Here is a 57,671-nt window from a genome sequence, read left to right as displayed (position 1 = left end):
GGCACATCCCGAGAGAACTTAACCCTCGTGACTCTCTATACGATAGTTAATATTAAAGGTACGTGGCTTGAGTTATACGATTTTAAGATGACTACCTCAGGTTACGTTAATACGACTGACTTCAAAAAGTTACAAGTAGGAAGATTCCAAAATAGAGGAGACTATTACTATTATGGATAGGATAACCCAGATGAATAAAGAAATATTCCAAGAGAATCTATTAAGTACTATTATAGAAATTAAAGATAATGAAAAGCTATGTTTTAATAATTATAAATTCATTATTGAGCCGATTGATGAACCCAACAAACCACTCAATGGAACTGATGATATGATGCGACTTATTTTATTTAGTGAAGAAAATATTGGAGGGAAAAAGCTTCCTTTAGAAAACACTATAAATTTGTACTGCGGGCTAGTACCTTTAGTTCCAATATGGATAAATATATCATATGTGAAGATGAATCAAGATACAGCTATTTTCAAGTTGCAAAACAGCTTAAGATTTAGAAAGCCTACGTTATTAAGAAATGTAGAAACTGGCCATCCTCCTTTTAGGGCATTATTTAACCATCAAAACTGATTACGAGAAAATTGTGTGTTTACTGTTTCTGCTAAAGCATAACGCCGCGAAGCTGGCGGGATTGCCTGTCCGGAAGTTGCCAGATATAATGACCGTATTCTAGCAAAGGAAAAAGGATACTTCCATCGCGTGTATGCCTGCTAGCACAGGCCGCACCGGAAATATCCTTCATCATTAGACATGGTCATTGTAACAGAGTATGCGCTGGTTGAAAAGATCCCTGGTGTTTTTCGTCAGGGGTGCGGAGGAGGTGCCCTGCCCGTGCTGCACAGAGAACCTGGAGATTATCGGTAGCCGGGAGCGGAAGGTCCGGGGTGGGGGTGGTGAGCTGCGCCAACTGGTGATTCGCAGACTCCGGTGTGTGGGATGCCGCAGGATTCACCATGAGCTCCCGGATCTACTCATTCCCTATAAACGGTACGATTCCCGTTGTATCGAACAGGCGGTCACGGAGCCGGAGGCGTCCGTGACCGCCTGCGCGGAAACCTCTACGTTACGGCGTTGGAAGGTCTGGTTTCGCGTGCTCTCTATCTACTTCATCCTCGTTCTGCAGGCGCTGGAGGCTCGGATGTCCGGCCTCGCTCCCGGGTCCCCCGAAGCTTCGGATCACCTGCGTATGACCTCCGCCCCCGCCTTTCGTCAGCAAGGACCCGGCTGGCTGGCCAGACTTGTCCGCCCCGTCGCAAACGCTCATTTGTGGGTACATACCCGTTTTGCCTATCTGTCCGCCCCGGCTCTACGGTAGACTCTCCTTGAGTTCATTTCAGGAAGGAGTTTACCGACCCATGAAAGACCAAAAGAAAGCCGAAGCCCTCGCCGCAGAGCGGATGCAGCTTCTCGCTCCCCTGCTTGCCGAAGGGCTGGACCCGGCCAAAGCCCGGGAGATGAAAGCGCAGATTTGTAAGCAAACCGGACTCTCCGAACGTACCTTGCGCCGGTATTTGGCGAGTTACCGGAGCGAAGGATTTACCGGCCTGAAGCCCAAAGGCAAAGGGCGGCAGCCCTCCGAAGAGATTCTTCCTACCGCCGTGCTCGAGCAAGCGATTCTCTTGCGCCGGGAGGTCCCCGGCCGCAGCGTCGCACAGCTCATTCAGATTTTAGAATGGGAAGGGCGGATTTCGCCGGGCCAAATTAAGCGTAGTACCCTGCAGGAGAGACTGACTGCCTGTGGCTACAGCTCGCGCCATCTGCGGATGTACGCCGAATCCGGGGTTGCCGCCAGACGCTTCCAGCAGCGCCACCGGAACCAGCTGTGGCAGTCAGACCTCAAATACGGACCGTATTTGCCCCTTGGCGAAAGCGGGACGATGAAACAGGTGTATCTGGTCGTGTTCATTGACGACGCTACAAGGTTTATTCTGCATGGGGAGTTTGTGCCGGTCATGGACCAGCGGCTGGTCGAATCGGCGTTTCGCCAAGCGATCCAGAAGTATGGGGTACCAGAAGCGGTCTATTTTGACAACGGCAAGCAGTACCGTACCCAAGCCATGACCCGGATATGTTCCAAGCTCGGAACCCGGCTGCTCTATGCGAAGCCCTACTCGCCTGAATCCAAAGGCAAGGTCGAACGGTTTAACCAAATCGTCGATTCGTTTCTGAGCGAAGTCGCCTTGGAGAAGCCGAAGACACTCGAGCAGTTGAATGAGCGCTTCGAGGTATGGCTCTCGGAGTGCTACCAGCACAAGCCCCACTCCGCCCTGCCGGACAAGCAAAGCCCGGAAACGGCGTTTCGGAGTGACAAGAAAGCGCTGCGGTTCATGGACCCGGATACCTTGGCGGACGCGTTCTTGCATAGTGAAAAGCGGAAGGTCGACAAGTCGGGCTGCATTAGCTTCATGAACCGAAAGTACGAAGTGGGCCTGACGGTCATTGGCTGTACGGTCGAGGTGGTTTATGACCCGGCAGACCCCACGGAACTGACGATTGAGTATGAGGGACGAGCGCCGTGGCGGGTGCGCGAGATGGAAATCGGTCAGCGGGCGGGAACCCGTCCGGCGTTGCCGGAGCACCTGGGCGCATCTATGACCGACACGTCGAGACTGCTGGAGGCGGCAGAGCAGCGACACCAGCAGCGCAAACAGCGGGAAGCACCTGCGGTGACGTACCGCAGAGTGCAGGCGGAGGATGGCCATGTTTGAGTCCTTCTACGAGTTGCACCGTGCTCCGTTCTCCAGAGATCTTGCGGTAGACGAGTTATATGCGTCTGCGTCGCAGGAAGAAATGCTCGGGCGTCTGGCCTATGTCGCGGAACGCCAGTGGTTTGCCGTGCTCACAGGGGACTGCGGGACCGGGAAAACGACTACGATCCGGCGGTTAGCCAAGGAACTGGACGAGGCGCGCTTTAAGCTACTCTACCTGTCCGATTCGAAACTGACCCCGCGCCACTTCTACAAAGGGCTGCTGGAGCAGCTCGGCTGTGAGTCGAAATTTTACCGGGGGGATGCAAAACGGCAGTTACACCGGGAGATTGAACTCATGCGTGGGATTCACCGGCTACAGCCCGTGGTCGTGGTCGATGAAGCCCATCTGCTGGACCGGGAGATGCTGGAGGAACTGCGATTTCTACTAAATCTGAAAATGGATTCACAGAGTCCGATGGCCCTGATTCTGGTGGGGCAAAGCGAACTGTGGGACCGGCTGGGGCTGCAAGCCTATGCGGCGATCCGCCAGCGAATTGATATGCAGTGTTATCTTCCGCATATGGACCGGGCGGAAGTGGGGGCCTATATGAAGAGGCATCTGAGTGCAGCAGGTGCCGAGCATGAACTGTTTACGGAGGCGGCGATGGATGAAATCTACCGTTTTTCCAGCGGAGCCGCCCGGCTGGTGAACAAGCTCTGTACCCACGCGTTGATCTACGGCGCACAGAACAAGCACCGGATTGTGGACGACCATATGGTAAAGCGCGTGATCCAGGGAGAATTGTCATGATTCTCCCTGCTTTTCTATCCTACTGCGGACAGCATGGCCGTCAATAGCAGGACAGCTTACACCGTCAACCTCCGGTCATTATGGGTTAGCAGTAACAGTTTACAATCCCAGTAATAGGATCGTACAATACAACCACTAAAAAACTTGATACTTGATAAACTCTTAAAGGCTTATTCTAACTTGAACGATGAGGAGGAATGAGCTTTTTTACATGCGAAAAAACAAAGAAAGAAAAGTTAGGCTCGATTGCACAGGCGAAAGTAAAGTATGAGGCGGTTGTGGTTATGTTAACGGAAATGGCAAGGATAAGGGCTCTGACGCGGCGGTGCTGGGTGCGGCAAAGGCTGGATAAAAGCGCTCGAGAAAGGGAACGGCAAGAAGCTCGGCCTATATAAGAAACTAGGCAGGCAGTTTGGTTCAGGCGTGGGATCAGGAGAAGGATCGGTCGAGGGAATAGACAGCTTGTTCGAAACCGGCCAAATCGAACACATCCTGGCCGCGATCGACAACATCGTCAATGGCGAAGTCAACCTGCCGCCGGGCGGTCATGATAAGCTGTTCGAACGCATTCGCGAAGTCGGAAAAGGATATACGGTCATCGGAACGAAATATACGTACAATACCCGCAATCAGCTGGTTCACCGGGAAGACCTGATCCGGTACGAGGAATACGATTACTCATATGACGATGCCGGAAATCTGCTGACTGACGCCCGCAGCAAATATGAGTGGAATGCGCGCGGGCAGCTGACCAAAGTCACCTTCCCGGACGGGTTCGGTGAGAAGTATGCCTATGATATGCTGGGGCGTAGGATCAGCAAGACCCGGTTCAATCATACGGGCGAAACGCAAGAAGTAACGAACTATGTCTATAAAGGCGATACTTGGGTCATCACCGAGGAACGGGATGGAGCCGGCGGGGTCACGAAGTCGTATTCATACGATACGAACGAGCGGCCGCTGACGATTACGTACAAGGGACAGACCTATTGGTATGTATACAACGGCTACGGGGATGTCGTCGCGCTGACGGATGCCGAGGGCAAAATAGCGGCCCGGTACGAATACGATGCCTGGGGTCTGGTAACCGGCATGTACAACCGGTATGGCGAGCGTGTGCGTGAAGGTATTGGCTGGATGGGGGATCTCGGAAGCGGCAACGGCAGCCCGGGCTCCTTGCAGGGACCGGAAGACGAGAGCGGCAACACCGAACCGGACTACCATCCCGGCAACGGCAATGGCAAGGCTAATGGTAAGGCTAATGGAAAGGCTAATGGCAAGGCCAATGGCGAGCCAAGCCAGGAACAGACCGTAACCGACGATTCGGCAGCGGTGGAACAAACAGTCACGGACACCTCTGCAGGAATCACCGACCTTGTAACGGAGGAAGCGGAGCCGACCGAGGATATCACAACAGAGCTGGTGAAGGAAAACCCATACCGCTATGCCGCCTATTACTGGGATCGGAAGACGCAGTACTACTACCTGCAAGCCCGTTACTACGACCCGCGCCCGGCCCGGTTTATATCGGAGGATACGTATGAAGGGGAGATTAATAATCCGCTGACGTTGAATTTGTATACGTATGTGGAGAATAATCCATTGAATTATACAGATCCGAGTGGACATAGATCAGGAGCAGATGATGACACAGGAAGATTCGTCAAACCAACCTATGAAGCTTACGAAGAGGCTAAATTGCTAATCTATCAAACGGAAATAAGAAAGAACCCTGAGGACATGCAATACAATGATAAGTCTAAAAAACAACTAGAGGATATATTAAGTGCTTGGTATTATCAAGATGAATTCAAGAATAAGGATGAAGATGATTGGCGAAGAGATTTTGAATTTTTAGTTAGACTCACTTCTATAGGGGATATGGAAGATATCGCATTGGATATGGTTGACCATTTCATGTCTGGAACAGGCACTCCATATAGAAACAACACGCTAACAAATAAAGTCCGAAATAAAGGGGTTGTTAAGGAGTATGTTAGCGATATCAAGAAAACGGTCAAGAAGTTGTTGAAGAAGTATAATGGTGATACATCCAAATTAAAATATAATGCAGCAGATAGAGATAATAGTTTAATGGTAGAAGCAATGAGTCATAAAATTAATCAACCTTCTTTTAATGGATTCTTAGATAGTAAAGTTAAAGGTTATGGAATTACAATTCATGGTTTTGAGGGGAATAGTATTAAATTATCATCAGTTAAAAAAAATGGATCTACTTACAGTGGGACATTACATTTTATGCTTTGGGATAATTTCGGTTTGGATGAAGAGGACGTAACTCAACAAAGACAATGGGGAGGTTTAAGGTCATGGTATATTTTACAACATTATACAGAATTAAAAGGAAGACATAAACCTTTTCTAACCATTATTGAGTTTGATGAAAAGCTGTAACAGTAATATTCCCAGAAACTATTAAGAAAGGATTGATTGAATGAATGAATGAAATTAACAAAAACAAAAAAATTAAATCGTTAATTAAATCGGTATTGATAGCCATCATTTCATTTAGTGTATTATTAGGGGGTTGTAATTTTTTACTAGGGACTCTCCTGTGGTCAACTTGGGAGTACAAAGTAAGAGATTTTGATACCTATAAAAGCGATTTCCAGACTATAGCGGACTTGGCTTATCGTGAGTTTAGCAAAGGACAAATGAAGGACGATTATATAAATGTACATGAGAATCCTGATGGAACAGTCAATTTAAAATATGAAAATGTCAACACTGAAGATTTCGTTGAAGTAACGATGAGCCCAAAAGAGAAAAAATCTCTGGAGAAAATTGAGGCAAAAGCTTTTCATCATGGCGATATGGAATATTTATATTTAATTAGAGTTTATGAAAACCAGGTAGAATTTGAAATCGCAAATGGTCGATATTCATTGGTACACAGAAGAGACGGACATAAACCTAAATATGTAAATACCCCAGATACAAAAAGGCACTTTAAGTTAAAGAAGATATCAGCTCACTGGTATCATGCATGGCCCGTAGAAGATTAAAGAAGAGTTTGGACAACGTCGACTTTTGTTAAGTGTGCAAAATAAAGTTGTAGAGAGTATGTATTAGTCCAGTTATCAAAACATAGTATACTGTTTGATTTAAAAATAATAACGAATAGAAGTTATTCTAAGTCAGTTCTAAGCCACATGCGAGTGTAACAACTCCATGTGGTTTTTCTTTTTGCATTTTTGAAATGCCCCACCCAGTGCCGAATGAATCGGGCGACTGAATTCAATTAAGTATAACCCTCACAAGACCAGTACAATACCCGGAATCAGCTGGTTCACCGGGAAGACCTGATCCGGTATGAGGAATACGATTACTCGTACGACGATGCCGGAAATCTGCTCAACGACGCCCGCAGCAAATATGAGTGGAATGCGCGCGGACAGCTGACCAGGGTCACCTTCCCGGACGGGTTCGGCGAGAAGTATGCCTATGATATGCTGGGACGGAGAGTCAGCAAGACCCGATTTAATCATACGGGCGAAACGCAGGAAGTAACGAACTACGTCTATAAAGGCGATACTTGGGTCATCACCGAGGAACGGGATGGAGCCGGCGGGGTCACGAAGTCGTATTCATACGATACGAACGAGCGGCCGCTGACGATTACGTACAAGGGACAGACCTATTGGTACGTATACAACGGCCACGGGGATGTCGTCGCGCTGACGGATGCCGAGGGCAAAGTAGCGGCCCGCTACGAATATGATGCCTGGGGTCTGGTGACCGGCATGTACAATCGGTATGGCGAGCGTGTGCGTGAAGGTATTGGCTGGATGGGGGATCTCGGAAGCGGCAACGGCAGCCCGGGCTCCTTGCAGGGACCGGAAGACGAGAGCGGCAACACCGAGCCGGACTACCATCCCGGCAACGGCAACGCCAATGGAAAGGCTAATGGCAAGGCCAATAGCGAGCCAAGCGAGGAACAGACCGTAACCGGCGATTCGGCAGCGGCGGAAGAAACGGTTACCGCCACCTCTGCAGGAATCACCGACCTCGTAACGGAGGAAGCGGAGCCAACTGAGGATATCACAACGGAGCTGGTGAAGGAAAACCCATACCGCTATGCCGCCTATTACTGGGATCGGAAGACGCAGTACTACTACCTGCAAGCCCGCTACTACGACCCGCGCCAGGCCCGGTTTATATCTGAGGATACGGTAGAAGGGGAGATCGAGGCTCCGCCTACGCTGAACTTGTATACGTACGTCATGAACAATCCGCTGATGTACACGGACCCGACGGGACATATTGCCTGGTATCAATACGACGACTTGGGTCGCGGGGTGTATGATTCTATGAAGGGAATGGTCACCGGACTGCTGTCCCCAAGTACGTACAAAGGATTATATCAGCTGGGCAAAGCCATTTATAAAAAGGAAATCTCTTTTACAGAGCTGGGCAAATCCGTCGTCGATTCGGCAGTTGGACCGTATAGATACCTGGCGTTAAACACGGGTAAAGTATTCGGTGGAAAACCAAGCAACAGGCAGGTCCGAACCTATGGAGAAAACCTGGGAGAGGTGCTAATCTCCTTTGCCGGAAGCGCCAAAGCGATGGGCCTGATTGGAAAAGTCGCTCCTGCATTAGCAAAAAAGCTGAAGCATATTAAGATCAAACGGCCTTCTGCGGGAGAAAAAATTGGCTCTAAGGGTACGGGTAAAGCCTTAAAATCATGTAACTGTTTTGTTGGCGGGACAAAGGTTCAAACAGACGAAGGGGAGAAACCTATCGAGAAAATCGAGGTAGGGGATAAGGTTCTCTCTAAGGATGAAGTAACAGGCGAGGTAGCGTATAAAGAAGTAACGGCAACGTTCAATCATGAGTCGGATGAGATTTATAAAATCCATGTGGGCGACCAAGTTATAGAATCGACCTATAATCATCCGTTTTGGGTGGAGGGCAAGGGATGGACCTTCGTCAAAGACCTCAAACCTAGAGACTTGCTTGTTCAGAGCGATGGGCATACACTCAAGATAGACAGCATTGAGGTAGAGCGCAAGCACGTCACGGTCTACAACATGACAGTGGATGAGTTCCATACCTATTTTGTCAGTGACCTTGGGATTTGGGTGCATAATACTGGAGGAAAGTGCCCTACAGATATATTAAAAACCCAAAAAGAACGTGGCCCTACTCAAAAGTTAACCAATTCAGAAGTAAAGGATTTAGCAAAATATTTAGGGTTCAAAGAAGTTAAAGGTGGAAAAAAGGGATTAGTATTTACAGATGGGAAGGTATTTATTACCCAAGACCTTGATTCTCATATTGGAGGAATTTGGAAAATGTCTAAGACAATAGAGAAGTTGAATAAGAAAGAAACAAGAATGGGTACTTATGATGCACATCTCAAACGGATAGGGGATTGATGAATATAAAATACAGCTATCGAATCTCAAAATATAATCCGTTAAATCGGAATGATAATGGAACTTATGCTGTGAATGAATGGACATCGTTATCTGATGTGGGAAGAACTTATAGTGGAAGGAAGTTTACAATTGAGGAGTATTTGTGTGTTGAAGACAAATACGTCAAGGCCATTAAGATCTTTATGTATCACCTAAATATTACTGAATTACAAGTCGAAACTTTAGACAAATGGAATGCAGAATTAAAAAGTACTCGATTCCATCAGCACTACAATTCTACTATGAAGTCAGTATATTCCAAAATCCAAGAAAGTGACATTATTCAATCACCTGAAATCGAACAAATTACTAGATTAATATTAAGAGAGGATATATGGTGTAAATTCAAATACTCTTCTGATTTTTATGTGCACTTTGGATATGATTATTACATGTACTTAGGAGGTACTAAAGATTGTTCTAAAGCTATTGAAGAAATAACTCATTCCGGTCTGTTTGTTGAACCGTATGAATCTCCGTATTGGGATGAGGAATAATTATTTCACCTTGAGGGTAAATCCTCAAGGTCTTTTTTTACCCTAACTAGTACCTTGACCAGATCAAATTTCAGGATACAAATGCTTTAACTTGCCTCGTGCCTGCTCGGTGGTAAATTGCCAATCGACGGATTTCTGGATTTGGTTGCGTTCGGTTTCCCAAGCCGACACCTCGGCTTGTAATTCTTCAATGGAGGCGATTCGGCGGTTCAGGCATTGAATCGTCAGTGCACTGAGTTCAATTTCAGCGATGTTCAGCCAGCTGCCATGTTTGGGGGTGTAATGGATTTCCAATCGTTTCGCCAAGGCCAATGCCTGTTCAGGTGTAAAGGTTTCATACAAGGATGAGATCGTATGGGTATTCAAGTTGCCCATCACCAGCCGAACCCGTTTCGCCCCTGGATAGTGAACTTCCAGCAGCTCATGGATCTGCAGAGCCCAATCGGACTTCGTACGCCTTTCCGAAGCCTGCACGTGACGCCACCCGGCGAGCGGCTCCGTGAACAGAAACAGACTGCAGCTTCCTTTACGAACATATTCGTAATCTTCTCGCAGAACCTGTCCAGGCTTCATGGTTTGTGGAGGCCGCGAATGATCCAACAGTTGGATCGGCTGTTCATCCATACAAATGAGCGGGATTTCAGGGTCATAAGGAAGGGCGTAGGTCTCTAAGACGTCTTCCATCCGAGCGACAAACTCACTGTTGGATTTGGCGGGAATGCACCATTGTTTTTTCAAGTGAGGCTTAAGTTTTGTTTTTTTAAAGTCGTCCGAATGGTTTCTCGTCCAACGGATTCCAAAATATTCAGTTCGATGACTCGACGGGTCAACAAACGAATCGTCCAGCGAGCATACCCCTTTGGGGGTTCGGAACAGGCTAGCGCGATGATTCGGGCTTCCACCTCACCGGTGATCGGCGAAGGACGTGCCGGTTCGGCGCGTCGACGGTAACAGAGCGTCTCCTCCAGTCCGCGGGTGGAATAGTCTTTTACCGTGTAATAGACCGTCACATCACTGACCCCTGAGCGCTGGGCAATTTCAGCCTGCTTGGGGATGGCACCTTGATTTTCGTCCGAAAGCAGCAGCACGAGACAGCGGCGGCGAATGCCGGGGGACGTAGAATCGGCATGGAGAAGCTGTTCAATCCTTTCGCGTTCTTTCGGTTCGAGCCGAACCTCGTATTTTTTATTCATCTGCAAGCCCTCCCATATTCTTCTTATAGGGAGAGAATAAAACTAGAATCAAAGTTGGTCAAGGTACTAGGTACAAATGGTGTTCTATATAACAAGGACGGTAGTGTAGCATGGGATTATTATCTTGCGTGGCGGAAACGTGATCCACTAGCGTTTGACAAGCTTGCAAACTATGGAAAAGGACTCACTGAAGACCAAAAGATGGTCTTGCGGCTTACCGTTGGAATCATGAGACACGTGGATGATGGTACTCTTCTTTTAGCGCTTGGAAGTAACGAACAACAAGTTTTGGCTAAAGGAATAATGAAGAAGTATGGAATTAAAGAAGGTAGTAAAAACATTATTAAGGGGACGGGTATTGCAAAGATTGGCGATAGTTTTGGAAAAGCTGGAACACTCGTAAAGAATCCCGGTACTAAAATTGATTGGTCTAAAGTCTCTTCTCACGCTTTAGAAAGAATGAAAGAACGTGGCGTGACGAAAAAAATGGCTAAATCATGGTTAAAAATGGTAAGTCTCTTTCTCAGAACAATGGAAGTAAGCACTTATTTTTCTCAAAGGAAGGCGCAGCAGTTGTTGCCAACGATGGAACACTTGTAACCGTAATTCCAAAAAGTAAATATGACGATGCTTACAAGACACTGTCAAAATCCTTATTTGGAAAATAAGGGAGGTACAAATGCAAAATAAGATTAATGAAATAATCAATAAATGGAATCCTGTAGAAATATATCCATTATTAGAAGATGAGTACTCTTCTGAATCAAAAAAAATAGTCGAAGCATTAGGGAAAATTAAGTCAATTGATGATTTAGCAGTTGGAATCTTTAGTATTTTTAAGCAGTCCTTTGGAAAGGAATTTACAAAGTCCATCGAGGAATGTAAGGTGATTGCAGAAGAAATAATGAAGTATCAACAGTGGATGCTAGACTTTCGACCTTGAAGGTATATTTTCTTCAAGGTTTTCTCTTTGGTAGGGATACCCAGTATCGAATGAACACATCATTCAACCAATAACACATATAACCCATATAATACCCGTCTAAAGATTTCTTCATTCCATTTGTACGCAGGCCAATGGATCTCTGCCAAGATAGTAGACACAGATTTTTTACGCTCTTACTCCAATAAAGCTGCTCATACTCCGTGGGGGTATGGTACGGTCATCGGAACGAAATATACGTACAATACCCGCAATCAGCTGGTTCACCGGGAAGACCTGATCCGGTAGGAGGAATACGATTATTCGTACGACAATGCCGGAAATCTGCTGACCGACGGACGCAGCAAATATGAGTGGAATACGCGCGGGCAGCTGACCAAGGTCACCTTCCCGCATACATTAGATGATTGGCATAAAATTTTCATGTCTTTTTAAGGACGGTGAGTATGAAATGAAGGCTGTGAAATTACTGATTTTTTTAATGGTGATTATTTTGCAAAGTTCTTGCGTAAATAAGAATGGTAATTATATTACAAAACAAACATATCAAACAAGTGAGCATCTCCAAAGTAAAGAATCAACAATCAATATAGCTACTTCAAGTAATTACTCCAAGTCCAAAGATAGTATTAATAAAACTACCTTTGAAGTAATCCATCATTTTTTTAACATCAAAAGAGGAGATGCTCTAAAATTATCAAAAACTGATAGTAGTGAAGATACGATCGCAATTATGGAGTCACATATGAACTTTCCATGTGTATTTGTTGAAGATTTAGGGGTTACCTTTATTTACCAGGATTTTTCTGAAGATTCATTGCCTGCATACATTTCGGTAAATTCAGATACGAATAGCAGTAGTATAAGTGTAGGCGATGTAAAGCCAGGTATGAGCTTTGTGGAAATAAAGAGGATAATGGGAGAAAAAAAAGTGAAAAAAACTTGGATAGCTTCAGAAGATATTACGGCCTACGTATTAGAGTACATTATTAATGGATACAAGTTCAGTTTTCAATCCTATCAGGAAGATGGTGAAGCATCAGAACTATATATTTCTGAGGTGTAATTTCTATTGACCTTGATTGGCATCATGCCTTTCAAGGTTTCTTTTTTGATGGTGGGGAAATGAACCCATCATTCAACTAATAACACATATAACCGATGTAATACTCGTATAAGGATTTTTTTATTTATAAGTAACCTAGACTCAATTCCAATTTCGGACTTAACAGAGACGGTACGTACAAAGCTATAAAAAGTATACCAGACCGTAACCGGCGATACGGCAGCGGCGGAAGAAACGGTCATCGACACCTCTGCAGGAATCACCGGCCTTGTAACGGAGGAAGCGGAGCTAACCGAGGATATCACAACGGAGCTGGTGAAGGAAAACCCATACCGCTATGCCGCCTATTACTGGGATCGGAAGACACAGTACTATTACCTGCAAGCCCGCTACTACGACCCACGCCCGGCCCGATTTATATCGGAGGATACGTATGAGGGTGGGATTAATGATCCGCTGACGTTGAATTTGTATACGTATGTTAGTATAAATAAGGGGGGATTAGAATGGAGAAAACTTTTGTTGTTGTAATAGTAATAATTTCTATAGTTATATTAAATGGATGTGGTAACCAACCTAAATACAAAAATAGTGGAAATATAGTTGAGGATAATATTACAAATGCTCATCAGGGTATTGAAAACTTCGGGGAAGCATCTATAAAACACAACCTTGAAAATTTAGAAGATTTAAAGAAAGAGGGTCTTGAAGTTTTGGAGGATCAATCTTTCTGGATTGAATTAGAAAATTGGGGTAAGGTTAAGTTCCTTTCAGTAGAATCTGCTATGGGTAGTTTATACAAACTTAAATTTTTTTTAGTAGACGCTTCAGGGAAAATATTATATGAATTCCCGGATTTTTATGGAAATCAGTGGAATACACTGTTTGAAATGAAAGCTGTTTCATTCAAAGATGTTAACAAAGATGGATTAAAGGACATCATAATTATTGCTGAATTTATGACAGGGGTTGGTCCAGATGGAGCGGAACCATTCAATGTTGGAGATGTATATTTCCAAACAAAGACTGGATTTGTTAATAACCCGGAACTGGACGAAGCAATACATGATTTAAAAAAGAACAAAACTATTGAAATGATTATTGAATTTGCAAGTAAAAAAAATATTGAACTTGTAGGGCAATAATGGATTGATTTAAATGCCTTGATAGAGTAGGAATGAACTCCTTCAGGGCATTTTTTCGTATTATTAGGTCAGCCAGAAACTTCTGGTTGGCCTAATTTTTTAGGTGCATTAAGATGGCGGTAGCCGGGAGAACAAGGGGATTTTAGGGGACATACCCCGAAAATAAAACTGTTCTTTCACTGCTTCCAATGACCATGATTGAGCTGGTAGGGGCAACAACCCCGTATCACAGGGGAAGCTATGGGTTTGGAACCATCGTGGGAGTGCCGGCGAATACACCAAAGAGCGGAGGAAGCTATGGAACCAGTGACAATGTGTTTAGGCTGGAATAACCTGGTAGAGGGAGAGTAATAAAATGAGAGAAAAAGTGAAGGTACTAATTACAATGTTTTTAATTGTTCTACTGATCACATCGTGTAGTAAAAATAATTTAGATGTTAATGCAAGCGCAACTCCAGAATCAGAGCAAGTTCAAGTTGCTAATGAAACGACTATAGCAAATAGCGGGAATAATAATTCGAACAAGCAAGGAGAGTCTCAAACTACTAAAACTATACCTTATTCAATAGTCAATGAAAGCTACACTGATAAAGATATAACTATAAGGTACCCACAAGTCATTGGAATAGATGATAGTAAAAGACAAGAAAAAATTAATGAGTTGTTAAAATTCGAAGCACTTGTCCCCTTAGATGGTTATCTTAGCAGTACTGCTGATTACGATCTCTCTATGGATATTGATTATGAAATTACATGGAAGAGTCAAAACTTACTGAGTGTTCAATATAAAGGGTCTAGTTATTCAGACGAGGCTGCTTACCCACTGGATTTGTTTTATACGATAAATATAGATATTAATCATGGTAAGAAGATAAGGCTAAAGGATGCAATTAAACTCGATACAAGATCTATAATGCTACATAGAATCTAGACAGCAAAAAAGGAGATTCTTAGTTGTGCCAACATCAAGACGAACATTCACGCCGGAAGAAAAAGCACGAATTGTACTGGAGATTCTAAGAGAAGAAAAGTCCATTTCGCAGCTGGCTTCGGAAGAAGGAATCCATCCCAATGTGTTAAATCGCTGGAAGAATGAAGCGACTCAAAATCTGGCTCAGCTCTTTGTAGACGACCGGAAAGGGATCACGAAGATGAAAAAAGAATACGAGCAGCAGATCGAAGACCTCTACGCCGAAGTGGGTAAACTGACCACCCAATTGTCGTGGCTCAAAAAAAAATCTGGCCGATAATCTCAGCCGTGCCGAACGGTTGCTCCTCGTCGAGTATGGGAACGCTGAACTTTCCATTCAAACGCAGGCGGACTTGCTCAGCCTGAATCGTTCCAGCCTGTATTACAAGCCGGTCCCTCCCTCCCCGGAGGAAATTCGCCTCAAGCACCGGATTGACGAGCTTTACACCCGCCATTCGTTTATGGGTTACCGGACGATTGCGGCCATCATGAACCGGGAAGGGGATGCTATTCATCCCAACACCGTACGGCGGTATATGCGGGAAATGGGGATCATGGCGATCTTCCCCGGTCCTAACCTGAGTAAGCGAGACCTACAGCACCGGATCTACCCGTACCTGCTGCGTAAGCTGCCGATTACAGCGCCGGATCAGGTCTGGAGTGTCGATATTACCTATAGTAACAGGGCTGGATGTATCTGTATGCCGTCATGGACTGGTATTCGCGCTTCATTGTGGACTGGCAACTGGATCAAAGTCTGGAAATTGACTTTGTCCTGGAAACCATGAAACGCGCCTTGGCCCGTCGTGTTCCGTCCATCGTGAACAGCGACCAGGGCAGCCACTTCACCAGTCCCAAGTACATTGATCTGCTCAAGGAAAAGGAGATTCGGATCAGCATGGACGGGAAGGGCCGAGCGACAGACAATATTGTCATTGAGCGCTTTTGGCGCAGCCTAAAGTACAACGAAATTTACATCAACGAGTATGGCAGTCCAAGAGAGACCCGGCAGGGTGTAGGAGGATATATCCATTTGCATAATCACTACCTGCCTCATCAGTCCCTGCAAAACCATACGCCGGCTGCTGTGTATAACCAGGAGGTCATGCTTTCATCCACATAGGAATAAGGTGAAGGGAACTTTGTTCCCCTCCCGCGCCTTCGCTTGGGCCTTGTCCTCCACCTACAACAGCTCTACTTTTCACTTTGCACTTTTTTTCACACCTTAAATATATTCAAATCTCTGTCTTGACATCTTGTAGCACCATAATTTGTCAGTAAATTTAGGGGATATATAGCAAAAAACATCCAAGACGATGTAGTGAAAAGTTATCTTCTAGAAAGGACTACTTCGGATGAAATACTCAAATATCTTGACGGTGCTGATTCCTCATCTGAGATTAGTAATTTTACATTCAGTTATTTTACAAAGGATTCTCTTGGTATTAGTTTAACCACTCTTCATGGTGCAGGTGATCATACAGAATTTGAATTGAAGTATCAGGATATAAAAGAATTCTTAAATACTGAAAATGGGGTTTGGAAGGAATTTTCGAAAATATTGGAGGAAAGCGGGAACTAATTACTTTTACCCTTACCTTTCTAATGCTGACCACATGCGTATGTAACAACTCCATGTGGTTTTCTTTTTTGCATATAAAAAAATGATCGGTCTTGAATACACCGTTAAACTGTACAACGGCCACGGGGATGTCGTCGCGCTGACGGATGCCGAGGGCAAAGTAGCGGCCCGACGATGCCTGGGGTCTGGTGACCGGCATGTACAATCGGTATGGCGAGCGTGTGCGTGAAGGGATTGGCTGGATGGGGGATCTCGGAAGCGGCAACGGCAGCCCGGGCTCCTTGCAGGGACCGGAAGACGAGAGCGGCAACACCGAGCCGGACTACCATCCCGGCAACGGCAACGCTAATGGCAAAGGTAATGGCAAGAGCAAGCCAAGCGAGGAACAGACCGCAACCGGCGATTCGGTAGCGGCGGAAGAAACGGTCACCGACACCTCTGCAGGAGTCACCGACCTCGTAACGGAGGAAGCGGAGCCAACCGAGGATATCACAACGGAGCTGGTGAAGGAAAACCCATACCGCTATGCCGCCTATTACTGGGATCGGAAGACACAGTACTACTACCTGCAAGCGCGCTACTACGACCCGCGTCCGGCCCGGTTTATATCGGAGGATACGGTAGAAGGGGAGATCGAGGCCCCGCCTACGCTGAATTTGTATGCGTACGTGATGAATAATCCGCTGATGTACACGGACCCGACGGGACATATTGCCTGGTATCAATACGACGACTTGGGTCGCGGGGTGTATGATTCTATGAAGGGAATGGTCACCGGACTGCTGTCCCCAAGTACGTACAAAGGATTATATCAGCTGGGCAAAGCCATTTATAAAAAGGAAATCTCTTTTACAGAGCTGGGCAAATCCGTCGTCGATTCGGCAGTTGGACCGTATAGATACCTGGCGTTAAACACGGGTAAAGTATTCGGTGGAAAACCAAGCAACAGGCAGGTCCGAACCTATGGAGAAAACCTGGGAGAGGTGCTAATCTCCTTTGCCGGAAGCGCCAAAGCGATGGGCCTGATTGGAAAAGTCGCTCCTGCATTAGCAAAAAAGCTGAAGCATATTAAGATCAAACGGCCTTCTGCGGGAGAAAAAATTGGCTCTAAGAAGACAGGTAAAGCCTTAAAATCATGTAACTGTTTTGTAGGCGGAACGAAGGTTCAAACAGACGAAGGGGAGAAACCTATCGAGAAAATCGAGGTAGGGGATAAGGTTCTCTCTAAGGATGAAGTAACAGGCGAGGTAGCGTATAAAGTAGTAACGGCAACGTTCAATCATGAGTCGGATGAGATTTATAAAATCCATGTGGGCGACCAAGTTATAGAATCGACTTATAACCATCCGTTCTATGTAGAAGGTAAGGGATGGACGTTCGTCAAAGACCTCAAGCCCGGTGACTTGCTAGTTCAAAGTGATGGGAATACACTCAAGATAGACAGCATTGAGGTGGAGCGCAAGCACGTCACGGTCTACAATATGACGGTTGATGAGTTCCATACGTACTTCGTTAGTGGCCTTGGGATATGGGTTCATAATACTCAGTTTTGTTATAAAACAGGAGACAAGACTCCGGGAGGCCATTCATTTAGTGAGCATGGGGCTGAACGGGCAAATGAAAGAGGGTTTTCTGCAGAAACGATTGATAATATCATTAACAACAACAAAAAGAATAGAAAAAGTAAAGTTGACGACCAGGGGAGGAAGACCTGGGAATATACAGATGCTCGTGGAAATAAGGTTGTAACCAATGAAAGTGGTGGAATTGTATCAGTCCATTCTCCTGCTGAGGGTGGTACGTATATTCCAAAACCCAAAAAATGATTGTAAAGGAGTTGATAACAAGGAATGGATAAGGATACTTTATTGGAGTTATCAAAAAAGCTAAATACAGAATATGAAATAGGTATTTGGTCAGAGACAACTGATTTCTTCGAAAGGCAAGATATTGTTAATTCTTCTGTAAAATATAGTGAAGGCCAGTATAACATTGTCATTAAGCTAAAAGAGTTTAACTTAAGTGCGGCAAAGACCATATTTGCCTCCCTAGTAAGATTTATCGAATATAAATCAACGTTTTATGTGAGGGAAGATACAGAGTCTTCATTTGAATACTATCTACTTTCTTCAACTGATAACAAAAAAGCGTTCTTATTCCATGTAGTATTTCAATAAATCCAAGACCTTGGGGGCGATAATCCTCAAGGTCTTTTTTACCCCCACCCAGTGCCGAATGAATCGGGCGGCTATGTCCAAACGAACTTTACCCTCATCACCCCCGTATGAAAATTCTGTGCATGGTAGTGTACGCACAGCATTATGCTTGAATGTATACCCTATTTGCATTGCCGCCCTCCTATTCAACGTAAGCGGCAAATACTTCCCACCTTTAAATAACCCGATGCCTCTGTCAAAATAAAGCTATCGAAAAGACGGAGGCGAAGACGAATGGATCGAGAAGAACGGCGAGAGCTCTGGCAAGCCCGCATGTCGGATTACCGGCAAAGCGGTCTGAGCTTGAAGGCATGGTGCGCCTTGCAAGAGTATACGCCCGATCAACTGAAATATTGGCTGTATAAAAGAACCCCGAAGACCCCCAGCACGACTTCTATTTTACCATCTCCGCAATTTGTTTCCCTGGCTACGCTTCCGGCGTCCCCGTCAGGCACCTCCCTGCACGTACACGTCGGCTCCGCCCGAATCGAAATCACCCCCGGCTTCGACCCCGTGCTGCTGCGCGATCTGGTTCGCGCCCTGGAATCCCCATGCTAAACCTCCGTCCTGCCCCTCAGGTCTATCTGGCCTGCGGGGCCACCGATTTGCGTAAATCCATCGATGGCCTGGCTGCTATCCTGCATTCCCGCGAAATTATAACGAGGAATCTGTGAAAACCTTGTAGCCTCGGGCTTTTTTATCGAAAAACCTTGGCAAATCTCCCCATTCCACGTTATAATTATAACGTGGAATGGGGAGATTACACATGGCATTGGTCTATCTGAAGAATAAAAAGAACGGCATTACATACGTCTACGAGTCCGAGAACTACTGGGATAAAGCCAAACAACAATCCCGCAGTCGCCGCGTTTGCATTGGCAAACTGGACCCGCATACCGGTGAACTGCTTCCATCCAAAAGACTTGCGGAGCCAGAACCCGCACGCAAGCCCGGCCCTGTTCCTGCAACCGAGACGAAACGTCTCTACGCTGGGGCTACCTATTTGCTCGACGCCATCGGGGATAAGCTCGGCATTACGGCAGACTTGAAACAATGTTTTCCTGAATGCGATAAACAGCTTCTATCCATTGCCTTCTACTTGATTTTGGAAGATCATAACCCGCTGATGCGATTTTCCAAATGGGCATTGACCCATTGTCATCCGTATGGGAAAGAGATTCCGTCCCAGCGCAGCAGCGATTTCTTTGCCTCGATTACCGAAGAAGCCCGTGAACGCTTCTTTCGTTTACAGAGCCGCCGCCGAGCCGAGCAGGAATATTGGGCATACGATACCACGACGTTATCCAGCTACTCCGAAAGCTTGAAGCAAGTCAAATATGGGAAGAACAAGGAACACGATCTTTTGCCTCAATTGAATTTGGCTTTGTTATTCGGGGAACAGTCTAATTTGCCTTTCTATTACCGCAAGCTCCCGGGCAACATTACGGATGTCCAGACGATGAAAAAGCTGCTGGCAGACTTGGATTTCTTTACGTACAAGAAGATCAAGCTGGTCATGGATCGCGGATTTTACAGTGAGGCGAACGTCAACGCGATGTACCAGCATCATCTTAAATTCCTCATTGGGGTACGTGTCACACTGAAATACGTGCAGCAGGAACTGGAAGCCGCGAAGCCGCAGTTGCACAAATGGGAAACCTTCCATCCCGATCATAATTTGCATGCCTACTCGACTACGATCACCTGGCAGTATGAGCAGAGTCGGCCTTACAAAAAGGATGTGGTGAAAGAAGAGCGCAGGGCGTATCTGCACCTGTACTTCAACAAAGAAAAAGAAGCGGATGAGGCAAACAAGCTCAATCGGTTGCTGACCAAGTTGAAGCAAGAATTGGAGAGTGGAAAACGCGATCCTGCCCATGAAAAGATGTATGCCAAATACTTTGAAGTGAAGGCCACGCCCAAACGTGGAGTGAGCATCAAGCCCAAACAGGAAGCGATCGATGCAGCGGCGAGCAACAATGGGTATTTCGCGCTTCTCAGCAATGAGATCAAAGATCCGATCCAAGCGTTGTCTACCTACCGTAATAAAGATGTGATTGAGAAAGCATTTGGAAATTTGAAAGATCGCCTCAACTTTCGCCGGATGGAGGTTTCTTCCGAGCGGAGCTTGGACGGAAAACTGTTTGTCGAGTTTGTGGCCCTGATTTATTTGTCTTACATCAAGAAAGTCATGCAAGAGAAGCAATTGTTCCAGCGATATACCCTGCAGGGACTGCTGGATGAACTCGATGTCATTGAATGTTATGAACGGCCGGGATGTGAGGTGCAATTTGGCGAGATCACCAAACGGCAAATGGAACTTTATGAAGCCTTAGAAGTGCCGCCCCCAACCTCGTTATAATTTTGGCGGGAATCCAGGTGCTATTGTGCAGGAGCAATTTCAACTAAACCCGTTCTCCACGGCGCAGTTTGTCTTCTGCAACCGGCAGCGGAATAAGCTCAAAATCCTGCAGTGGGATCACGCCGGTTTTTGGCTGTACTACCGCCGATTGGAACAAGGTACCTTCGCTTGGCCGAAAGCTGAGAGTGTTTCGCCGCAGGTGATTTCCGAGCGGGAGCTGCGCTGGCTGCTGGACGGTCTTTCTCTGCAACAAAGACACGCTCACCCCCAAGTGGATGTCGAGCAGGTGATGTGACGCGAGACCAGAAGTCGAGCAGGAGTTCAGGCGGGACAGAGAGAATCTATGAGGTATGACGACACCCGCGAACGACCCTACCCTGGAGAATCTCCAGCAACAAAATCAATCGAAAGATCAACACATTCGCAAGCTAGAGCAGCAGAATGCTGAGCTTTCCGCCAAACTGGAGTGGTATGAAGAACAATTCCGCCTGGCCCAGCACCGGCGCTTTGGCGCTTCCAGCGAGAAGACGTCCCCGGAGCAGCTGGAGTTGAATCTATTCAATGAAGCCGAAGTGCTGGCCAGGGCGGAACCGGAGGTGGAAACCGAGCAGATTACCTATGAACGGCGCAAGCAGGTCGGTAAGCGCGAAGCAGATTTGTCCAAGCTGCCGGTCGAGACCGTTGTCTACGAATTGCCCGAGGGCGAGCAAATCTGCGCCTGCTGCGGGGGAGTACTGCATGACATGAGCACGGAAACCCGGCAGGAAGTTGCTGTGGTTCCGGCGCAGGTCAAGGTGATTCGCCATGTGCGGCACATCTATGCCTGCCGCACATGCGAGCGCGAAGGGGAGCGCTCGCCGATTGTGACCGCACCGATGCCCCGGCCGGTCTATCCCGGCAGTCTGGCCTCCCCTTCGCTGCTCGCCCACGTCCTGTACCAAAAGTACGTAAATGGGCTACCGCTTTACCGGCAGGAGCAGGATTTCACACGAATGGGGTTCCCCTTGTCGCGCCAAACGATGGCGAACTGGATGATCTACACCTCCGAGCAGTGGCTTTCACCTATGTTTCGTGTGATGAAGCTGCACTTGCTGCAGCAGGAGATCCTGCAGGCGGACGAAACGACGCTGCAGGTGCTGCGCGAACCCGGCAAGTCGGCGGAGTCGAAATCCTACGTCTGGCTGTACCGCACCGGAAGCAGTGGACCTTCGGTTGTGCTGTATGAGTACCAACCTTCCCGGGGTGGAGAACATCCGCGGAATTTCCTGGCCGGATTTGGCGGGATTCTACAGGTTGACGGGTATGCGGGCTACCATAAAGTGAAAGGCGTGAAGCTGGCCGGGTGCTGGGCGCATGCACGGCGGGGATTTGACGAAGCGCTAAAGGCGCTTCCGCCGTCGCAGCCGAAGGTGGGAACCGCCGCGCAGGAAGGCCTGACATTCTGCAACCGGCTATATGCGATTGAACGGGAAACGAATGAGCTTTCTCCAGACGAACGGCGAGACGTCCGCAGGGAGCGGAGCCTCCCGATTCTGGAAGCTTTTAGGGAGTGGCTCCGTCAACAGAAAAGCAAAACCTTACCCAAAAGCAAACTGGGCGAAGCGTTAGGGTACTGCCTGAATCAATGGGACAAGCTGACGCTGTTTCTGGAGGATGGCCGGATTGAGTTAGACAACAACCGGGCGGAACGCTCCATTAAACCGTTTGTAATCGGTCGAAAAAATTGGCTGTTTGCGAATACACCGCGCGGTGCGCAGGCCAGCAGCGTCATTTATAGTGTGATGGAAACGGCCAAAGAGAATGGACTGCATCCCTTCCGTTACCTGGCGTTTCTATTCGAGCAGCTTCCACAACTGGAGAATCTGAACGATCCGCAGGTGCTGGAACCGTTCCTTCCCTGGTCGCCCAATCTTCCTCCGCACTGCCACGTCCTGACTTCTTAATTTCATTCGGGTTTCAGCCCACACCTTGTTTCATGGTGTGGGCTATTTGACGCTTACCCCGCTACGAATACGATGCCTGGGGTCTGGTAACCGGCATGTACAACCGGTATGGCGAGCGTGTGCGTGAAGGGATTGGCTGGATGGGGGATCTCGGAAGCGGCAACGGCAGCCCGGGCTCCTTGCAGGGACCGGAAGACGAGAGCGGCAACACCGAACCGGACTACCATCCCGGCAACGGCAACGCCAATGGTAAGGCTAATGGAAAGGCTAATGGCAAGGCCAATAGCGAGCCAAGCCAGGAACAGACCGTAACCGGCGATTCGGCAGCGGCGGAACAAACGGTTACCGAAACCTCTGCAGGAATCACCGACCTCGTAACGGAGGAAGCGGAGCCAACCGAGGATATCACAACGGATCTGGTGAAGGAAAACCCATACCGCTATGCCGCCTATTACTGGGATCGGAAGACGCAGTACTACTACCTGCAAGCGCGCTACTACGACCCGCGTCCGGCCCGGTTTATATCGGAGGATACGGTAGAAGGGGAGATCGAGGCCCCGCCTACGCTGAATTTGTATGCGTACGTGATGAATAATCCGCTGATGTACACGGACCCAAGTGGAAATAGATTTTGTGAAGAAGGGGATGAGGGACAGTGCACCAAACCAACCAACAATACAAATATTAATGAAAAATATGTTGCTAAGAAACAACTTATTAAACTGAAGTTTATAAACGTTACCGATAGTATGGCGAGTAGTTTGAATTATACATTGGAAAAATATCATATAAATTCAAAAGAGAGGATTAGGCATTTCCTTGCACAGGTTATGCACGAATCTGACTATGGTCGGTCTATTAGAGAAAAGCATAATGGGGACCCAGAGGAGTACTTTAAAAATAAATATGATCACCGAACAGATATTGGAAATAAACCCGGGGATGGCCCGAAATTTAGAGGTGCAGGGTATATGCAAATAACAGGTAGAGATGTATACCAGAGATTTGCTGATTATGTAGGAGATCAGACTATTGTAGAAAAGGGCTACAGCTTTGTGATAGATAATTATGCATGGGAATCAGCAGGGTATTTTTGGGCTTTGTACAAAAATTTAAACCCACTTGCTGATAAAGGAGACTCTGCTCTTCTAGCAATTTCAAAAAAGGTTAACGGATTCAATAAACGTACAGGATTGCCCAATGGATGGCCAGAAAGACAGAAGGCCTATAAATTAACGAAACAAGTGATAAAATAATACAATGCACTTTTAATCGTATTTCAAAAAAAGGTAGTGAGGAATCTTAAATGAGGAAAAGTGTTTTAGTACTATTATTCACTCTTTTAGCGATTGTGGTTACAGCGTGTAGAATTAGCAGTGGGTCGATTCATGAAAGTGATGTTAATAACGATCAGCCTGAATCAACACAGGATAAAATTTCTTATGATTTTAAATCTGAAGCTTATACCTATAAGGATTCGATTACAGTTCGTTATCCGCAAATCATAAATTTAAATGATCAGGATAAGCAAATGAAATTGAATGAAATGATAAAGAAACGGGCTTATGGTTATTTGGATAACTACTCGACAGAGGATATGGATACCTTTAGTTTAGATCTTAACTATAAGGTGAAATTTAAAAGTGAACATTTTCTCAGTATTCAGTTTTCGGGCTATACTTATGATGAAGGTGCTGCACATCCTAATGATATATTCTATTCTATTAACATTGATATGGATAAGTCTGTAGCGCTGAAATTAAAAGATATGGTGGATATTGATGAAGAATTTGTAACTGAATTTAGAGAAGGAGAGTTACAGTCTACAATAAATGAGCAAAGGTCTACTCTTAATGAATGGACTGATCAGGAGTGGATTAGTATGTTAAAAGATGCAGACTCCAGAGAGTCCGGAATAAGTAGCTACTTAACTAATGATTCTTTGGGAATTAGTGTGGAGGTTCCACATGCAGTTGGAGATCATGCCGAATTGGAGATTAGTTATGATGAAATAAAACAAAAAATGAATTCAGACATACAATCTAAGCTCAGGGGAGATATTACACCGTAACATTCACAAAAGCTTGGCTTTCCGTAATCTCGATTGTTTGTAACCCTAAAATCCACACTAAGAAAGAAATAAATCAAATGGCTTGTAAGTAAGGATGCCACATGCGAGTTGATCTCAAGTACCCCAGAATTTCATCAGAATGATCATGGCCTTTTCCATTGTCCATTCTAAAGGGTGCACTTCAAACAACTCCATGTGGTTTTTTACACGGAACTTATGATGTGATTTTTAATGTGATGTGATTATTTTCGGTGAGTAAGTTGTAGATCGCGCAGGACTTATGGAAATGAAAGGTTAATCGGGATTACTCACTGTAACACCCTGTGAATATAAAACTTCTATTCGATCCAGGTAAAAGGAAAGATATGGGCTACTCCTGAACACTTTTTTCAAGCAATGAAATTTAAAGATACAGCTTATGAGGATGAATTTACGACTATTACATTACCAACTCCGATGGCGGCAGCGTTAGCAGGAAGATATCGTAATAAAAAGGAGCTAAGAGAGGAAGTGGATATATGGCAAAAAAGGTTGTTATTGCAATTTTTCTATTAGTGCTTACTTTGAGTTTGGGTGCTTGCAACGAAAGTGATAATAGAGTGCAAACAAATGATAATAAAGAAACTAATATGGTGCTACAAGATGTCAAGACAGAGATTTGAATATATTTAAGGTGTGAAAAAAAGTGCAAAGTGAAAAGTAGAGCTGTTGTAGGTGGAGGACAAGGCCCAAGCGAAGGCGCGGGAGGGGAACAAAGTTCCCTTCACCTTATTCCTATGTGGATGAAAGCATGACCTCCTGGTTATACACAGCAGCCGGCGTATGGTTTTGCAGGGACTGATGAGGCAGGTAGTGATTATGCAAATGGATATATCCTCCTACACCCTGCCGGGTCTCTCTTGGACTGCCATACTCGTTGATGTAAATTTCGTTGTACTTTAGGCTGCGCCAAAAGCGCTCAATGACAATATTGTCTGTCGCTCGGCCCTTCCCGTCCATGCTGATCCGAATCTCCTTTTCCTTGAGCAGATCAATGTACTTGGGACTGGTGAAGTGGCTGCCCTGGTCGCTGTTCACGATGGACGGAACACGACGGGCCAAGGCGCGTTTCATGGTTTCCAGGACAAAGTCAATTTCCAGACTTTGATCCAGTTGCCAGTCCACAATGAAGCGCGAATACCAGTCCATGACGGCATACAGATACATCCAGCCCTGTTTCATGCGGATATAGGTAATATCGACACTCCAGACCTGATCCGGCGCTGTAATCGGCAGCTTACGCAGCAGGTACGGGTAGATCCGGTGCTGTAGGTCTCGCTTACTCAGGTTAGGACCGGGGAAGATCGCCATGATCCCCATTTCCCGCATATACCGCCGTACGGTGTTGGGATGAATAGCATCCCCTTCCCGGTTCATGATGGCCGCAATCGTCCGGTAACCCATAAACGAATGGCGGGTGTAAAGCTCGTCAATCCGGTGCTTGAGGCGAATTTCCTCCGGGGAGGGAGGGACCGGCTTGTAATACAGGCTGGAACGATTCAGGCTGAGCAAGTCCGCCTGCGTTTGAATGGAAAGTTCAGCGTTCCCATACTCGACGAGGAGCAACCGTTCGGCACGGCTGAGATTATCGGCCAGATTTTTTTTTGAGCCACGACAATTGGGTGGTCAGTTTACCCACTTCGGCGTAGAGGTCTTCGATCTGCTGCTCGTATTCTTTTTTCATCTTCGTGATCCCTTTCCGGTCGTCTACAAAGAGCTGAGCCAGATTTTGAGTCGCTTCATTCTTCCAGCGATTTAACACATTGGGATGGATTCCTTCTTCCGAAGCCAGCTGCGAAATGGACTTTTCTTCTCTTAGAATCTCCAGTACAATTCGTGCTTTTTCTTCCGGCGTGAATGTTCGTCTTGATGTTGGCACAACTAAGAATCTCCTTTTTTGCTGTCTAGATTCTATGTAGCATTATATAAAGCACCTACAATGGCATCTAAAGTGGAAAATACCAACGATCCTAATAATCAACAAAAACTGAGTATTTCAAATGATATTAATTATAAAATAACTGAGTTTACTGACTCGAAAAGTACCGATAAATTAAACTACAATATAAAATATCCACAGTTATCAGGATTGATTGATGTTGATAAGCAGAAAAAGATTAATAATACTTTGAAGGATGAAGCTTTAAAAGTACTGAAGTATTACGAAGAACCATACGGCTCCGTGGATGTTAATATTGATTACAAAATTGTCTTAAAGACTACAAATATTTTAAGCATTCAATATTCGGGAGTTGGTTATGTTAGTAATGCAGCACATCCAAACAACTTGTTTTACACTACAAATATTAACATCAAGGCAGGAAAGAGATTGAGATTAAAAGACATCGTGAATATTGATGAAGATTTAGCCAGCAAATTTTTAAACGATGGATTTAAGGCATTGTGGCCAGAACAGGGAGAGGCACTCAAACATATCACTAACGAAGAAGTTCAGCAGAATTTTAAAGATGCAGATTCTTTAGACAATATTGGTACAGAGAAGCAATCTGATGTGTTCAGTTACTTCACAAATGACTCCCTGGGAATCTCAATAAGTGTTAGTCATGCTATTGGGGACCATGCAGAATTTGAAATTAAGTATCAAGATATTAAAGATAATACAAAAACAGAAAACGAAATATGGAACGACTTGTTAAACCCTACCTTTGAAAGCAACAATAAAAAATAGCACAGATTCATCTTTAGAATTACTTGAATATTCCATGAATTATTCACCTGAAGATGCTAGCTCGAGCAAAGTTACGATCCATTTTTCAGCCCGTATATGGTGAACAGAACAATAATAATACCTTTAGATATTTATTCAGGCTCTTAACTTAGAGTAGCCCCTATAGCAATAGTGTTGGAAAATCGTATTGGGTTAAAAACAAGTTACTTGACTATGCTAATTGGCGAAGAAATGAAGCTAAACAAAACGGTATATGCAATAGTCACGCGTTAATACGCTGGTGGTGTTGGTAAATTTTCAACTAAAGACGCCGCTTCATCCGCTGCTAAAGCCGCCGCTAAAACCGTCACTCAGCGGATGGGTAATTCTCAAAAGACACATTGTTCACCCATACGAATTACAAATACGAGAAGTTCTTGATAAAGTACTACCTGATGCTTATGACAGTATTGAAAATTTCGAAAAATCCCCACTTGAAATTGGTATGAGTTTACTGAAAATTCTTATAGAATATGCTTGCAAGGGGCAGAACATAGCTGTAATCACGTTAGCGAGAGATAGAATAAAGAAAATACCTTTGAAATGGTTAACACAATTAAAAGGAAGACATAAACCTTTTCTAACCATTATTGAGTTTGATGAAAAGCTGTAACAGTAATATTCCCAGAAACTATTAAGAAAGGATTGATTGAATGAATGAAATTAACAAAAACAAAAAAATTAAATCGTTAATTAAATCGGTATTGATAGCCATCATTTCATTTAGTGTGTTATTAGGGATTTATAATTTTTTACCAGCGACTATTATGTGGTACGAATCTATTTGGGAGTACAAAGTAAGAGATTTTGATACCTATAAAAGCGATTTCCAGACTATAGCGGACTTGGCTTATCGTGAGTTTAGCAAAGGACAAATGAAGGACTCTTATATACTTGTAAGTGAGAATTCTGATGGAACAGTTCATTTAAGTTATGAAAAATTCAAGACTGAAGATTTCGTTGAAGTAACGATGAGCCAAAGAGAGAAAAAATCTCTGGAGAAAATAAATGCAAATGCTTTTCATCAGGGCGATATGGCATATTTATCCGTAATTAGAGTTTATAAGGACCAAGTAGAATTTGAAATCGAAAATGGTCTATATTCATTGGTAAACAGAAGAGACGGTCATAAACCTAAATATGTAAATAAGCCGGATACAAAAAGGCACTTTAAGTTAAAGAAGATATCAGCTCACTGGTACCATGCAAGGATAGTAGAAGATTAAAGAGGAGTTTGGACAACGTCGACGTTTGTTAAGTGTGCAAAATAAAGTTGTAAAGATATGTATTTGTCCAGTTATCAAAACATAGTATACTGTTTGATTTAAAAATAATAACGAATAGAAGTTATTCTAAGTCAGTTCTAAGCCACATGCGAGTGTAACAACTCCATGTGGTTTTTCTTTTTGCGCGTGCCCAGATAAGCACGCATCTTCTAGCCGGTGCAAGTCCGGTCACGGGAGGGGCCAAGTCCCCGTGTAGCTAGGATACCTACGTGCGGCGAAATCTGTGCGTAGAAGCGTATCGATGAAAGTACCGGTCAGAGACAGGGCGAGCGACATGCCAGGCCGTAACATGAAGTGAATCCTGCCGCGTCGTCAAAAAGGCCTCGCAAGAGGGAAGAGAGGGAGCCGAATCAGCAAGACCCGGTTCAATCATACGGGCGAAACGCAAGAAGTAACGAACTATGTCTATAAAGGCGATACTTGGGTCATCACCGAGGAACGGGATGGAGCCGGCGGGGTCACGAAGTCGTATTCATACGATACGAACGAGCGGCCGCTGACGATTACGTACAAGGGACAGACCTATTGGTATGTGTATAACGGCCATGGGGATGTCGTCGCGCTGACGGATGCCGAGGGCAAAGTAGCGGCCCGCTACGAATACGATGTCTGGCGCCTGGTGACCGGCATGTACAACCGGTATGGCGAGCGTGTGCGTGAAGGGATTGGCTGGATGGGGGATCTCGGAAGCGGCAACGGCAGCCCGGGCTCCCTGCAGGGACCGGAAGACGAGAGCGGCAATATCGATCCGGACTACCATCCCGGCAATGGCAACGCCAATGGCAAAGGTAATAGCAAGGCTAAGAGCAAGCCAAGCGAGGAGCAGACCGTAACTTTGGCAGCGGCGGAAGAAACGGTTACCGACACCTCTGCAGGAATCACCGACCTCGTAACGGAGGAAGTGGAGCCAACCGAGGATATCACAACGGAACTGGTGAAGGAAAACCCAGTGGGTCTGTCAAGATTTTTGTATAAACTCATTTAAAGCAATCCCCCCGAGGGGAGGCATGCGTTTCTAAAGTATTCGCGCGTTAATAAGTGGAATTAATAAGATGGAATCTTGTATGGGAAGCGGGCAAAATGATACGCTGGAACTATAACAATGAACGGGAGGTGAAATGCAAATGTCGCGACAGATTGATCCGCTTGTAGAACAAATCGGATTATCCATGTGGAGGGTGCAGCGAAAAATAATATCGGGGATCGGCCTGCAAGCGGAGCTTGGACTGACGTTTCCCCAGTTCATTTTGCTGAATATGATAGCCAACGAGGGAAGGGCAAGGGTGGTACGGCTTGCCGAACGGATGGAGGTCAAATCCAGTGCGGTTACGGTCATGCTTGACCGTATGGAAGGAGTAGGTCTGATCCGCCGGGAGCCGGACGAGCACGACCGTAGAGCCGTAGTGGTGACGCTCACTGAAAAGGGAGAGGAGATCCGGGCTGAAGGACAGCGCCGCTCCCTGATCTCGCTGGATGAGTATCTGTCGATTCTGACGCCTGAGGAGCTTACGCGTTTCGCCGAATATTACGATATGCTGGAAAGGCAGGAGCGTTAAGCGCTTCTGCCGAGCCGCCGGGAACGTACGGCGGGCTCCGTAGACGAACAAAAACCATGCTCAGTAATGGAGCATGGTTTTTGGCGTTGATGCGGGACTAACGCTTATCTCTGAACGGAGGCTTCTTACATCAGCACGGCTGCGCAAAAAGCGCAGCCGTGATTTAAGGAGCGCAGCCTATTCGGCTTTCTTCTCGGGAAGCTGCGAGACGTAGCTGTCGGAGAGCTGCAGCAGCCGGAGCGCACGGTTATATTCATCCTCTGTGGCGGCGGGCGGCTTGCTGCTGAGCGCGATCGGATACTGGGTGTTGTCCTCGAAGCTGTTGCCGGGAATAAGCAGTCCGGAGCTTGAGATAAACGAGCCGGTAGGCAAATAATAACGCTCGGGCAGAAGGTTATAGTTCTGATTAATGATATCCTGGCCAAAATGCAGATGATCCTTCAGAGATATGCCAAGCAGATTGGCGGCGGTCGGCAAAATATCAATCTCTCCTCCGACCTGCTCCAGAGTCTGCGGCTGCGCGCTGCCCGCGCCGTGAATCATCAGCGCAATATTGGTCATATTGCCATACCCGTATTCATGGCCGTAAATCTCGGTCATCAGCTCTTTGTCGTCATGATCGAGCGAGTAAATCGGCAGGCCCATATGATCGCCATAGATCATAATCAAGCTGTTGTCCCAAAGGCCGGTCTCTTTAAGCTCCTGAACCAGTTGGCCAAAAGCGTAATCGGCGTAGTTCTGCGCCCGGATGTAGTCACCGACAAAAGTGCCTTCATAACGCTCCGGCAGCTTCATCTTGTATTTTTCAGAAGGAATCGTAAACGGATGATGGGACGACATGGAAATGATCTGGGCGTAGAACGGCTGGCTGCTTGCGCTCATTTCCTTCAGCTTGGCGGTTGTCTTGCGGTACAGCACCTCATCGGAAGGCCCGAAGAAGAAGGTGTCCTCGTCCCCAAAGAACTTATGGTCGTAATATTTGCCCCATCCAAGTGAGCTGTACAGCTCCCCGCGGTTCCAGAACTCTACATCATTCGTGTGGAAGGTGGCCGTCTGGTAGCCGTTCTTCTCCATCAGACGCGGCAGGCTCGGCAGCACCTTGTCGACGTACATTTGGGTGGCCGCGCCCCGGGGAGGGATGTAAAAGGACGTATTGACGACAAACTCCGCATCCGAGGTGTTGCCCTGGCCGACCATTTGATAGAAATTCGGGAAATACAGGCTTTCTTTCATTACGGCATTTAGGTTCGGAGTGATCTCTTTGCCGTCGATCTTAAGTCCGATCAGAAAGTTCTGCAGCGATTCCATCTGGACGATAATCAGGTTCTTGCCCTTGGCCGCCCCCTGCAGCTTCGGATTTGCGGGAGCGCTGATTCCCTTGGCCTTATCAATGGATTCCTGTGTAATATCGCTAGCCTTCACCAGGTCGATTTTTTCTTGAGCGAAGATGGTATAGGCCTCATAATTGAGGATGCCCATCTCTTGCGCTTTCTTGATTTCATTCATGCTGGCTTTGTTCGGCAGCACATTGAACAGACACAGCGCCAGCGACGCAGCGAACAGAGCCGAGAATTTCCGGCTGCCGCGTCCCCGGTTAATTTGCTCTTTTTTGTAATTCCGGCCATTCCGATTAAAAAGAAAATAATATCCCAGCACGATGACATCGGCGAAAATAAGCAGATAATAAGGGTCCATCAGTGAAAATACGCTGTTGCGGACGGCGGTCACCTGATTGACCTGCTCAGCCGCATGATAGGTTACGATAACTCCGTAATATTTGAAATACATGATAGCCGCGAAAAAAATCGCCGTTACCAGCAGGTTAACCGTCATATAATAGCCAAGCTTGCGCTTAGACGCGAAACGCTCGATAATGCAGAATAACGCCCAGGCAAAGGGAATCTCGGTCAGCAGCGACTTCCACGGCAGCAGATTATCGAAGATCACCGCCCAGGCCAAATAGCTCTTAAGAATAAGCATGATGGTGAAAAAAATAAAAGGTTTAGTCAACCACCGTCTAACGTTAATAAATGACACGGCATCGCCTTCTTTCTGGATGCTAACCATCGTAACAAAATCCATTATGCCGTTATGTAAACGGAATGTCAAAACTAGAAATAATGCGATAAAAGGTAAAAAGCGGCATTTTTTGGTGACGCCAGCAAGAACAGCCGGAAAGTTGTGGAAAGGAGGGACTCGCCTTGTCTGCCGTCATAACCATTTCAGTAAGGACGCTTGTGGAGTATGTGTACCGCAGCGGCAGCCTTGAATCGGGCTTCCGCAGCGCCTCTTCCTTGGCAGAGGGAACGCGCATACACCAGCAGATTCAACAGCAGTATAAAGAAGACGACCGCAAGGAAGTGTACCTCAGCGCGGAAATTCCCTGCGATGGCCTGATTATCGCCGTCTTCGGGCGCTGCGACGGACTGCTGCTGTCTGCGGACGGGCGCCTTACCGTCGAGGAGATCAAGTCGACCGGAGCGCCGGAGCTGCCGGAGGAGGGCCGTGAGGTGCACTGGGCTCAGACTTTAATGTATGCGCATATGATTATTTTGGAACAGGATCTTCCAGATATCACGGTTAGGCTTACATATGTTCACAGCAGGACGGGGGAGCAGCGGAGCCTCGAGCGGCTCGTGTCCGCCGCAGAGGCGGCGGCTTTTGCGGGCGCTACGGCGGCGGCGTACGCCCCATATGCGGCCCTGCTGCTTCAGCATGGGGAGCGCAGGACCGAAAGCATCCGCAGGCTGGAGTTTCCGTTCCCGGCCTACAGGGAAGGGCAGCGGCGTTTGGCCGGCGCTGTCTATAAGTCCATCGCGGACGGTGTGAACCTGTTCGCTCAGGCTCCGACGGGTATCGGAAAGACGATGTCCGCCCTGTTTCCAGCGGTCAAGGCGATGGGAGAGGGCCTGCAGCGCGGGCTGTTCTACTTGACGGCCAAGACCGTCACGCGGCTGGCCGCGCAGGATGCCTTTGCCTTGATGTCCTCCGGGGGCCTCCATCTGCATGTGGTCACGATCACGGCTAAAGAAAAGGCCTGTTTCCGGGAGGAGGGGCTCTGCGGGCCGGACTATTGCCCGTTTGCCGACGGGTATTATGACCGGATCAACGGCGCGCTGATGGATATGCTGCGGAGCGAGACGCTGATGGACCGTAATGTTCTGGAACAATACGCCCGCAAGCATACGGTATGCCCGTTCGAGCTGTCGCTGGACGCGGCGTATGCAAGCGACGCTGTGATCTGCGATTACAATTATATTTTCGATCCCCGCATCAGTCTAAAGCGGCTCCCGGAGGAGCGGAAGAAGGATACGGCGCTGCTTGTCGACGAAGCGCATAATCTGGTCGACCGCGGCCGGGAGATGTTCTCGGCGGGTCTGCGCAAAGCGCCGTTCCTCGCGCTGAAGCGCCGTTATAAGGGACAGAACCGCGCGCTCAGCGCCGCAGCGGGGGGCCTGAATGCCTTGTTCATCGCTCTGCGCAAAGAGTGCGAACCGGCTGGCTCGGGCAAATGGAGCGCATATCCCGGGGAACTGCCGGGCCTGCTGGAGGCGTTCGTGCAGGAGGCGGAGCGTGAACTGCTCGGCTCTGCTCCGGCGCTGCTTCTGGAAGGGGAACAGGAAGACGGGCTGCTTGACGCCTACTATGAGGCGCAGGCAATGCTGCGCGCCTGCAAGATGTATGACGAGCGCTATATCACTTATGCGGAAACGGAAAAAGGAGACGTCTTCCTGAAGCTGTTCAATCTGGACCCGTCGCATTTGCTGACGCAGTCCTCCAAGGGCTTCCGCAGCCGGATTTTCTTCTCAGCGACGCTGTCGCCTCTCCACTATTACCGGGAAATGTTAGGCGCGGGCGAGGACGACTACAGCCTCACGATTCCTTCTCCCTTCCGTAAAGAGCAGTGGCAAATCAGCATATTGCCGGTGTCGACGCGGTTTCGCGACCGGGATGATTCGCTTAAGCCGCTTACGGCGGCGCTGTCGGCGATGGTTGCCCGCAAAGGGAACTATCTGGTCTTTTTTCCATCCTACCAGTATTTGCAGAAAGTTTATGATGCTTTTTCCACCGCACTGCCCGGGGTTAGGACGCTGGTGCAGGGAAGCGGAATGAGTGAAGAGGAACGGGAGAGGTTTCTAGGAGCTTTTCGCCTTGGCAACGAGGAGACGCTGCTCGGATTTGCCGTGCTGGGCGGAATTTTCTCGGAAGGGGTTGATTTGCCCGGAGACCGGCTCGGCGGTGTGATGGTAGTCGGCGTCGGCCTGCCCCAGCTTGGACTGGAGCGCAACCTGCTAAGGGAATATTTCGGCGCTCAGGGCAAGAACGGATTTGATTACGCCTACGTGTATCCGGGTATGTGTAAGGTGCTGCAGGCGGGAGGGCGCCTCATTCGGAGTGAAAGCGATACCGGCGTGATCCTGCTGGCCGACGACCGCTTTTTGCAGCCCCCGTATTTATGGCTGCTGCCGGAGGAATGGAGAGACTACCGGATACTTGGATAAAGCAGTATAATTTCTTATATTTTGAAAAAGGATGACTGAGGAAACGGAGGGATCTAGAAATGACGCTTAACATCGCTATGGTGGGGACGGGGTGGTTCGCCAAGGTGCATGCCGACTTGCTGGCCGGTATGAAGGAAGTCAAGCTTCTGGCGGTCTGCGGTACCGGCAAAGACAAGGCTGAGGAAATGGCGCGGCACTATGCCGCTAAGGGATACGGGGATTTTGCGGAAATGCTGGACGCCCATAAGCTGGACGCCGTCTACATCTGCGTGCCGCCCGGGGCGCACGGCGCGATTGAGCGGACGCTGATTCGAAGAGGCATTCCTTTTTTCGTCGAGAAGCCCCTAGGGGTCAGCACGGAAATTCCGGCCAGTCTTCTGCAGGATATCGAGGAGAGCGGGCTTCTGACCTCCGTTGGCTATCATTTTCGTTATCAGGAGAACGTCAAGCGGCTACAAGGACTGCTAAAGGGCGATACAATCGGGATGGTTGTCGGCCAGTGGATGGGCAGCATGCCGGAAGCGGCATGGTGGCGCGATCAGGAGCGGTCCGGCGGACAATTCATCGAGCAGACGACACATATTGTGGATCTGCTGCGCTACCTGGCGGGTGATGTAACCGAGGTGTATGCGATGTTTGGCAGCCGGGTTATGCACGAGTAGCGGAGCGGCGTCAGCGTCGCAGATGTGGGAACGGTATCGCTGAAGCTCGCGAGCGGCATCGTGGCGAATATCTCCAATACCTGCGTCCTTCCTGGAGAGGTTGGCAAGGTCGGCCTCAGCTTCTACAATGACCGCGGGCTGCTTGACTGGAATCCGCAGCGTCTGCTGGAGGTGCGGGATGGGAACAGCACCGAATACCCCAGCAGCGGCAATCCCTACGTGTCGGAGAGCGAGGCGTTCCTCCATGCCGTCCGTACCGGCGACCGCAGCGGGATACTCAGCGACTACGCGGACGCCTACAAGACGCTGAAGGTCACCTGCGCGGCTTTGGAGTCGGCCCGCAAGGAAGTGCCGGTGAAACTGTAAGTTCGCAAAAAAAGACACTCCGCTTCAAGCATACTGCTTGAAACGGGTGTCTGCGGCCCAAGCCGGGGCGGCCTAGCGGAGGAAGACCGCGAGTAGAGCCGGCGTTACGCTAAGCGTAAACAGCGCAGTCAGGATCATCGCGATACTGGAAATGGTTCCGGTCAGCGAACTCAGCTCAAAGGCTTTGGAAGTGCCCATACCGTGCGCAGCGGTTCCCAGCGATACTCCGCGCGCAACTTCATTGTCAATGCGGAAGAGGCGAAGGACCGTCGGTCCCATCAGCGTGCCAAGTACGCCGGTCATAATGACGAATACGGCCGTAATGCTTGGTATGCCCCCAATGCTCTGCGAGATATTCATGGCGATCGGCGTAGTTACCGACCGGGGCACCAGGCTTGTTGCCAGATTGCTGCTGAGGTGCAGCCAATTGGCCAGAAGAACGGAGGATATAACCGCCATTACCGTACCTGACAGAACGCCTGCCGCAATCTCGGCGGCGTGCTTTTTGAGCACCTTGAAGTTCTTATGCAAAGGGATGGCAAAGGCAACAGTTGCCGGCTGAAGCAGGTCGGTGAGCCATTTGCCTCCCGCATTGTAGGAATCAAAGGATACGCCCGTCATCAGCAGGAAGCTGATAATTAGAAGCGGCGTAATGATCAGCGGTGACAAGTACATTTTCGTCTTGGCCGCGTAAATCCGTTTAGAGATCAGATAAACTCCGAGAGTCAGAACCAGAAACAGAAGTCCGGTCAGCATGATGTCTTCCCTCCTTGACTTTGAAGATAAGGACTGTCAGCAGTCCCGAACTGGTCATAACGATAAAAGTTCCAGCTAGTATGATCGCCAGTAAGCTGAGACCGTCCGTCTCAAGCAATGATGTGTATTTTATAACACCAATAGCGGAGGGAACAAAGAACAGCAGCAGCTCGGCCAGCAGCCAGGATGCCCCGGCTTCCACCCAGCCTAGCCGGATGACGCCGGTTTCCAGCAGGATGAATAACAGCACCATGCCGATAATGCTACCGGGAATCGGAAGATGTAACCAAGAGCTAAGTTTCCCCATTAATAGGGAGAATACGGTCAGCGCACCTACTTGCAGCATTCCAATCAATAGTTTTCTCATAAGGCCCGCCCCTTTCAAGCTATATTGAAATTTTACAACAATTATTTACATAGGTAAAATGAATATATCGAATGGATGATATTCATTTTATCTATATAGGAGGATTGACGCTTTGGATATCAGGCAGTTGCAGTATTTTGTGGAGGCGGCGCGGCTCAACAGCTTCTCCAAGGCGGCCAAGTCATTATATATAACCCAGCCCACTGTCAGCAAGATGATCCGGCAGATTGAGGAGGAACTCGGGGCGGATTTGTTCTACCGGGAGGGCAAGAGCATTAAGCTGACCGACGCGGGCGAGATTCTGCTCGCCAAAGCACAGAATATCGTTGAATCCTTCCATAGTCTTTCCTCCGAGCTGGACAGCCTGCGCAGCCTGAAGCAGGGCCATATCCGCATCGGCCTGCCGCCCATGGTGGGGGCCAACTTCTTTCCGGCGGTGATCGGCCGATTCCACCATAAATATCCGGACGTCACGATCCGGCTGTACGAGGACGGGGCGAAGAAAGTTGAAAATGATGTGGAGACCGGCGTGCTCGATATCGGCGTCGTTGTTCTTCCTGTCAGCGAAGACAAATTTCATATTTTCTCCTTTGCCGAAGAAAGATTGGAGCTGCTGGTCCCTTTCGGGCACCGGCTGGCAGGTCGAAGCTCGGTTCCTCTGGTAGAGCTGAAGGATGAAGAGTTTGTGCTGTTCCGCGAGGACTTCGCCCTGCATGACCGCGTGATCGCCGAATGCGTCAAATCGGGGTTCCAGCCCACGGTTGTATACGAGAGTGCCCAGTGGGATCTGATCGCCCAGATGGTGGCCGCCGGGCTGGGCATCGCGCTGCTGCCGCAGACGATCTGCCGCGACATGGACCGTTCACGCATCTCCATAATCACAATGACCGAGCCGGCCATCCCGTGGCAGCTTGGCATGATCTGGCGCAGAGACCGTTACCTGTCCTTTGCAGCCCGCGAGTGGATCGCTTTTGCCCAGGGCCTGCTAAAGGAGAGGTAACGGGCAGTCGGACGGTTAAGCGGTTATCATGAAAAAGTTGGATCATCGACATATTTTTCTTTTTCTGCAAAATATGTTTTTTTGGTATCATGAATTATAATAGAGTTTAAAGGTAATAGAGAGAAGGTGACGCAGTGCTGAGAGAATTCAGGGAAGAAGAATTGTCTATAACTATAGAAAGTCTCAGATGCGAACTGCTGGAGGTTGCCCAGGAGCGGAGTCTCAGCGACCGTACGGTTGTTGAGCTAAGCGAACGCCTCGACAGTTATATCTTGCTTGCGCAGAACAAAATGATGGAGAATCTTCGCACCCGCAAGAGCAGCAGCCGCCATAGGAGTGACGGCTCCAATTCGAGGAGAACGATGAATTAGCTTCGTTAATACCAATAATTCCAAGACCTTTTCGCCAGAACGGTGGAGGGTCTTTTTTAGTGTGTACCTCCCAATAACCGCTTAGCTATTTATGTGCCAAGTTTTAATAATGATAGCGATTACAAAGTTTGACAATGGACATGGGCGAAAATATAATTAGTATGCCTAAATAATAAACCATCTAATAATTAGCTGTGCTAATTAAATTAAACGGAAGACACCAAACATAGGAGGGACAACAATTGGGATAGAAGACGATAACAACAAAGTGCCTCACAAGCTGTTGTTCGCTTTACAGCAGTTGCATAAGGCGCATTGGACGCATTCAGCGGAAGGCAATAAACCCAGTGAGACTACATTAATGATATGCATCGCGCGAAATACCCATTTTGGAAAGCAGGGGCTCAAGGTGTCGGAAATTAGCCGCTTGCTGGGGCTGACGCCGCCGACAGTTACCCAGCTCCTCAACAGCCTCGAAGCCAAGGAGTTGGTATTCAGGCAGGCCGATCCGGAGGACCGGAGAGTGGTGCGCGTCAATTTGACCGAACGCGGCTGCGAGGTTGCGAAAAAGGCGAAAAAGCATAGGGACGAGATCTTAAGCAAGCTCGTGGATTATCTGGGCGAAGAAGACAGCGACCGGCTCGCGGACCTTCTTATTAAAGTTCACACCTTCGCCCAGGAGCATAGATGTGGTCTTGAACAGTTACCAACGAACGGAGATGAAAGCAATGATTAAGCTATTCAAACAATTAAAGCCTTTTTCGCTGCCGATTGCCGTAATTCTTCTGCTTGTATTTTTGCAGTCGATGGGCGATCTGTACCTCCCTACCTTGATGTCCGACATCGTAGACAGGGGGATTGTGCGGCAGGAGCAGGCTTATATCTGGAGAATCGGCGGATTCATGCTGCTGGTAGCTGGCGGCGGAGCGATCTGTTCCATTATTTCCAGCTTTTTGTCGGCTAAAGTAGCCATGGGCTTTGGGCGCAACACGCGTTCACGGGTATTCAGTCATGTGGAGAACTTTACGCTGACCGAATTTGACAAGCTGGGCACAGCCTCCCTTATTACGCGGACGACGAACGACATTACCCAGGTGCAGACAGTGCTGATGATGCTGCTACGGATGATGGTCGGAGCTCCAATGATGATGATTGGCGGCATTATTATGGCGGTGTCTGAAAATGCCAAGCTTTCGCTCGTTTTTGTCGTCGTCATACCGGTGCTCGCGCTGGCGATCGCTTACGTAGGGATTAAGGGGCTCCCGCTGTTCAAGGCGAACCAGCTCAAGCTGGATAATCTGAATCTGGTGCTGCGCGAGCATCTGATCGGCATTCGCGTCATCCGCTCCTTCAACCGGATTCAGCATGAGCAGAAGCGCTTCAGTGCGGCCAATAAAGACTTAACGGATACCGCTATCAAGGTCAACAAGATTATGGCTCTGCTAATGCCGATGATGATGTTCGTCATGAACTTTTCCATGATCGGCATTCTGTACTTCGGCGGCATGCGGATTGATAGCGGTGAACTTCAGGTCGGCTCGCTTATGGCGTTCATTCAATATGCCATGCAGATCATGTTCTCGCTTATTATGGTTTCCATGATGTTCGTGCTCATTCCGCGCGCTTCGGCTTCCGCCATTCGCATCAATGAAGTGCTTGATATGGTGCCGGAAATCACCGATCCCAAGGTCAACACCTCTCTGGCGAATCAGCCGCCCCAACCGGACCTTCACGGCTGTGTGGACTTCAAGAACGTTTCGTTCTCCTATCCGGGAGCGGAACAGCCGGCCTTGTCGGATATCAGCTTCAGCGCCCGTCCGGGAGAAGTGACGGCGATTATCGGCGGGACGGGCTCCGGCAAATCGACCTTGCTTAGCCTTATTCCCCGCTTCTACGATGTGGTTGAAGGCGAGGTGCTGGTCGACGGGGTTGATGTACGGAACCTGACCCAGGAAGAGCTCCGTGACAAGATCGGCTATGTGCCGCAGAAGGCAGTACTGTTCACCGGCACCGTGACAGAGAATATCAGGTACGGTATGAAAGAGGCTACAGATGAAGAGGTCCAGCATGCGGCCGAGGTCGCTCAGGCGCTGGATTTTGTATCCGAGATGAAAGACGGCTTTGATTCGGAAATCGCTCAAGGGGGCGGCAACATCTCCGGCGGACAGAAGCAGCGCCTTTCCATCGCGCGGGCGCTTGTGCGGAAGCCGGAAATCTATTTGTTCGACGACAGCTTCTCCGCGCTCGACTTTAAGACCGACGCCAAGCTTCGCGCCGCTCTCCGAGGGGAGACGCTTGAATCGACCGTGCTGATCGTCGCCCAGCGGGTCAGCACCGTTATGGATGCGGACCGGATTATCGTGCTGGAAGAAGGCCGGATTGCCGGTATCGGCAGCCACAGCGAACTGCTTGCAAGCAGCGATGTCTATCGTGAAATCGTAGCTTCGCAGCTGTCAGAGGAGGAAATCGCATGAGTGACAACCAACAGGAATACAAGCGTCCCGCCCAGCCGCCGGCACGGAGAGGAGGACCTGGAGGGTTCGGAGGGGGCGGCATGATGCTGCCCCCGGAAAAAGCCAGGGATTTCAAAAAAACGCTTCGGCGGCTGATCGGGTATTTACGCCCGAAGCAGATCCAATTGCTGGTCGTACTGATTACGGCCATCCTGAGTACGGTATTCAGCATTTATAGTCCTAAGGTTATGGGTTGGGTGACAACGGAGCTGTTCAAAGGTGCCATTGCCATGATGAAGGGCGTACCGGGAGCGGCGATCGATTTTGGCTATATTAATGAAATGTTGCTTCTTCTGGCCGGTTTGTATCTGCTGAGCGCCGTATTCGGCTACGTGCAGCAGTATGTTATGGCCGGTGTGGCGCAGAGCATCGTATTCAACATGCGTGAAGAGATCAACAGCAAGCTGGAGAGGCTGCCGCTGAAATATTTCGATTCCCGTACGCATGGGGAAATCTTAAGCCGCGCAACCAACGATGTCGACAATATCAGCACGACACTGCAGCAGAGCTTGACCCAGCTTATAACATCAGTCATTACGATTATCGGAATCATTGTCATGATGCTGACCATCAGCCCGTGGCTGACGCTCATTACGATCATTACGCTGCCGCTCAGCTTTGTGGCGATTATGGGCATCACCAAGCGTTCCCAATCGTATTTCGTCAGCCAGCAGAAATCGCTCGGCCAGCTGAACGGTCATGTCGAGGAAATGTATACGGGCCACCGGATCGTTAAGGCGTTCGGACGGGAGCGGGAGTCGCTCAAGGATTTCGACCGGATCAACGAGCAGCTCTACGAATCCGGCTGGCGCGCGCAGTTTATGTCCGGCATCATTATGCCGCTGATGATGTTCATCGGTAACCTGGGCTATGTGCTGGTCTGCGTGGTCGGCGGCATTTTTGTCACCAAGAAAATGATCGAGGTCGGCGACATCCAGGCGTTCATCCAATATTCGCGCCAGTTCATGATGCCGATTACTCAAACGGCCAACATCGCCAATATTATTCAGTCCACTATCGCTTCCGCAGAACGCGTATTCGAGCTGCTGGACGAGGAAGAGGAAGTGCCGGAAACGTCAGCAGGCTTGGCCGGGAAGACCGGGCCTGAAGAGGGAGCGGTTGAGTTCCGCCATGTGAAGTTCGGATACAAGGAAGATGCCATACTGATCGAAGATATGAATATTAAGGTCAAGCCGGGACAGACTATCGCGATTGTAGGGCCGACCGGAGCGGGCAAGACGACGCTAATCAACCTGCTGATGCGGTTCTACGAGCTGAGCGGCGGCGAGATTCTGATCGACGGGGTGGATATTACGGACATGAAGCGCAGCGAGCTCCGTGCCCGGTTCGGCATGGTGCTGCAGGATACGTGGCTCTTCAACGGCACGATCCGCGACAATATTGCATACGGACGCGAAGGCGCGACCGAGGCGGATGTGGTGCGGGCAGCCAGGGCGGCGCATGCCGACCATTTCATCCGCACGCTGCCGATGGGCTATGATACCGTGCTGAACGAAGAGGCCTCCAATATTTCGCAGGGCCAAAAACAGCTGCTGACCATCGCCCGCGCCATTCTGGCTGACCCGTCGATACTGATTCTGGACGAAGCTACAAGCAGTGTCGACACCCGGACGGAGGTGCAAATTCAAACGGCGATGAACACACTGATGCGAGGCAGAACCAGCTTTGTTATTGCCCACCGCCTATCGACCATCCGCGACGCCGATTTGATTCTCGTGATGAATCACGGCACCGTCATCGAGCAGGGCTCACACGAAGAACTGCTGTCACAAGGCGGATTCTACGCCGATCTGTATAACAGCCAGTTCTCGGACGGCGAGCTGTCGGATGCCGTCTAAGCGGGCTTCTTCGGGCCCCGGTCTGCCGACAGGCAGTAAAAAAAAGCGCAGAAACGCTCATCCCTGCAAGGGAAAGCGGTTCTGCGCTTTTTGCTGTCCGGTCGTCCGTTTTACTCTCCGGGAGTACGGCTGATAAGAAGCTCGTACTTGTCGAGTGAAGCGCCGAGAATCGATTCGTTGCCGCCTGCGCCCCGGTGGGAGTTTCGGAAGGCTTCACTGGAGGTCCAGCCTTTGAATGCTTCCTCGTTCTCCCACACCGTACAGATTTTCAGTTCTTCCACGCCTTCTTTGGCGCTGCCATGCCATACTTCCATGCGGACAAAGCCCGGCATATCCTGTACGCCGCCGGCGTAGGCGAACCGCTGGGCCAGCGCCGCTCCGGCGCCTTCCTTGACCTTAATCGTATTCGTGACTACGAGCATAGCTGCAAACCTCCCGCTAAGAATGGATGAAGGGCTTTAGGGTAAGAGTTTATTGCGGATTGGTTGTCCAGATGCCCGCCGTCTTGATGAATACGCGGTCCGGCAGCTTCAGCGCCGTCAGCGCGAGCTCGGCGACATCCTCGGGCTGCATCATCCGGTCTTCGTCGCCGATCGGCAGTCCCGCATTCACCGCCAGCGGGGTATTGACCGTGCTCGGTGTCAGCGCAGTAACACGGATGTTGAACTTGCGCACTTCCTGGAAGAGCGCCTCGGTCATGCCCATCAGGGCGAATTTGGACGCGCAGTAGGCGGAGCCTGTGGCAAAGCCGCGCTCTCCGGCTGTAGACGAGATGTTAATGATGCTGCCTGCTTTGTTCTCGATCATGGAAGGCAGCGCGGCACGGGTAACGTAGTAGACGCCGAACAGGTTGATGTCAATGTGACGCCTCCACTCTTCCGGGTCCATGTCTACCAGCGTGCCGAAGTTGGCGACGCCGGCGTTGTTGATCAGGACGTCAAACGTGCCGAGATCGTTCTGGATTGCGGCCACCGCCCGCTCGGCCTCTTCACGGACCGATACATCGGCGATGGCGATGCTGACTTTCACGTCGTATACTTCGGTAATGGAGGCTTTCAGAGCCTCCAAATCGGCGGCGGTCCGCGAGATCAATCCCAGATTGGCGCCTTCCTTGGCGAGCGCCAGGGCTAATGCTTTGCCGATGCCTTTGCCGGCGCCGGTAATGACTGCCGTTTTTCCTCTAAGTTCCATTTGTGTGTCATCGCTCCTTTAAATAATAAGTTACCTGCCCTTGTTAACCTGGCAAACGTCTAACTAGCTCTACAGGTCCGGTTTGGCCAGCGGCAGGGTCGCCGGTCCTTCAATTACTTCACCGTCATAGGAGTAACGGGAGCCGTGGCACGGGCAGTCCCAGGAGCGTTCGCTCCCGTTCCATTCACATTCGCAGCCCATATGCGTGCAGGTTCTGTCCACCAGATGAACCCCGCCTTCGGAGTCCCTGTACGCTCCGACCCTCTTTCCATCATGACGGACGATTCCGCCTTCGTCCAGCCCCAGGTCGTCAATTTTCTTAAGCGTGAACTCCATCTTGCCCGTGATAAGCTCCTTGGCGACATTGGCGTTCTGCACCAGAAGATTCTTGATGCCCGGATTGGCCTTGAACCGGGACGGATCGTAAAGCTCCGTATAGGGACTGCTTTTACGCTGAATCTGATCGGCAATCATCCGCGCCGCCAGCGTGCCGGCCGTCATTCCCCATTTGGCAAAGCCGGTGGCGACATAAATTTCCTTGTCTTTGGATATTTTGCCGATGTACGGGACCTGGTCGACCGTAATCAGATCCTGGGTGGACCAGCGGTAAGGAATCCGGCGGATGCCCAGAAGCTCTCCAGCGAAAACCTCCAGATTCTCATAATGTTTGATCGTGCAGCCGCTCTGTCCCGCCTTATGGCTCTCGCCGGCGGCAATGACCAGCCGTTTGCCTTCCCACTCGACCGCGCGGAGGGACCGCCGGGGCTCCCCGACGCTTAAGTACATGCCGCCTTCGTAGCCGGTTTCCGGCTCGAAAGCCAAACAGTACGCGCGGTCCGCATGCAGGCGCGCAAAATACATCTCTCCCCCGTCATAGAAGGGATAGTGAGAGGCCGATACGGCGTGGCGGCACTTGATGCGATGCTGTCCGTGTTCGGTAAAGAGCGTCAGGCCGCCCTCATTCTCGACGTCTCTACTGATCGTGGTGTGCTCATAGACGCTTCCGCCCTTGTCCAGAAAAGCCTCCAGGAGTCCCTTCAGATACGCAAGAGGATGGAAGCGGGCCTGTCCCGCAAGCTTGATTCCGCCTCCAATACGCATAGGCAGTGATACATGATCCACCCATTCCCCCGGCAGTCCAAGCTTGCGGTAAGCCTCGAATTCATCCTCCAGCCGTTTTAGCGTCTTTTTGTCGCCCGGATTGCAGTACACATAAGCATCCTCGCGTTCCAAGCCGCAGGATATGCCGAGCTTCTCCGCCGTTTCTACGATCCATTCCAGGCTCTCGCTGTTAGAACGGAAATAGGCCATGGCCTTATCCTCGCCAAAGCGCTTCGCCAGATCGCTGTAGATCAGGCCGTGCTGCGCCGTAATCTTGGCGGTTGTGAAGCCCGTTGTGCCGGTGAGCAGCTCGCTTCCTTCCAGCAGCGTTACCTTGAAGCCGGCGTCCGCCAGCAGATAAGCCGTGGTAATTCCTGTTATGCCGCCGCCTACTACGGCGACGCCGGTGACGTGGTCTTCGGCGAGCCGGGGAAAAGAGGGCAGCTCCGTCGTTCCTCTCCACAGCGATTCCGGCAGCTTGGGCAGACTGACCGGCCATTTGTTTTCTGGGTCCATCCCGTATTCCTCCCTATATTATACAGTCGTCATTTCAGTTATTACCACTGATCTGGTAAAAGAAACTTCGCTGCGAGGCCCATTCATACTGCAATCGGCCCAGCAGCTGCGACGTTAGGAGGTCTTTTTCCCGCTCAGTCAGTGGGTATAGGTTAGGATGAAAATCGACAAATGGCCCATTCCTCAGCCTTCCCCGTAAGTGTCGGCGGCACAAACCTTGTTTCTCCCCGAGTTCTTGGCTGCATACAGTGCCTTGTCCGCATATTGGCTAAGCAGGTCGCCGTCCGCATCCTGTATATTTTCCGGATAGGATGCGGCCCCGATGGATACGGTGAGATGGATCTTATTGCCAGAAGGCAGCAAAAAACGGTCATTCTCCACGGCGGACCGGATGCGTTCTCCGGCCTTTTGCGCCTGATGGAGCGGGCAGTCGGGCAGCAGGATCGTGAACTCTTCCCCGCCGTTGCGGGATACGATATCATAAGACCGGGAATGATTGCAGAGACGGCGGGCCAGCTGCTTCAGAACGGCGTCTCCCGCCGGATGGCCGTAGGTGTCGTTAATATTCTTGAAATGGTCGATGTCGATAAGTAGCAGCGACAGACTTTCCCCATGCCGCTCGGCCCGGGCCATCTCCGTGTCCAAATGGCGGTGGAACTGGTGCAAATTATTGAGATTAGTCAGGTAGTCCGTAGCGGCCCGCACTTCAAGCTGGGCATACAGATCGTTGGAACGTTGAATATATTCGGCTATATAATAAACGGCCAGTCCGGCGGCAAGAGTGACGCCAAGCTGCAGCGGAAAGAATTCCATGATGATTTTGAGGTCTCCCAGACTGATAATAAATCCCGCGAGGCAGATCGCCATACTAATCAAGTTTCCGACCATTACCTTGCGCATTCGCGACCAGCGGAGTACGGAAATCCAGCTGCAGCAGAGACCGATAAGCACCAGGGAGACGAACGCCGATACCGAAGTATCGACCAAACCATAGATAAGTACCCGGCTTAAGGCTAAGACCGCCGCACAAATTATGGCGGGGAGCCAGCCGATATAGGCGGATACAATAACAATCGTCAAATGACGGAGATTGGCGTAGATGCCCGGCCCAACCGGAAAGGAATATTCCATCAGAATCATGCCAAACAATCCGAAGAGCAGTCCGATGCCAATGCTGGTGACCGAGCTGGTGTGACGGCCGATGACGGCGTACTTTTTGGACAACATGCCCGACAGGAACAGAAAAGCAACAAGTATACAAAAGTTGGCAAACAGGCTGTTAATCATATTTATTATCATCATGACAGTATCAGGAGCTCCTTGGATGAAGTGGCCGTTTCCAATTGCGGCTCTCGCTTATTTTATCTGAAAAATGCTGAAGAATGTTGCAGAAAATTGTCGAAAACAATCGAATTTTTAGCAACAATTACGATCCTCAAACAACCGGGAAGTCTTTTTCGAGCTTGAGATCAGAATATTGACCGGAATACCTCAACGATTTATACTTGATCTAAAAATAAAGTAAGGATGATCGAAGTGAGACATCTCAATCTGACTTCCCAACGCCAAGCCGTCTACGATATTGTCCGCGAATCGCATGACCATCCGACCGCAGCGGAGGTTATGAACCGTCTGGTGGAGAAGGGGCATAATCTTGCCTACGGTACAGTCTACAATTCCCTTCGTTATCTCGCGGATAAACAATTGATCAGAGAATTGAAGCTGGGCGAGGCCGCCAGCCGTTACGATGCGAGAATGGACGACCACCAGCATATCATCTGCGAGCGATGCGGAGCGGTGGATGAAGTGATGAGTCATGTGCCGGAGCAGTGGATGGAGGCCGTCGCTAAAGAAACCGGTTATACCATCGGGCATGCGCATGTTGTCTTTGGAGGCATCTGTTCCGCTTGCCAGAATAAGGCTGTTAATTGAGCCGATGAAGTAATCGTTAAACGTCCGCCCTAGTGTCAGGGCAAAGAGTAAATAGGGCTTTTCCGGTCCGCCAGGCCGAGAAGCCCTATTTGTGTCCGTTTATGGATCAGCTGGATATTTTTATGGGGGATTCCCGGAGAAACAGTAGAATTATAGCTAATGATTGCCGATATATCATAATATTACTCAACTCTTTGCCGCCTAATTTATCCAGTTGAATGGAGGAACAGACAAAATGCCTAAGAAAGCCAAGGCCGGCTTGACTCTGCGCACAAGATTAATTGCCACTTATTTGATTGTATTGATGGTACCCGGTATCATCATTGGAATGCTTACCTACCGGACTGCCAGCAGCGCGGTAACGGATCAGCTTATCAACAATGCACAGGAAAGTGCTGCGGCTGTCAATGAGATTGTCAATTCGAATATCCAGTCCAAAATAAATGACGTAAATTACTTTGTCGATGCCATCTCCTCAATCTCGGCCAATAGCGAGACGATCGAAGAAGATTACGCCGAATTGAAAAAAAGAGTGAAGGAATATGCGGCGTTGCATCCCGATGTGCTGGAGGTATACGTAACGACAACAGCGGGCCAAGTTATAAAAGCCTCCGATACCACTGCGCCCAGCGGATACGACCCTCGCCTTGAGGATGCTTATGTTAACGCCGTTAAAAAAGGAAAGGGTGCGGTGATATCGCCGGTTTTTAATAACGCAAATAACGAGACGGTTGTCTCCATATCCTCTATGCTCAAAGACGGAAATGGCGTATTTGTTATTCAATTGAATTTGAAGCAGCTCGCGGGCCTGGTCGATCTAAAGGTCGGCAAGAAAGGTTATATCATGATTGTGGACGGCGGCAAAAGGTTCGTGGTGCATCCCACGGAACCCCTCGGACAGGTATCTTCCCGGGATTTTATAAAAAAAATGTTCGAGAAGGACTCCGATACGTTCGAATATACCTTTAATGGCGAGGAGAAAAGCCTCACATACATGGTTAATAAGCTGACCGGATGGAGAATCGCCGGCACAATCAATACCAGTGAAATTAGCAGCGCGTCGGACGGCATCCGCAGCACTGCCCTTCTCGTCATTTTCGTTTCCTTACTGCTTGGGCTGGTTCCGATTTTCTTTGTCATACGTTCCCTGCTCTTGCCTCTAAGCAGACTCAGCAAAGCGACGGAAGTTGTCAGCAAGGGGGATTTGTCCCAGGATATCGGTTCCTTCGAACGGGATGAAATCGGCCAACTGGCCTCCAATTTCAAAACGATGGTCGCAAGTCTCAGGGAGATGATACTTGGCGTTCAGGAAATGACCGACAATGTATCATCCTCGGCGGCCGAACTGACGGCCGGGGCCGAGCAGACGACCAAGGCGATCGAGCATGTGACCATTGCCATTCAGGAAGTGGCTTCCGGCAGCGAGCAGCAGGTTAAGAGTATAAACCAAGGTATTGAAGGCACGCTCGCGACTGCCGCAGAGGTAAAGAGCATTTCCGCCAATATGGATGAAGTATCGGTGATGATGGATAAATCTACCCGCTCAGCGGCGGAGGGCAATGATTCAGTCATTCAGGTCGTTGATAAAATCAATGCCATCCACGAGACGGTTGAGGAGCTGGGAGCCGTCATCGACAAGCTGAATGAACGCAGCGGCCGCATCGTAGGAATTGTTGGCATCATTACGGGTATTGCCCGGCAGACGAATCTGCTGGCGCTTAACGCTTCCATCGAGGCCGCAAGAGCCGGGGAGCAAGGCCGCGGCTTCGCAGTCGTCGCGGCGGAGGTTCGCAAGCTGGCCGAGGAATCCGAGAAATCGGCCAGTCAAATTTCGGAGGTTATTTCTTCCATTCACAGCGAAGTGAAGGCAGCAATAGAAACGATGAACAATGCCAAAGAGAAAGTCTCCGAAGGGATTATGGCCGTCGATACGACCGGTCGTTCCTTCTCGCGGATCCGCAGGGCGGTTAAGGGAGCGGCGGAAAAAATCGAAGCGATGGGCGCAGGGGTTCGTACCCTGTCGCAGGAAGCGGGCGGCATGGAGCAGGCGATGGAAGTTATCCGCATCATCTCCCAGGAAACCTCTGCTAATACAGAGACGATTTCGGCCGCAGCGCAGCAGCAGCTCGCCTCGGTTGAAGAAATCGCTTCGTCATCGTCGGATCTCAGCCGTCTGGCCGACGAACTGCAAGATCTGGTCAGCCGCTTCAAGCTGTATGATTCCGCTGCCGCCGATAAGCTTAACGAAGAACCGGCAGAGACCGGGAATGAATCGGCGGAAGAGGAAGGTCAAGCCGGGATAGCCAGCTAGAGCTTTCTTTTTGAGTCTCCTTGCAAGTATACTGTTAGGCAAGAAGCAAGGAGAGAAAAAGGGAGGCAGCATCATGGCAGATCAATTAACAGGCATCACCGTCGCCCTTGCCGGTCCGCGCAAATCGGAGGAACTGGCGAAGCTGGTAAGCAATATGGGAGGCACAGCGCTGCTGCGGCCCGCTCAGGGCACCGTGTTTCTGGACGGCGAAGAGCTTCGTCAAGCGCTGGAGTCTTGGACCCGTAATCCTCCCGACTGGACGATTCTGACAACGGGCATGGGACTGGATGCGCTATTCGGGGCGGCGGGCAGCATGGGAATCGAGGGGCGCCTGCAGGAAGTTCTGGCAAGCTCAATGATCGCGGCACGGGGTTACAAGACCGTAAACGCGCTGAAGAAAAGAGGGCTTATCCCGGATGTCCGAGACGATGACGGAAGCACGGCCGGTCTCATCCGGGGCCTTGCGTCCTTCGATCTCCGGGGCAAGGAGGTTATTCTTCAACTGCACGGCGATCCCGCCCCGCGGCTGAACGCCTGGCTCGAAGAAGCCGGCGCGGCGGTTCGGCAGGTGCTGCCTTATCGGCATATGCCTCCGAAGCAGGAGGATCTTGAGCTGTTATTGACTGAGATAACGGAGGAGAAACTCGATGCCGTTGCGTTCACCAGCGCGCCGCAGATACGCTTTCTGGCCGAATACGCTCTTGGCTGCGGCAAGCTGCAGGCGATGATTCACGCTTTTGAGACCGGAGTGCTTGCGGTTTCGGTGGGCCGGATTACGTCCGATGCGCTGAAGGAGGCGGGGGTGAACCGGATCATCATGCCGGAGCAGGAACGGATGGGCAGCATGATCGTGGAGCTTGGCCGCTATTTGGCCGCCCGGAGCTAACCGGACCAAGCCGGACCAAGCCTGCTATGCCAAAGCGAACAAGAGCATTTCCGCACCCAAACCCGGCGGGAATGCTCTTTTTATATGCGGACGGGTCCGGCGGAAGCGGTGTGCCGTTTCCTTGAATGGACATCCGGCATCATTTTCCTTAAAATATAGGCAGTATGAATGGATCGACTACGATATTTAAAACGGGGAGGCCCTTATGGATAAAAGAAAATGTCTGCTAATCGGCGAATACACACATCCGAGGTTCCATCCGCTTCAGGGTGTGGATAAGCAAATTAGCCATATATTAAACGATTTAATGACCGTCCAGTGTACGGAAAATAAAAAAATGCTGCTGAGCGAAAATTTGAGCGGCTACGATTTGTGCATCGCCTATAACGAGCTGTGGAATGAATCGGTCTCTCCGCAGCAGACGGCAGGACTGCTGAGCTATGTCGCCGGCGGCGGCGGACTCATCGTTCTGCATACTGGTGTGTCCCTTGGAAACCGGAATGAGCTTGCCCAATTGATCGGTGCCAGATTTGCCGGGCATCCACCTTACGGACCGCTCGAATTCCGCACGCGCGAGCATGACATAACGGAAGGGGTCGAGAGCTTTGCGCTGGAAGAAGAGCCGTACCACTACGAGTTCGACCCGTTCACGGAGAAGACGGTGCTGCTCGAATTCGAAGCGGGCGGACAGTGGTGGCCGGCAGGCTGGTGCCACAGTTATGGCCTTGGACGGGTTGTTTATCTGATGCCGGGACATCATGAGCCGACGTTCCGCCATCCGGCAGTACACACCCTGCTGCTGCAAGCCGCCACATGGGCGGCCCGAATCCCGCTCCGGAAGTAGAAAATCTTCCTTTTGTGCGCCCCCGCCCGGTAAGGTATAATCTAATCGTTGCCTGATGCCTTCAGCAAAACGGAATCCAAGGAGGAAGAGACTATGAGCGATTTATTAAAAAAAGCGATCTCTTTAGGAGTGGGAATCACCGTTGTCAGTAAGGAAAAGGTGGAGAAGGTCGTTGATGAGCTGGTCAAGCGGGGCGAAGTCGCTCCCTCGGAATCCAAGGCGCTGGTCGACCGGCTGATCGAGCGGGGCGAGGAAGAACGGAGCGTGTTTAAATCGGCGATTCAGGAGCAGGTGCAGCGCGTGCTTAAAGACTTGAACGTTCCGGCAAAAAGCGACATCTCCGCTTTGGAGGAACGGATAGCCGTTCTGGAGCAGCGTTTGGCTGAACTGGAAGGCTTATCCCGAGAAGGAACGCAGCCGGTGGAAGAAATCGCACCGGATACGCATACAGATTAAAATGGTCCGGATTAGACATGCCGGACGTTACCGTTCCATCGCCATGGCGCTGATGCGCCATGGCTTCGGCTTTATGGTGGAAGAACTGGGGCTGTACCGCGTGTTGTCGCTTCCGCGCCGTCTGGGAACGCAGGAAGTGCAGCACCCCAGCCGGACGCTGGGTGAGCGGATCAGGCTGGTGCTGGAAGATTTAGGGCCGACCTTTGTCAAGCTGGGCCAGGTTGCCAGCACGCGCTCGGACCTGCTTCCGGAATCGATCATTAATGAATTGGTAAAGCTCCAGGATCATGTGCCTCCTTTCCCGGTGGAAATAGCCATGAATATTCTGGAACAAGAGCTGGATCAGCCGATCAGCGAGATCTTGAATTCTTTTGAAGAGACGCCGCTCGCCGCTGCATCCATCGGGCAGGTCCATCGCGGCGTTCTGCTTAGCGGGCAGCCGGTGGCAATCAAAATTCAGCGGCCTGGCGTGATGCGCATGATGAGCCGCGATCTGGAAATTCTCCGCGATCTGACGGCGCTTGCCGAGAGGCGGCTCGGTTGGGCGAGGCAGTACAGTCTCTCCCGGATGGCGGAGGAGTTCTCCAGATCGCTGATGAACGAGCTGGACTACAGCCAGGAGGGCAGGAGCGCCGAGAGAATCGCGCAGCACCTTGAAGATAACAAATCGGTCTATATTCCGGCGATTTACTGGGACTATACTTCCTCTCGCGTGCTGACGATGGAGTTTGTCGAAGGGATTACACTGAATCGGCGCGAAGCGCTGCTGAGCAGGGGCGTCAACCTCAAGGATACCGCCGAGCGTCTGGTGGATATAATGCTGAGGCAGATTTTTATCGACGGCTTCTTTCATGCCGATCCCCATCCCGGCAACGTGATGATGACGGATGGCGGAAAGCTCGCGCTGATTGATTTCGGCATGGTCGGCAGGCTGAGCGAGGAGACAAGGGATCATTTGTCGAGCCTCATTATCGCCCTGATGCGCAAAAATACGGAAGCCATGGTACGGGCGATTTTGCGCCTTGGCGTCATTCCGGAGGATGCGGATCAGTCCGCGCTCTATGAGGATATGGACCGGCTGAGAGAGGAATACTATGGCGTCCCGTTCAGCCAGGTTAGCATCGGGAAGGCACTGAATGATTTGTTCGCCGTTGCCCGGCGCCATCGTCTGGCGATTCCGCCCGATCTGGCGATGCTGGGAAAGACGATGCTGACTCTGGAAGGGGTCGTGGGCAATTTGGACCCTTCCTTCAGCATCATTCAAATGGCGGAGCCTTTTGGCAGGCAGCTCGTGAAGCAGCGCTTCAGCAGCAGCCGGCTGCAGCGCAAGCTGTGGGGCGGAGTTGCGGAGCTTGCCGAAAGCCTCGTAGAGCTGCCTGGACAAGCCCGGAAGCTGTCTGCGCTGATCAGCAAGGGCAGGCTGAAAGTGGAGGTCGGCGTGCCCGAACTGCAAAGCCTGCTTCGCAAGCTGGACCGGATTGGCAACCGGCTCTCCTTCAGCATAGTGCTGCTTGCCTTCAGCATTATTATGGTCGGGCTGATTATCGGCTCCTCGCTGCGCCGGGAGCCGTCCGTGCTGTGGAATTTCCCCACCGTCGAAATCGGCTCGGTGGTTGCGCTGTTTATGTTTATCTGGCTGCTGTACTCGATTTTCAAATCGGGGCGGTTTTAGAGCAGGAGGATTAAGGCGGCAGGGATTACGGTTAAAATAGGAAGAACCAAGGACGGAAGAACTCCTGCCGGAGCTCTTCCGCTTTTAATGTACAGGTTTGCTTCAGGGGCCGGAAGGATGCTTCAGGAGCGAATTCATATGCTTTTTAGTACAAGGAGCTTTAGTCCGACACGGCGCGAATCCTGCGCTGAATACTTGGAAATGACGAGGTGATGAAATTGCCGGGCTTTAAAGAATTGGGAGTTTCGGAGGCGCTGACTGCGCTTCTTAAGGGGAATGGCATTGCACAGCCTACCCCGGTACAGGCGGAGGCGATTCCGCCGCTTGTGCAGGGTCTGGATGTCATCGCAAGAGCAAAGACGGGCACGGGCAAGACGCTGGCTTTTCTGCTGCCGATACTGGATAAAATCAGACCGGACCGTCCTTTTCCGCAGGCGCTGATCATGGCGCCCACAAGGGAGCTGGCGCTCCAGATCACGGAGGAAGCACGGAAGCTTACGAGCCAGAGCGATATCAAGATCCTGGCGGTATACGGCGGACAGGACGTGGAGAAGCAGCTGCGCAAGCTGGAAGGCGGCAGGCATCTCATTATCGGCACGCCGGGCAGGCTGCTGGACCATATGCGCCGCGAGACACTGGCTTTGGGCGGAGTAAATATGCTGGTGCTCGACGAAGCGGATCAGATGCTGCATATGGGCTTTCTGGACGAAGTGGAGAGTATTATTACGGCGATCCCATCGCGGCGGCAGACGATGCTGTTCTCGGCGACTATGCCGGACCCGATCAAGCAGCTTGCGGCCAGCTATATGAAACAGCCGCTCGACATTGTGATCAAGAGCGGTTCGCCGATTCCGCTGGACAATATCCGCCAGCAGGTCGTCGAATGTACCGACCGCGCCAAGGAAGAGGCGCTTAAGGCGCTGATCGAACGGGACCGGCCGTATTTGGCCATTATTTTCTGCCGGACGAAGCGCCGGGTGTCGAAGCTGAGCGACGCTCTGCGGGAAGCGGGCTACGACTGCGACGAGCTTCACGGCGACCTGTCGCAGAACAAGCGCGAGGCGGTCATGAAGACGTTCCGGGAGGCGAAGCTTCAGCTTCTCGTCGCTACGGATGTTGCCGCACGCGGCCTTGACGTGGAAGGGGTAACCCATGTCTTCAACTACGATATGCCGCTGGACGTGGACAGCTACATTCACCGCATCGGCCGGACAGGCCGGGCAGGAGGCAAAGGGCTTGCGATCACCTTCGCCTCGCCGCGTGACCGCGCCGGGCTGGAGATGATCGAGCGCGGCATTTCGCAGCGGCTGGAACGCCGCCGCTATGAGCAGGGCGAATTCGTCACGGGCACGGGCGGCGGCGCCCGCGCGGGCGGGACTCGCGAGGCCGCGCGGACCGGGCGCGGGCCGGGACCAGGCGGCGCGCGGACGAGCGGCCGCGGCAAGGATGCGGGCGGCCGGAGCCGGGACGCCGAGCGGGGACGGCGGAGCCGCCAGGATGGCGCGGCTCCGGATAAACGCGCCGCGCACGGCGGCCGTGGGCCGTCGCAGGGCAAGCCGTCCTCTGGCGGCGGACCATCGCAGGGCAGACCGCCCTCTGGCGGCGGACAGACCCGCAGCGGCAGCAGGCACGGCGGAGCCGGCACAGCCGCCTCCGGTCATGGCGGCCGGGGCGGCAGCGGACGGAGCGGGCGAAGCGGCGAGGCGGGCCGTAAAGGCGGCAGACGGGGCAGATAAGCGAGGCCGCTTGGCTGTGCCGGGCTGTTAACGACCGGCTGAGATAACGACAGCCTGGAAGGAATTGCACTGGGGGCGGCTGCAACATTTGCCGCCCTAGGCTTGTCTATATGGATATACTTCAGCAATACCTGTTACAAGGAGGAAAGCAGCATGCGCAAAAACTTATGGATTCCTCTCCTGTTCCTGGCCGTCATCGCCGTCGGCTGGGGAATAGGGAAATATACATCGCCGGCCCGATCTATTGGCGGAGGGGCCGCATCCGTTAATCAGCCGGACCTTAATGGTGCAGCGGCGCAGCCCCCGGGTGAATCCCCGGCTCCGTCCACTTCCCCGGAGGGGCAGAGCGGCGGAGGGACGCAGTCTGCTGGCGAATCGCCGGCTCCGTCGGCGCAGGGCGGCGGTGAGGCCCAGCTTGCGGCGACGGAGCCGGACAGCATCGGCGTCATGGTGAACAAGCAGTACGGGCTGCCCGATAACTACAAGCCGGCCGATCTGGTGTATCCAAATGTTCCGTTCATCTTCAAGGAAAAGATCGAAAAGCGGATGATGCGCAAGGAAGCGGCTCATGCGCTTGAGGAAATGTTCGCGGGCGCCAAGCGGGACGGCGTGTATTTGGCGGGGGTTTCCGCCTATCGCTCCGAGAAGACGCAGCAGGGCCTGTTCAACGGCTATGCGGAGCGGGACGGAGAGGAAAAAGCGAGCATTTACAGCGCCGTTCCCGGACACAGCGAGCATCAGACGGGCCTGGCGATCGATCTTTCCGGCACTGACGGCAAATGCGCGGCGGAGAGCTGTTTTGCCGGGACGAAGGAAGCGAACTGGCTGGCGCAGCATGCGCCGGAGTATGGCTACATCATCCGTTATCCTAAAGGCAAGGAAGCCTTCACGGGTTATATGTACGAGCCTTGGCATGTACGGTACGTAGGTAAGGAAGCCGCCCGTGCCATCGCTGAACAAGGCATTTCTCTGGAGGAATATTACAGCGCTGTGCCAGTATCCAAATAAGGTTTGACCTTGATTCACCTTTACCCGGTCCGGTTAATTAGTGTAAAACCGCTATTAACGCTAAAGGAGGCTGGCGACATGTCCGAGCATAACCATGTTGTAAGCAAAGACGGTGGCGTAGCAATCGGACTGGTGAAGGAAACACTCAATCGGATCGAACCCGGGCAAAGGGAAGAAATCTTGAGCAATTTCGACGCATTCCGTACTTACTTAAGCAAGCGGATTCAATTGGCTAGAAAAATCGGCTTCGGCGAGGCGCAGTTAGCTCAGGCGGCGGAGAAGGTGGCGGACTACCTGGCGGCCTATGAGGAACCGCGCAACAGTGAGGAAATGCTGCTTCTGGAGCTGTGGAGGGTCGGAAGCAAAGAGGAGCGCAGCAAGCTTGCCTCCATGCTGGTTAAGCTGGCGTTGTCCGAACGGGTCTAAGGAAAAGGAGAATCAAGTTTTCAACCCTCTTCGGCTAGCCGAGGAGGGTTTTTTGAGGTCTTGGACCTGAAGCAATAAATACATAACAAGCGAATTTGAAGAAAAGACGGCTGCAGCCTTTTGCAAGGAGTCAGTCGTCTGTTTCACGGAAAGGGTGTCTGTCTATGATTAAGCTCAGTGTGCTTGACCAGTCGCCAGTGTCGGAGGGCAGCACGCCGGCCGAGGCGCTTGCGCAGACCGCCATCCTGGCTCAGGAGGCCGAAAAGCTGGGCTATTCCCGCTTCTGGGTGGCCGAGCATCATTTTGCGTCCGGTCTTGCCGGGTCAAGCCCGGAGGTGCTCGTCGCGCATTTGGCTGCCGTTACCTCCTCGATCCGAATCGGCTCGGGCGGTATCCTCCTTCCTCACTATAGCGCATATAAGGTCGCGGAGAATTTTCGCGTGCTGGAGGCTCTATATCCCGGGCGGATTGACCTTGGGATCGGCCGGGCTGCCGGCGGAGGCGCTCTTGCCGTCCGGGCCTTGCAGGAATATGGAAAGGCGGCCCCGGACAATTTTTCCATGCAGGTCAAGGATCTGATAGCTTATCTGCATGACGGGGCAGATGTGCATCACCGGTTTGCGGGGCTGCAAGCGATGCCA

General features: G+C 50.2%; 56 protein-coding genes and 1 pseudogene (1 of these 57 running past the window's edge). 47 read left to right on the top strand and 10 right to left on the bottom strand.

Translation table 11 applies throughout. The features are described 5' to 3' along the window. Positions 1–190: 190 nt before the first annotated feature. From PDUR_RS24950 to PDUR_RS24910, 8 genes are all read left to right on the top strand, one after another. A complete protein-coding gene (locus tag PDUR_RS24950) occupies positions 191–583 on the top strand; it encodes a hypothetical protein (protein WP_169744876.1) in 393 nt (130 codons plus the stop codon). Positions 584–791: 208 nt separating this feature from the next. Further along, positions 792–1,328: a DUF6431 domain-containing protein gene (locus tag PDUR_RS24945; protein WP_156130276.1), complete on the top strand. Its 537-nt coding sequence runs from the start codon at positions 792–794 to the stop codon at positions 1,326–1,328. 40 nt (positions 1,329–1,368) lie between these two features. Next, the gene (locus tag PDUR_RS24940) at positions 1,369–2,721 is read left to right on the top strand and encodes a DDE-type integrase/transposase/recombinase (RefSeq protein ID WP_042205201.1); all 1,353 of its coding nucleotides are present in this window, start codon (positions 1,369–1,371) and stop codon (positions 2,719–2,721) included. After that, a complete protein-coding gene (locus PDUR_RS24935) occupies positions 2,714–3,514 on the top strand; it encodes an ExeA family protein (protein WP_042205200.1) in 801 nt (266 codons plus the stop codon). The genes PDUR_RS24940 and PDUR_RS24935 overlap by 8 nt, the downstream gene beginning before the upstream one ends. Positions 3,515–3,937: 423 nt before the next feature. Next, on the top strand, positions 3,938–5,929 hold the full coding sequence (locus tag PDUR_RS27565; RefSeq protein WP_081949657.1) for a DUF3289 family protein: 1,992 nt from the start codon (positions 3,938–3,940) through the stop codon (positions 5,927–5,929). Between the two features lie 44 nt (positions 5,930–5,973). After that, entirely contained in the window at positions 5,974–6,540 is a 567-nt protein-coding gene (locus PDUR_RS24920) for a hypothetical protein (RefSeq protein ID WP_042208630.1), read from the top strand. Between the two features lie 444 nt (positions 6,541–6,984). Continuing rightward, positions 6,985–8,916 carry a polymorphic toxin-type HINT domain-containing protein gene (locus PDUR_RS24915; protein ID WP_042208629.1) on the top strand — a complete coding sequence of 644 codons (1,932 nt, stop codon included), beginning with the start codon at positions 6,985–6,987 and terminating at the stop codon, positions 8,914–8,916. Beyond that, on the top strand, positions 8,916–9,455 hold the full coding sequence (locus PDUR_RS24910) for a hypothetical protein (RefSeq protein WP_042208628.1): 540 nt from the start codon (positions 8,916–8,918) through the stop codon (positions 9,453–9,455). Before PDUR_RS24915 ends, PDUR_RS24910 begins: the two co-directional genes overlap by 1 nt. A gap of 63 nt (positions 9,456–9,518) precedes the next feature. Here the strand turns inward: PDUR_RS24910 and PDUR_RS24905 are convergent, their stop codons facing one another. Both PDUR_RS24905 and PDUR_RS24900 read right to left on the bottom strand, forming a co-directional pair. Beyond that, on the bottom strand, positions 9,519–10,250 hold the full coding sequence (locus PDUR_RS24905; protein WP_156130613.1) for an IS630 family transposase: 732 nt from the start codon (positions 10,248–10,250) through the stop codon (positions 9,519–9,521). After that, positions 10,190–10,648 carry a helix-turn-helix domain-containing protein gene (locus PDUR_RS24900; RefSeq protein WP_052410390.1) on the bottom strand — a complete coding sequence of 153 codons (459 nt, stop codon included), beginning with the start codon at positions 10,646–10,648 and terminating at the stop codon, positions 10,190–10,192. The genes PDUR_RS24905 and PDUR_RS24900 overlap by 61 nt, the downstream gene beginning before the upstream one ends. A gap of 237 nt (positions 10,649–10,885) precedes the next feature. Between PDUR_RS24900 and PDUR_RS24895 the strand changes: the two genes are divergently transcribed. From PDUR_RS24895 to PDUR_RS28975, 16 genes and pseudogenes are all read left to right on the top strand, one after another. Further along, entirely contained in the window at positions 10,886–11,248 is a 363-nt protein-coding gene (locus PDUR_RS24895) for a hypothetical protein (protein WP_156130611.1), read from the top strand. Positions 11,249–11,327: 79 nt separating this feature from the next. Next, positions 11,328–11,591, top strand: coding sequence for a DUF1871 family protein (locus PDUR_RS24890; protein ID WP_042208625.1), 264 nt, complete (start codon positions 11,328–11,330; stop codon positions 11,589–11,591). Positions 11,592–12,042: 451 nt separating this feature from the next. Then, positions 12,043–12,657, top strand: coding sequence for a hypothetical protein (locus PDUR_RS24885; protein WP_042208624.1), 615 nt, complete (start codon positions 12,043–12,045; stop codon positions 12,655–12,657). A gap of 315 nt (positions 12,658–12,972) precedes the next feature. Further along, a complete protein-coding gene (locus PDUR_RS30365; protein WP_218918428.1) occupies positions 12,973–13,188 on the top strand; it encodes an RHS repeat-associated core domain-containing protein in 216 nt (71 codons plus the stop codon). Next, on the top strand, positions 13,164–13,802 hold the full coding sequence (locus PDUR_RS24880; RefSeq protein ID WP_052410389.1) for a hypothetical protein: 639 nt from the start codon (positions 13,164–13,166) through the stop codon (positions 13,800–13,802). Before PDUR_RS30365 ends, PDUR_RS24880 begins: the two co-directional genes overlap by 25 nt. 355 nt (positions 13,803–14,157) lie before the next feature. Beyond that, a complete protein-coding gene (locus PDUR_RS24875) occupies positions 14,158–14,733 on the top strand; it encodes a polysaccharide deacetylase family protein (protein ID WP_042208623.1) in 576 nt (191 codons plus the stop codon). Positions 14,734–14,758: 25 nt separating this feature from the next. Then, positions 14,759–15,895: pseudogene (locus PDUR_RS24865) on the top strand (IS3 family transposase). Positions 15,896–16,551: 656 nt separating this feature from the next. Continuing rightward, a complete protein-coding gene (locus PDUR_RS24855) occupies positions 16,552–18,180 on the top strand; it encodes a polymorphic toxin-type HINT domain-containing protein (RefSeq protein WP_081949653.1) in 1,629 nt (542 codons plus the stop codon). Between the two features lie 24 nt (positions 18,181–18,204). Next, a complete protein-coding gene (locus PDUR_RS24850) occupies positions 18,205–18,531 on the top strand; it encodes a hypothetical protein (protein WP_042208620.1) in 327 nt (108 codons plus the stop codon). Positions 18,532–18,804: 273 nt separating this feature from the next. After that, positions 18,805–19,128 carry an IS66 family insertion sequence element accessory protein TnpA gene (gene tnpA, locus PDUR_RS24840; RefSeq protein ID WP_042208618.1) on the top strand — a complete coding sequence of 108 codons (324 nt, stop codon included), beginning with the start codon at positions 18,805–18,807 and terminating at the stop codon, positions 19,126–19,128. Positions 19,129–19,336: 208 nt separating this feature from the next. Continuing rightward, on the top strand, positions 19,337–20,932 hold the full coding sequence (locus PDUR_RS24835) for an IS1634 family transposase (protein ID WP_042207572.1): 1,596 nt from the start codon (positions 19,337–19,339) through the stop codon (positions 20,930–20,932). Between the two features lie 25 nt (positions 20,933–20,957). Then, entirely contained in the window at positions 20,958–21,227 is a 270-nt protein-coding gene (gene tnpB, locus PDUR_RS24830) for an IS66 family insertion sequence element accessory protein TnpB (protein WP_169744942.1), read from the top strand. Between the two features lie 55 nt (positions 21,228–21,282). Next, the gene (gene tnpC / locus PDUR_RS24825) at positions 21,283–22,875 is read left to right on the top strand and encodes an IS66 family transposase (protein ID WP_042208617.1); all 1,593 of its coding nucleotides are present in this window, start codon (positions 21,283–21,285) and stop codon (positions 22,873–22,875) included. A gap of 95 nt (positions 22,876–22,970) precedes the next feature. Further along, entirely contained in the window at positions 22,971–24,131 is a 1,161-nt protein-coding gene (locus tag PDUR_RS27560) for an RHS repeat-associated core domain-containing protein (RefSeq protein WP_081949649.1), read from the top strand. Between the two features lie 50 nt (positions 24,132–24,181). Continuing rightward, positions 24,182–24,946 (top strand): DUF4163 domain-containing protein, encoded by a 765-nt coding sequence (locus PDUR_RS24815; protein WP_042208616.1) that lies wholly within the window; start codon positions 24,182–24,184, stop codon positions 24,944–24,946. 518 nt (positions 24,947–25,464) lie between these two features. After that, entirely contained in the window at positions 25,465–25,608 is a 144-nt protein-coding gene (locus PDUR_RS28975) for a hypothetical protein (protein ID WP_156130609.1), read from the top strand. A 112-nt stretch (positions 25,609–25,720) separates the two neighbouring features. On the opposite strand, the gene PDUR_RS24810 is transcribed toward PDUR_RS28975, so the two are convergent. Next, positions 25,721–26,864 (bottom strand): IS3 family transposase gene (locus PDUR_RS24810; protein WP_218918414.1). Its coding sequence is split into 2 segments (ribosomal slippage): positions 25,721–26,591 and positions 26,590–26,864, totalling 1,146 coding nucleotides; the frame shifts between segments, so codons are not numbered across the junction. Positions 26,865–26,924: 60 nt separating this feature from the next. Here PDUR_RS24810 and PDUR_RS24800 point away from each other — a divergent pair. The 5 genes from PDUR_RS24800 to PDUR_RS24780 all read left to right on the top strand — a co-directional run bounded on the left by PDUR_RS24800 (position 26,925) and on the right by PDUR_RS24780 (position 30,555). Then, the gene (locus tag PDUR_RS24800) at positions 26,925–27,674 is read left to right on the top strand and encodes a PdaC/SigV domain-containing protein (protein WP_042208615.1); all 750 of its coding nucleotides are present in this window, start codon (positions 26,925–26,927) and stop codon (positions 27,672–27,674) included. A 280-nt stretch (positions 27,675–27,954) separates the two neighbouring features. Beyond that, complete coding sequence (locus tag PDUR_RS24795) at positions 27,955–28,326, top strand: hypothetical protein (protein ID WP_156130607.1); 372 nt, start codon at positions 27,955–27,957, stop codon at positions 28,324–28,326. Positions 28,327–28,366: 40 nt separating this feature from the next. Further along, positions 28,367–28,939 carry a hypothetical protein gene (locus PDUR_RS24790; protein WP_042208613.1) on the top strand — a complete coding sequence of 191 codons (573 nt, stop codon included), beginning with the start codon at positions 28,367–28,369 and terminating at the stop codon, positions 28,937–28,939. A gap of 592 nt (positions 28,940–29,531) precedes the next feature. After that, positions 29,532–29,984 carry an RHS repeat domain-containing protein gene (locus PDUR_RS24785; protein ID WP_042208612.1) on the top strand — a complete coding sequence of 151 codons (453 nt, stop codon included), beginning with the start codon at positions 29,532–29,534 and terminating at the stop codon, positions 29,982–29,984. A gap of 139 nt (positions 29,985–30,123) precedes the next feature. After that, positions 30,124–30,555 carry a MarR family winged helix-turn-helix transcriptional regulator gene (locus PDUR_RS24780; protein ID WP_052410387.1) on the top strand — a complete coding sequence of 144 codons (432 nt, stop codon included), beginning with the start codon at positions 30,124–30,126 and terminating at the stop codon, positions 30,553–30,555. 177 nt (positions 30,556–30,732) lie between these two features. Here the strand turns inward: PDUR_RS24780 and PDUR_RS24775 are convergent, their stop codons facing one another. Then, a complete protein-coding gene (locus tag PDUR_RS24775; protein ID WP_042208611.1) occupies positions 30,733–32,622 on the bottom strand; it encodes an LTA synthase family protein in 1,890 nt (629 codons plus the stop codon). 134 nt (positions 32,623–32,756) lie between these two features. On the opposite strand from PDUR_RS24775, the gene PDUR_RS24770 reads away from it, so the two are divergent. From PDUR_RS24770 to PDUR_RS30220, 3 genes are read left to right on the top strand one after another with little or no spacing between them, the layout of a single operon-like run. Beyond that, entirely contained in the window at positions 32,757–35,057 is a 2,301-nt protein-coding gene (locus PDUR_RS24770) for a helicase C-terminal domain-containing protein (RefSeq protein WP_042208610.1), read from the top strand. A 59-nt stretch (positions 35,058–35,116) separates the two neighbouring features. Beyond that, positions 35,117–35,719, top strand: coding sequence for a Gfo/Idh/MocA family protein (locus PDUR_RS30225; RefSeq protein WP_330217228.1), 603 nt, complete (start codon positions 35,117–35,119; stop codon positions 35,717–35,719). Between the two features lie 24 nt (positions 35,720–35,743). After that, positions 35,744–36,085: a hypothetical protein gene (locus PDUR_RS30220; RefSeq protein WP_330217227.1), complete on the top strand. Its 342-nt coding sequence runs from the start codon at positions 35,744–35,746 to the stop codon at positions 36,083–36,085. 72 nt (positions 36,086–36,157) lie between these two features. On the opposite strand, the gene PDUR_RS24760 is transcribed toward PDUR_RS30220, so the two are convergent. Next, the gene (locus PDUR_RS24760; protein WP_081949645.1) at positions 36,158–36,841 is read right to left on the bottom strand and encodes a CidB/LrgB family autolysis modulator; all 684 of its coding nucleotides are present in this window, start codon (positions 36,839–36,841) and stop codon (positions 36,158–36,160) included. After that, positions 36,786–37,208 carry a CidA/LrgA family protein gene (locus PDUR_RS24755; RefSeq protein ID WP_042208609.1) on the bottom strand — a complete coding sequence of 141 codons (423 nt, stop codon included), beginning with the start codon at positions 37,206–37,208 and terminating at the stop codon, positions 36,786–36,788. Before PDUR_RS24755 ends, PDUR_RS24760 begins: the two co-directional genes overlap by 56 nt. Before the next feature lie 112 nt (positions 37,209–37,320). On the opposite strand from PDUR_RS24755, the gene cidR reads away from it, so the two are divergent. The 5 genes from cidR to PDUR_RS24730 all read left to right on the top strand — a co-directional run bounded on the left by cidR (position 37,321) and on the right by PDUR_RS24730 (position 42,951). Beyond that, positions 37,321–38,208, top strand: coding sequence for a cidABC operon transcriptional activator CidR (gene cidR / locus PDUR_RS24750; protein WP_042208607.1), 888 nt, complete (start codon positions 37,321–37,323; stop codon positions 38,206–38,208). Positions 38,209–38,342: 134 nt separating this feature from the next. Next, on the top strand, positions 38,343–38,579 hold the full coding sequence (locus tag PDUR_RS24745; RefSeq protein WP_025697420.1) for an aspartyl-phosphate phosphatase Spo0E family protein: 237 nt from the start codon (positions 38,343–38,345) through the stop codon (positions 38,577–38,579). A 361-nt stretch (positions 38,580–38,940) separates the two neighbouring features. Beyond that, positions 38,941–39,315: a MarR family winged helix-turn-helix transcriptional regulator gene (locus PDUR_RS24740; protein ID WP_081949964.1), complete on the top strand. Its 375-nt coding sequence runs from the start codon at positions 38,941–38,943 to the stop codon at positions 39,313–39,315. Continuing rightward, positions 39,308–41,053: an ABC transporter ATP-binding protein gene (locus PDUR_RS24735; RefSeq protein ID WP_042208605.1), complete on the top strand. Its 1,746-nt coding sequence runs from the start codon at positions 39,308–39,310 to the stop codon at positions 41,051–41,053. The genes PDUR_RS24740 and PDUR_RS24735 overlap by 8 nt, the downstream gene beginning before the upstream one ends. Continuing rightward, a complete protein-coding gene (locus PDUR_RS24730) occupies positions 41,050–42,951 on the top strand; it encodes an ABC transporter ATP-binding protein (protein WP_042208604.1) in 1,902 nt (633 codons plus the stop codon). Before PDUR_RS24735 ends, PDUR_RS24730 begins: the two co-directional genes overlap by 4 nt. Positions 42,952–43,061: 110 nt before the next feature. Here PDUR_RS24730 and PDUR_RS24725 read toward each other — a convergent pair whose 3' ends face one another. The 4 genes from PDUR_RS24725 to PDUR_RS24710 form a co-directional block, all read right to left on the bottom strand. Continuing rightward, positions 43,062–43,373, bottom strand: a complete 312-nt coding sequence (locus PDUR_RS24725; protein WP_042208601.1) for an antibiotic biosynthesis monooxygenase — start codon at positions 43,371–43,373, stop codon at positions 43,062–43,064. Between the two features lie 49 nt (positions 43,374–43,422). After that, positions 43,423–44,142 (bottom strand): 3-ketoacyl-ACP reductase, encoded by a 720-nt coding sequence (locus PDUR_RS24720; protein WP_042208599.1) that lies wholly within the window; start codon positions 44,140–44,142, stop codon positions 43,423–43,425. A 69-nt stretch (positions 44,143–44,211) separates the two neighbouring features. Then, positions 44,212–45,759, bottom strand: a complete 1,548-nt coding sequence (locus PDUR_RS24715; RefSeq protein ID WP_042208598.1) for an FAD-dependent oxidoreductase — start codon at positions 45,757–45,759, stop codon at positions 44,212–44,214. Positions 45,760–45,942: 183 nt separating this feature from the next. Further along, entirely contained in the window at positions 45,943–47,061 is a 1,119-nt protein-coding gene (locus PDUR_RS24710; protein ID WP_052410385.1) for a GGDEF domain-containing protein, read from the bottom strand. A gap of 234 nt (positions 47,062–47,295) precedes the next feature. On the opposite strand from PDUR_RS24710, the gene PDUR_RS24705 reads away from it, so the two are divergent. The 10 genes from PDUR_RS24705 to PDUR_RS24660 form a co-directional block, all read left to right on the top strand. Next, complete coding sequence (locus PDUR_RS24705; RefSeq protein WP_042208597.1) at positions 47,296–47,691, top strand: Fur family transcriptional regulator; 396 nt, start codon at positions 47,296–47,298, stop codon at positions 47,689–47,691. 235 nt (positions 47,692–47,926) lie between these two features. After that, positions 47,927–50,002: a methyl-accepting chemotaxis protein gene (locus PDUR_RS24700; RefSeq protein WP_052410384.1), complete on the top strand. Its 2,076-nt coding sequence runs from the start codon at positions 47,927–47,929 to the stop codon at positions 50,000–50,002. A 73-nt stretch (positions 50,003–50,075) separates the two neighbouring features. Next, complete coding sequence (locus PDUR_RS24695; RefSeq protein WP_042208596.1) at positions 50,076–50,888, top strand: uroporphyrinogen-III synthase; 813 nt, start codon at positions 50,076–50,078, stop codon at positions 50,886–50,888. Between the two features lie 205 nt (positions 50,889–51,093). Continuing rightward, the gene (locus PDUR_RS24690) at positions 51,094–51,732 is read left to right on the top strand and encodes a ThuA domain-containing protein (protein WP_042208595.1); all 639 of its coding nucleotides are present in this window, start codon (positions 51,094–51,096) and stop codon (positions 51,730–51,732) included. Positions 51,733–51,825: 93 nt separating this feature from the next. Beyond that, positions 51,826–52,188, top strand: coding sequence for a phasin family protein (locus PDUR_RS24685; RefSeq protein WP_042208594.1), 363 nt, complete (start codon positions 51,826–51,828; stop codon positions 52,186–52,188). A gap of 1 nt (position 52,189) precedes the next feature. Beyond that, positions 52,190–53,860 carry an ABC1 kinase family protein gene (locus PDUR_RS24680; RefSeq protein WP_042208593.1) on the top strand — a complete coding sequence of 557 codons (1,671 nt, stop codon included), beginning with the start codon at positions 52,190–52,192 and terminating at the stop codon, positions 53,858–53,860. Positions 53,861–54,072: 212 nt separating this feature from the next. Beyond that, on the top strand, positions 54,073–55,596 hold the full coding sequence (locus PDUR_RS24675) for a DEAD/DEAH box helicase (RefSeq protein WP_052410383.1): 1,524 nt from the start codon (positions 54,073–54,075) through the stop codon (positions 55,594–55,596). A 153-nt stretch (positions 55,597–55,749) separates the two neighbouring features. Continuing rightward, complete coding sequence (locus PDUR_RS24670; RefSeq protein ID WP_042208590.1) at positions 55,750–56,604, top strand: M15 family metallopeptidase; 855 nt, start codon at positions 55,750–55,752, stop codon at positions 56,602–56,604. Positions 56,605–56,682: 78 nt separating this feature from the next. Then, positions 56,683–57,030 carry a DUF3243 domain-containing protein gene (locus PDUR_RS24665; RefSeq protein WP_042208589.1) on the top strand — a complete coding sequence of 116 codons (348 nt, stop codon included), beginning with the start codon at positions 56,683–56,685 and terminating at the stop codon, positions 57,028–57,030. A gap of 164 nt (positions 57,031–57,194) precedes the next feature. Beyond that, positions 57,195–57,671: the 5' end (the start) of an LLM class flavin-dependent oxidoreductase gene (locus tag PDUR_RS24660; protein ID WP_042208588.1), read on the top strand. It continues 546 nt past the right edge of the window; only the first 477 of its 1,023 coding nucleotides appear in the window; the start codon lies at positions 57,195–57,197; its stop codon lies off the right edge, out of view.

Origin of the sequence: Paenibacillus durus, from assembly GCF_000756615.1 — a bacterium.
GTDB classification, from domain to species: Bacteria; Bacillota; Bacilli; order Paenibacillales; family Paenibacillaceae; genus Paenibacillus_AQ; species Paenibacillus_AQ durus.
The sequence above is the reverse complement of the archived record's forward strand: the minus strand, read 5'-3'. Positions and strand labels throughout refer to the sequence as shown.

What these genes read in the sequence shown, in the direction of transcription:
- PDUR_RS30225 (WP_330217228.1), top strand. Translation starts at nt 35,117, where the DNA reads ATGACGCTTAACATCGCTATGGTGGGGACGGGGTGGTTCGCCAAGGTG.
- PDUR_RS24665 (WP_042208589.1), top strand. Translation starts at nt 56,683, where the DNA reads ATGTCCGAGCATAACCATGTTGTAAGCAAAGACGGTGGCGTAGCAATC.
- PDUR_RS24935 (WP_042205200.1), top strand. Translation starts at nt 2,714, where the DNA reads ATGTTTGAGTCCTTCTACGAGTTGCACCGTGCTCCGTTCTCCAGAGAT.
- PDUR_RS24710 (WP_052410385.1), bottom strand. Translation starts at nt 47,061, where the DNA reads ATGATGATAATAAATATGATTAACAGCCTGTTTGCCAACTTTTGTATA.
- PDUR_RS24910 (WP_042208628.1), top strand. Translation starts at nt 8,916, where the DNA reads ATGAATATAAAATACAGCTATCGAATCTCAAAATATAATCCGTTAAAT.
- PDUR_RS24920 (WP_042208630.1), top strand. Translation starts at nt 5,974, where the DNA reads ATGAATGAAATTAACAAAAACAAAAAAATTAAATCGTTAATTAAATCG.
- PDUR_RS27560 (WP_081949649.1), top strand. Translation starts at nt 22,971, where the DNA reads ATGTACAACCGGTATGGCGAGCGTGTGCGTGAAGGGATTGGCTGGATG.
- PDUR_RS24800 (WP_042208615.1), top strand. Translation starts at nt 26,925, where the DNA reads ATGGCATCTAAAGTGGAAAATACCAACGATCCTAATAATCAACAAAAA.
- PDUR_RS24730 (WP_042208604.1), top strand. Translation starts at nt 41,050, where the DNA reads ATGAGTGACAACCAACAGGAATACAAGCGTCCCGCCCAGCCGCCGGCA.
- tnpA (WP_042208618.1), top strand. Translation starts at nt 18,805, where the DNA reads ATGGATCGAGAAGAACGGCGAGAGCTCTGGCAAGCCCGCATGTCGGAT.
- PDUR_RS24940 (WP_042205201.1), top strand. Translation starts at nt 1,369, where the DNA reads ATGAAAGACCAAAAGAAAGCCGAAGCCCTCGCCGCAGAGCGGATGCAG.
- PDUR_RS24670 (WP_042208590.1), top strand. Translation starts at nt 55,750, where the DNA reads ATGCGCAAAAACTTATGGATTCCTCTCCTGTTCCTGGCCGTCATCGCC.
- PDUR_RS24685 (WP_042208594.1), top strand. Translation starts at nt 51,826, where the DNA reads ATGAGCGATTTATTAAAAAAAGCGATCTCTTTAGGAGTGGGAATCACC.
- PDUR_RS28975 (WP_156130609.1), top strand. Translation starts at nt 25,465, where the DNA reads ATGGCAAAAAAGGTTGTTATTGCAATTTTTCTATTAGTGCTTACTTTG.
- PDUR_RS24680 (WP_042208593.1), top strand. Translation starts at nt 52,190, where the DNA reads ATGGTCCGGATTAGACATGCCGGACGTTACCGTTCCATCGCCATGGCG.
- PDUR_RS24700 (WP_052410384.1), top strand. Translation starts at nt 47,927, where the DNA reads ATGCCTAAGAAAGCCAAGGCCGGCTTGACTCTGCGCACAAGATTAATT.
- PDUR_RS24775 (WP_042208611.1), bottom strand. Translation starts at nt 32,622, where the DNA reads ATGGTTAGCATCCAGAAAGAAGGCGATGCCGTGTCATTTATTAACGTT.
- PDUR_RS24755 (WP_042208609.1), bottom strand. Translation starts at nt 37,208, where the DNA reads ATGAGAAAACTATTGATTGGAATGCTGCAAGTAGGTGCGCTGACCGTA.
- PDUR_RS24950 (WP_169744876.1), top strand. Translation starts at nt 191, where the DNA reads ATGAATAAAGAAATATTCCAAGAGAATCTATTAAGTACTATTATAGAA.
- PDUR_RS24695 (WP_042208596.1), top strand. Translation starts at nt 50,076, where the DNA reads ATGGCAGATCAATTAACAGGCATCACCGTCGCCCTTGCCGGTCCGCGC.
- PDUR_RS24725 (WP_042208601.1), bottom strand. Translation starts at nt 43,373, where the DNA reads ATGCTCGTAGTCACGAATACGATTAAGGTCAAGGAAGGCGCCGGAGCG.
- PDUR_RS24815 (WP_042208616.1), top strand. Translation starts at nt 24,182, where the DNA reads ATGAGGAAAAGTGTTTTAGTACTATTATTCACTCTTTTAGCGATTGTG.
- PDUR_RS24855 (WP_081949653.1), top strand. Translation starts at nt 16,552, where the DNA reads ATGTACAATCGGTATGGCGAGCGTGTGCGTGAAGGGATTGGCTGGATG.
- PDUR_RS24675 (WP_052410383.1), top strand. Translation starts at nt 54,073, where the DNA reads ATGAAATTGCCGGGCTTTAAAGAATTGGGAGTTTCGGAGGCGCTGACT.
- PDUR_RS24890 (WP_042208625.1), top strand. Translation starts at nt 11,328, where the DNA reads ATGCAAAATAAGATTAATGAAATAATCAATAAATGGAATCCTGTAGAA.
- PDUR_RS24720 (WP_042208599.1), bottom strand. Translation starts at nt 44,142, where the DNA reads ATGGAACTTAGAGGAAAAACGGCAGTCATTACCGGCGCCGGCAAAGGC.
- PDUR_RS24715 (WP_042208598.1), bottom strand. Translation starts at nt 45,759, where the DNA reads ATGGACCCAGAAAACAAATGGCCGGTCAGTCTGCCCAAGCTGCCGGAA.
- PDUR_RS24885 (WP_042208624.1), top strand. Translation starts at nt 12,043, where the DNA reads ATGAAGGCTGTGAAATTACTGATTTTTTTAATGGTGATTATTTTGCAA.
- PDUR_RS24835 (WP_042207572.1), top strand. Translation starts at nt 19,337, where the DNA reads ATGGCATTGGTCTATCTGAAGAATAAAAAGAACGGCATTACATACGTC.
- PDUR_RS24790 (WP_042208613.1), top strand. Translation starts at nt 28,367, where the DNA reads ATGAATGAAATTAACAAAAACAAAAAAATTAAATCGTTAATTAAATCG.
- PDUR_RS24690 (WP_042208595.1), top strand. Translation starts at nt 51,094, where the DNA reads ATGGATAAAAGAAAATGTCTGCTAATCGGCGAATACACACATCCGAGG.
- PDUR_RS24900 (WP_052410390.1), bottom strand. Translation starts at nt 10,648, where the DNA reads ATGAATAAAAAATACGAGGTTCGGCTCGAACCGAAAGAACGCGAAAGG.
- PDUR_RS24850 (WP_042208620.1), top strand. Translation starts at nt 18,205, where the DNA reads ATGGATAAGGATACTTTATTGGAGTTATCAAAAAAGCTAAATACAGAA.
- PDUR_RS24740 (WP_081949964.1), top strand. Translation starts at nt 38,941, where the DNA reads ATGATATGCATCGCGCGAAATACCCATTTTGGAAAGCAGGGGCTCAAG.
- PDUR_RS24780 (WP_052410387.1), top strand. Translation starts at nt 30,124, where the DNA reads ATGTCGCGACAGATTGATCCGCTTGTAGAACAAATCGGATTATCCATG.
- PDUR_RS24760 (WP_081949645.1), bottom strand. Translation starts at nt 36,841, where the DNA reads ATGCTGACCGGACTTCTGTTTCTGGTTCTGACTCTCGGAGTTTATCTG.
- PDUR_RS24875 (WP_042208623.1), top strand. Translation starts at nt 14,158, where the DNA reads ATGAGAGAAAAAGTGAAGGTACTAATTACAATGTTTTTAATTGTTCTA.
- tnpC (WP_042208617.1), top strand. Translation starts at nt 21,283, where the DNA reads ATGACGACACCCGCGAACGACCCTACCCTGGAGAATCTCCAGCAACAA.
- PDUR_RS24915 (WP_042208629.1), top strand. Translation starts at nt 6,985, where the DNA reads ATGCTGGGACGGAGAGTCAGCAAGACCCGATTTAATCATACGGGCGAA.
- PDUR_RS24735 (WP_042208605.1), top strand. Translation starts at nt 39,308, where the DNA reads ATGATTAAGCTATTCAAACAATTAAAGCCTTTTTCGCTGCCGATTGCC.
- PDUR_RS24880 (WP_052410389.1), top strand. Translation starts at nt 13,164, where the DNA reads ATGGAGAAAACTTTTGTTGTTGTAATAGTAATAATTTCTATAGTTATA.